At 60.2% G+C, this 57,671-nt stretch carries 47 protein-coding genes and 1 tRNA gene (1 of these 48 running past the window's edge); 33 read left to right on the top strand and 15 right to left on the bottom strand.

All coding sequences use genetic code 11. The features are described 5' to 3' along the window. Both QTL94_RS01190 and QTL94_RS01185 read right to left on the bottom strand, forming a co-directional pair. Window positions 1-754 carry the 5' portion of an NAD(P)/FAD-dependent oxidoreductase gene (locus tag QTL94_RS01190; RefSeq protein ID WP_289800326.1) on the bottom strand. Its footprint begins 545 nt before the window's first position, so the window shows 754 of its 1,299 coding nt (coding positions 1-754); the start codon lies at window positions 752-754; its stop codon lies beyond the left edge, outside the window. A gap of 10 nt (window positions 755-764) precedes the next feature. Beyond that, window positions 765-2,201 (bottom strand): glutamine synthetase family protein, encoded by a 1,437-nt coding sequence (locus tag QTL94_RS01185; protein WP_065689543.1) that lies wholly within the window; start codon window positions 2,199-2,201, stop codon window positions 765-767. A 125-nt stretch (window positions 2,202-2,326) separates the two neighbouring features. On the opposite strand from QTL94_RS01185, the gene QTL94_RS01180 reads away from it, so the two are divergent. The 5 genes from QTL94_RS01180 to QTL94_RS01160 all read left to right on the top strand — a co-directional run bounded on the left by QTL94_RS01180 (window position 2,327) and on the right by QTL94_RS01160 (window position 9,917). Then, window positions 2,327-3,508, top strand: a complete 1,182-nt coding sequence (locus QTL94_RS01180; RefSeq protein WP_502944090.1) for a BaiN/RdsA family NAD(P)/FAD-dependent oxidoreductase — start codon at window positions 2,327-2,329, stop codon at window positions 3,506-3,508. A gap of 148 nt (window positions 3,509-3,656) precedes the next feature. Continuing rightward, the gene (locus QTL94_RS01175; RefSeq protein WP_198928652.1) at window positions 3,657-3,800 is read left to right on the top strand and encodes a hypothetical protein; all 144 of its coding nucleotides are present in this window, start codon (window positions 3,657-3,659) and stop codon (window positions 3,798-3,800) included. 299 nt (window positions 3,801-4,099) lie between these two features. After that, window positions 4,100-6,628 carry a methyl-accepting chemotaxis protein gene (locus QTL94_RS01170; protein WP_065689544.1) on the top strand — a complete coding sequence of 843 codons (2,529 nt, stop codon included), beginning with the start codon at window positions 4,100-4,102 and terminating at the stop codon, window positions 6,626-6,628. Window positions 6,629-6,895: 267 nt separating this feature from the next. Next, window positions 6,896-8,743 carry a methyl-accepting chemotaxis protein gene (locus QTL94_RS01165; protein ID WP_289800325.1) on the top strand — a complete coding sequence of 616 codons (1,848 nt, stop codon included), beginning with the start codon at window positions 6,896-6,898 and terminating at the stop codon, window positions 8,741-8,743. A 304-nt stretch (window positions 8,744-9,047) separates the two neighbouring features. Next, window positions 9,048-9,917: a LysR family transcriptional regulator gene (locus QTL94_RS01160; protein ID WP_289800324.1), complete on the top strand. Its 870-nt coding sequence runs from the start codon at window positions 9,048-9,050 to the stop codon at window positions 9,915-9,917. Between the two features lie 35 nt (window positions 9,918-9,952). Here QTL94_RS01160 and QTL94_RS01155 read toward each other — a convergent pair whose 3' ends face one another. Both QTL94_RS01155 and aceA read right to left on the bottom strand, forming a co-directional pair. Continuing rightward, window positions 9,953-10,189, bottom strand: coding sequence for an SMc00767 family acetate metabolism repressor (locus QTL94_RS01155; protein WP_289800323.1), 237 nt, complete (start codon window positions 10,187-10,189; stop codon window positions 9,953-9,955). A 23-nt stretch (window positions 10,190-10,212) separates the two neighbouring features. Next, window positions 10,213-11,502, bottom strand: a complete 1,290-nt coding sequence (aceA, locus tag QTL94_RS01150; RefSeq protein WP_289800322.1) for an isocitrate lyase — start codon at window positions 11,500-11,502, stop codon at window positions 10,213-10,215. 194 nt (window positions 11,503-11,696) lie between these two features. Between aceA and QTL94_RS01145 the strand changes: the two genes are divergently transcribed. The 5 genes from QTL94_RS01145 (at window position 11,697) to QTL94_RS01125 (ending at window position 17,307) form a co-directional block, all read left to right on the top strand. Further along, window positions 11,697-13,109: a helix-turn-helix domain-containing protein gene (locus tag QTL94_RS01145; RefSeq protein WP_289800321.1), complete on the top strand. Its 1,413-nt coding sequence runs from the start codon at window positions 11,697-11,699 to the stop codon at window positions 13,107-13,109. A 124-nt stretch (window positions 13,110-13,233) separates the two neighbouring features. Beyond that, window positions 13,234-14,334: a polyamine ABC transporter substrate-binding protein gene (locus QTL94_RS01140; protein WP_065689549.1), complete on the top strand. Its 1,101-nt coding sequence runs from the start codon at window positions 13,234-13,236 to the stop codon at window positions 14,332-14,334. A 94-nt stretch (window positions 14,335-14,428) separates the two neighbouring features. Next, window positions 14,429-15,571, top strand: a complete 1,143-nt coding sequence (locus QTL94_RS01135; RefSeq protein WP_065689550.1) for an ABC transporter ATP-binding protein — start codon at window positions 14,429-14,431, stop codon at window positions 15,569-15,571. Between the two features lie 2 nt (window positions 15,572-15,573). Continuing rightward, window positions 15,574-16,485 (top strand): ABC transporter permease subunit, encoded by a 912-nt coding sequence (locus QTL94_RS01130; RefSeq protein WP_065689551.1) that lies wholly within the window; start codon window positions 15,574-15,576, stop codon window positions 16,483-16,485. A 3-nt stretch (window positions 16,486-16,488) separates the two neighbouring features. Beyond that, complete coding sequence (locus QTL94_RS01125) at window positions 16,489-17,307, top strand: ABC transporter permease (protein ID WP_065689552.1); 819 nt, start codon at window positions 16,489-16,491, stop codon at window positions 17,305-17,307. Here the strand turns inward: QTL94_RS01125 and QTL94_RS01120 are convergent, their stop codons facing one another. Then, window positions 17,308-19,173 carry an AsmA family protein gene (locus tag QTL94_RS01120; protein WP_065689553.1) on the bottom strand — a complete coding sequence of 622 codons (1,866 nt, stop codon included), beginning with the start codon at window positions 19,171-19,173 and terminating at the stop codon, window positions 17,308-17,310. It abuts the gene before it with no gap. A 157-nt stretch (window positions 19,174-19,330) separates the two neighbouring features. On the opposite strand from QTL94_RS01120, the gene QTL94_RS01115 reads away from it, so the two are divergent. Continuing rightward, on the top strand, window positions 19,331-21,283 hold the full coding sequence (locus QTL94_RS01115) for an acetoacetate--CoA ligase (protein ID WP_289800320.1): 1,953 nt from the start codon (window positions 19,331-19,333) through the stop codon (window positions 21,281-21,283). Window positions 21,284-21,506: 223 nt separating this feature from the next. On the opposite strand, the gene QTL94_RS01110 is transcribed toward QTL94_RS01115, so the two are convergent. Further along, window positions 21,507-25,253, bottom strand: a complete 3,747-nt coding sequence (locus QTL94_RS01110; protein WP_289800319.1) for a PAS domain S-box protein — start codon at window positions 25,251-25,253, stop codon at window positions 21,507-21,509. A 217-nt stretch (window positions 25,254-25,470) separates the two neighbouring features. Here QTL94_RS01110 and QTL94_RS01105 point away from each other — a divergent pair, with 217 nt between their 5' ends. The 4 genes from QTL94_RS01105 (at window position 25,471) to QTL94_RS01090 (ending at window position 27,301) form a co-directional block, all read left to right on the top strand. After that, a complete protein-coding gene (locus tag QTL94_RS01105; RefSeq protein WP_289800318.1) occupies window positions 25,471-25,917 on the top strand; it encodes a phasin in 447 nt (148 codons plus the stop codon). Between the two features lie 126 nt (window positions 25,918-26,043). Then, window positions 26,044-26,120: transfer RNA gene (locus tag QTL94_RS01100), tRNA-His, on the top strand. A 302-nt stretch (window positions 26,121-26,422) separates the two neighbouring features. After that, the gene (locus QTL94_RS01095; protein ID WP_065689557.1) at window positions 26,423-26,668 is read left to right on the top strand and encodes a helix-turn-helix domain-containing protein; all 246 of its coding nucleotides are present in this window, start codon (window positions 26,423-26,425) and stop codon (window positions 26,666-26,668) included. 195 nt (window positions 26,669-26,863) lie between these two features. Beyond that, entirely contained in the window at window positions 26,864-27,301 is a 438-nt protein-coding gene (locus QTL94_RS01090; protein ID WP_065689558.1) for a DUF4174 domain-containing protein, read from the top strand. Between the two features lie 18 nt (window positions 27,302-27,319). Here the strand turns inward: QTL94_RS01090 and QTL94_RS01085 are convergent, their stop codons facing one another. Then, window positions 27,320-28,201, bottom strand: coding sequence for a LysR family transcriptional regulator (locus QTL94_RS01085; protein WP_289800317.1), 882 nt, complete (start codon window positions 28,199-28,201; stop codon window positions 27,320-27,322). Beyond that, the gene (locus QTL94_RS01080; protein ID WP_289800316.1) at window positions 28,198-28,512 is read right to left on the bottom strand and encodes a putative quinol monooxygenase; all 315 of its coding nucleotides are present in this window, start codon (window positions 28,510-28,512) and stop codon (window positions 28,198-28,200) included. The genes QTL94_RS01085 and QTL94_RS01080 overlap by 4 nt, the downstream gene beginning before the upstream one ends. Before the next feature lie 171 nt (window positions 28,513-28,683). On the opposite strand from QTL94_RS01080, the gene QTL94_RS01075 reads away from it, so the two are divergent. From QTL94_RS01075 to QTL94_RS01040, 8 genes are all read left to right on the top strand, one after another. Continuing rightward, a complete protein-coding gene (locus QTL94_RS01075) occupies window positions 28,684-30,180 on the top strand; it encodes a CoA-acylating methylmalonate-semialdehyde dehydrogenase (RefSeq protein ID WP_065689561.1) in 1,497 nt (498 codons plus the stop codon). 169 nt (window positions 30,181-30,349) lie between these two features. Beyond that, window positions 30,350-30,832, top strand: coding sequence for an iron-responsive transcriptional regulator RirA (rirA, locus tag QTL94_RS01070; RefSeq protein ID WP_065689562.1), 483 nt, complete (start codon window positions 30,350-30,352; stop codon window positions 30,830-30,832). 339 nt (window positions 30,833-31,171) lie between these two features. Continuing rightward, a complete protein-coding gene (locus tag QTL94_RS01065; RefSeq protein ID WP_289800315.1) occupies window positions 31,172-32,767 on the top strand; it encodes an ABC transporter substrate-binding protein in 1,596 nt (531 codons plus the stop codon). A 90-nt stretch (window positions 32,768-32,857) separates the two neighbouring features. After that, a complete protein-coding gene (locus QTL94_RS01060) occupies window positions 32,858-33,862 on the top strand; it encodes an ABC transporter permease subunit (protein WP_065689564.1) in 1,005 nt (334 codons plus the stop codon). 9 nt (window positions 33,863-33,871) lie between these two features. Then, entirely contained in the window at window positions 33,872-34,759 is an 888-nt protein-coding gene (locus tag QTL94_RS01055; RefSeq protein WP_065689565.1) for an ABC transporter permease subunit, read from the top strand. A 1-nt stretch (window position 34,760) separates the two neighbouring features. Beyond that, window positions 34,761-35,615 (top strand): ABC transporter ATP-binding protein, encoded by an 855-nt coding sequence (locus QTL94_RS01050; RefSeq protein ID WP_113364442.1) that lies wholly within the window; start codon window positions 34,761-34,763, stop codon window positions 35,613-35,615. Next, entirely contained in the window at window positions 35,612-36,451 is an 840-nt protein-coding gene (locus QTL94_RS01045; RefSeq protein ID WP_289800314.1) for a dipeptide ABC transporter ATP-binding protein, read from the top strand. Before QTL94_RS01050 ends, QTL94_RS01045 begins: the two co-directional genes overlap by 4 nt. A gap of 187 nt (window positions 36,452-36,638) precedes the next feature. Beyond that, a complete protein-coding gene (locus QTL94_RS01040; protein ID WP_289800313.1) occupies window positions 36,639-37,172 on the top strand; it encodes a gluconokinase in 534 nt (177 codons plus the stop codon). Between the two features lie 56 nt (window positions 37,173-37,228). Here QTL94_RS01040 and QTL94_RS01035 read toward each other — a convergent pair whose 3' ends face one another. The 3 genes from QTL94_RS01035 to QTL94_RS01025 all read right to left on the bottom strand — a co-directional run bounded on the left by QTL94_RS01035 (window position 37,229) and on the right by QTL94_RS01025 (window position 40,106). Next, window positions 37,229-38,476 (bottom strand): NAD(P)/FAD-dependent oxidoreductase, encoded by a 1,248-nt coding sequence (locus tag QTL94_RS01035; RefSeq protein WP_289800312.1) that lies wholly within the window; start codon window positions 38,474-38,476, stop codon window positions 37,229-37,231. A gap of 77 nt (window positions 38,477-38,553) precedes the next feature. Beyond that, on the bottom strand, window positions 38,554-39,057 hold the full coding sequence (locus QTL94_RS01030; protein WP_289800755.1) for an isoprenylcysteine carboxyl methyltransferase family protein: 504 nt from the start codon (window positions 39,055-39,057) through the stop codon (window positions 38,554-38,556). Next, window positions 39,054-40,106 carry a type III polyketide synthase gene (locus tag QTL94_RS01025; RefSeq protein ID WP_289800311.1) on the bottom strand — a complete coding sequence of 351 codons (1,053 nt, stop codon included), beginning with the start codon at window positions 40,104-40,106 and terminating at the stop codon, window positions 39,054-39,056. The genes QTL94_RS01030 and QTL94_RS01025 overlap by 4 nt, the downstream gene beginning before the upstream one ends. A gap of 169 nt (window positions 40,107-40,275) precedes the next feature. Here QTL94_RS01025 and QTL94_RS01020 point away from each other — a divergent pair, with 169 nt between their 5' ends. From QTL94_RS01020 to pepT, 7 genes are all read left to right on the top strand, one after another. Further along, window positions 40,276-40,815 (top strand): tetratricopeptide repeat protein, encoded by a 540-nt coding sequence (locus QTL94_RS01020; RefSeq protein ID WP_289800310.1) that lies wholly within the window; start codon window positions 40,276-40,278, stop codon window positions 40,813-40,815. A gap of 42 nt (window positions 40,816-40,857) precedes the next feature. Next, the gene (locus tag QTL94_RS01015; protein ID WP_289800309.1) at window positions 40,858-41,463 is read left to right on the top strand and encodes an RNA polymerase sigma factor; all 606 of its coding nucleotides are present in this window, start codon (window positions 40,858-40,860) and stop codon (window positions 41,461-41,463) included. Then, a complete protein-coding gene (locus tag QTL94_RS01010; RefSeq protein WP_289800308.1) occupies window positions 41,460-42,251 on the top strand; it encodes an anti-sigma factor family protein in 792 nt (263 codons plus the stop codon). The genes QTL94_RS01015 and QTL94_RS01010 overlap by 4 nt, the downstream gene beginning before the upstream one ends. Window positions 42,252-42,374: 123 nt before the next feature. Continuing rightward, window positions 42,375-44,324 carry a PrkA family serine protein kinase gene (locus QTL94_RS01005; protein WP_065689574.1) on the top strand — a complete coding sequence of 650 codons (1,950 nt, stop codon included), beginning with the start codon at window positions 42,375-42,377 and terminating at the stop codon, window positions 44,322-44,324. Between the two features lie 21 nt (window positions 44,325-44,345). After that, window positions 44,346-45,665 carry a YeaH/YhbH family protein gene (locus QTL94_RS01000; RefSeq protein ID WP_113520172.1) on the top strand — a complete coding sequence of 440 codons (1,320 nt, stop codon included), beginning with the start codon at window positions 44,346-44,348 and terminating at the stop codon, window positions 45,663-45,665. A gap of 13 nt (window positions 45,666-45,678) precedes the next feature. Further along, the gene (locus QTL94_RS00995; RefSeq protein WP_289800307.1) at window positions 45,679-47,226 is read left to right on the top strand and encodes a SpoVR family protein; all 1,548 of its coding nucleotides are present in this window, start codon (window positions 45,679-45,681) and stop codon (window positions 47,224-47,226) included. Window positions 47,227-47,333: 107 nt separating this feature from the next. Continuing rightward, window positions 47,334-48,566 (top strand): peptidase T, encoded by a 1,233-nt coding sequence (pepT, locus tag QTL94_RS00990; RefSeq protein ID WP_289800306.1) that lies wholly within the window; start codon window positions 47,334-47,336, stop codon window positions 48,564-48,566. Window positions 48,567-48,597: 31 nt separating this feature from the next. Here the strand turns inward: pepT and QTL94_RS00985 are convergent, their stop codons facing one another. After that, on the bottom strand, window positions 48,598-50,220 hold the full coding sequence (locus QTL94_RS00985) for an ABC-F family ATP-binding cassette domain-containing protein (RefSeq protein WP_065689577.1): 1,623 nt from the start codon (window positions 50,218-50,220) through the stop codon (window positions 48,598-48,600). Window positions 50,221-50,732: 512 nt separating this feature from the next. On the opposite strand from QTL94_RS00985, the gene QTL94_RS00980 reads away from it, so the two are divergent. Continuing rightward, window positions 50,733-51,497 carry an adenylate/guanylate cyclase domain-containing protein gene (locus QTL94_RS00980; RefSeq protein ID WP_289800305.1) on the top strand — a complete coding sequence of 255 codons (765 nt, stop codon included), beginning with the start codon at window positions 50,733-50,735 and terminating at the stop codon, window positions 51,495-51,497. A gap of 132 nt (window positions 51,498-51,629) precedes the next feature. Then, entirely contained in the window at window positions 51,630-52,292 is a 663-nt protein-coding gene (locus QTL94_RS00975; RefSeq protein WP_065689579.1) for a peroxiredoxin, read from the top strand. Between the two features lie 80 nt (window positions 52,293-52,372). Here QTL94_RS00975 and QTL94_RS00970 read toward each other — a convergent pair whose 3' ends face one another. From QTL94_RS00970 to QTL94_RS00960, 3 genes are all read right to left on the bottom strand, one after another. Further along, window positions 52,373-53,449 carry an acyltransferase family protein gene (locus tag QTL94_RS00970; protein ID WP_289800304.1) on the bottom strand — a complete coding sequence of 359 codons (1,077 nt, stop codon included), beginning with the start codon at window positions 53,447-53,449 and terminating at the stop codon, window positions 52,373-52,375. 251 nt (window positions 53,450-53,700) lie between these two features. Further along, window positions 53,701-54,906 carry a methyltransferase family protein gene (locus tag QTL94_RS00965; protein WP_289800303.1) on the bottom strand — a complete coding sequence of 402 codons (1,206 nt, stop codon included), beginning with the start codon at window positions 54,904-54,906 and terminating at the stop codon, window positions 53,701-53,703. Between the two features lie 351 nt (window positions 54,907-55,257). Then, window positions 55,258-56,175, bottom strand: a complete 918-nt coding sequence (locus QTL94_RS00960; RefSeq protein WP_289800302.1) for an AbiU2 domain-containing protein — start codon at window positions 56,173-56,175, stop codon at window positions 55,258-55,260. A 341-nt stretch (window positions 56,176-56,516) separates the two neighbouring features. On the opposite strand from QTL94_RS00960, the gene QTL94_RS00955 reads away from it, so the two are divergent. Further along, window positions 56,517-57,584 carry a DUF6538 domain-containing protein gene (locus QTL94_RS00955; RefSeq protein ID WP_354666046.1) on the top strand — a complete coding sequence of 356 codons (1,068 nt, stop codon included), beginning with the start codon at window positions 56,517-56,519 and terminating at the stop codon, window positions 57,582-57,584. The last annotated feature ends 87 nt before the right edge of the window (window positions 57,585-57,671 follow it).

Here is a 57,671-nt window from a genome sequence, read left to right as displayed (position 1 = left end):
GATTGTCGATGTAGCCGTTGCAGGCGATTAGTGCCTTGTCGGCAACGATCCGTCCGCGCGGCGTGTCGATCGTCACCTTGCCGTTCGCCTGGTGGATCGCAGTGGCCTTGGTCATCTCGAAGATCCGCGCGCCGGCATTTGCCGCGACGCGCGCGAGACCGACGAGCAGTTTCAGCGGATGGATGTGGCCGGTGCCGGTGTCGCGCACGCCACAGAAGTAGCGTTTCGACCCCAGACGCTCCTGGGTCTCCTGCCTGTCCATGAAGCGAACATGCGGATAGTCGTAGCGCAGCGCCGCGATTTCCGCATTTTCCTGGTAGGACTTTGTGTAGCTCTCCTTGTGGGACACATTCATCTGGCCCGACATGAAATCGATCTCGATCTGATGTTCGGTGGCGAAATCCAGCAGATGCCGCTTTGCGGCCTCCGCCAGATTGAAGAGCGCCTTGGAGCGCTCGTAGCCGATCGTTTCCTCCAGCTCTTCCGGCCATGCACGCTGGCCGGTGCCGAGCTGTCCGCCGTTGCGACCGGACGCGCCGTCGCCAAAGCGCGATCCTTCGATGAGGACGACCGAAACACCCGCCTTGGCGAGGTTATAGGCCGCCTGCAGCCCGGTGTAACCGCCGCCAACGATCGCGACGTCGCACGTCGTCGATCCATCGAGCGCAGGATAGGTAGGGCGTTCGCCAACAGTCGCCTGATACCAGGAGATGCCGGGCGCAATGGGGCTCTGCCATGTCTCTTGCGATGTCATGAAAGCCCCCTCACACGTTCAGCAGAAGGAACTCGCGCTCCCATGGGCTGATCACCTGCATGAAGGTCTCGAATTCTCCACGCTTGACGCCGGCGTAGATGCCGATGAATTCCTTGCCGAACACCTCTTCGAAGGCCGGCTCGTCTTCCATGAGCGCGACGGCTTCAAGAAGGCCGCGTGGCAGTTCGATCGACCCTTCATTTGCCGTGTCTTCCGTCGGCGCGGTTGGCTCGATCTCCTTCATGATGCCAAGCAGGCCGCATGCGAGCGAAGCCGCCAGCGCCAGATAGGGGTTGGCGTCGGAGCTTGGCAGGCGGTTTTCGACACGCCGCGCCTGTGGATCCGAAACCGGCACGCGGAAGGCCGTGGTCCGGTTGTCGTAGCCCCACGCATTGTTGACAGGGCAGGACATCTCCGGCGTCAGGCGACGGTAGGAGTTCACATAGGGCGCCAGCATGCACAGCGCATTCGGGACATACTTCTGCATGCCGCCGATGAAGTGGAAGAACTCGCGCGACGGCGATCCATCCGGCTTCGAGAAGATGTTCTTCCCGGTCGCCTCATCGACCACCGACTGGTGGATGTGCATGGCGGATCCAGGCTGTCCCTGCATCGGCTTTGCCATGAAGGTTGCGTAGATGTCGTGCTTCATCGCCGCTTCACGAATCGTCCGCTTGAACAGGAAGACCTGGTCGGCAAGTTCGATCGGGTTGCCGTGGCGCAGGTTGATTTCAAGCTGCGCCGGGCCTTCCTCGTGGATCAGGGTGTCGATCTCGAGGCCCTGCTTCTCGGAGAAGTGATAGATGTCGTCGATCAGTTCGTCGAACTCGTTGATGCCGGCGATGGAATAACCCTGGCCGCCAAGGATCGAGCGGCCGGAGCGGCCCTTCGGCGGATGCAGCGGATAGTCCGGGTCATCATTCTTGGCGACCAGATAGAATTCGATCTCGGGCGCCACGATCGGCTTCCAGCCGCGGTCGTGATAGAGCTTCATCACCCGCTTGAGGACGTTGCGCGGCGTATAGCCGACCTCTTCCCCATCGGCGCTGACGATATCGCAGATCACCTGCGCCGTCGGATCGGTTTCCCACGGAACGACCGAAAGCGTCGAAAGATCGGGAACGAGCTTGAGGTCGCTATCGCGCGGTTCGTAGCGGAAGCTCTCCGTCTCGTCCGGATATTCGCCGGAAATCGTGTGGCGGTAGATTGCGGAGGGCAGGGCAAGCGAGGTGTTCGAGGTGAACTTCGAACTGGGCATCATCTTGCCGCGCGGCACGCCGGCGAGGTCCGGCGTAATGCATTCGATATCTTCGATGCCGCGTGCCCGCAGAAACTGCGCTGCTTCCTTCCAGTTGGCCACGCCGCGCAGAGACCCGGGGTCCGGGGGTGTTTTCTTCGAGGCAGGCACGTTTCTGGCAGGCTTCAGCGTCGTCTTTTTTGGGGACATGGCACACCGGTTTGTGTTGATCTCGCGTGTATCATAACCAGAGTTTGGCAATTGGCGAGGGGGCCCAGGCGTTGACTTTCGCCCTTTGATGGAAAAAAGAGACGCTTTCGACAAGGGAACCGAGTTTGCAGCGGAAAAGCGATGTAGTTGTCATCGGCGCGGGCGCCGCCGGCATGATGTGTGCCATTCGCGCTGCACAGCGTGGCCGTTCGGTCATCGTGCTGGACCATGCGCGGGCGCCCGGCGAGAAAATCCGCATCTCCGGCGGTGGCCGCTGCAACTTCACCAACATCCATGCCGGACCGAAGAGTTTCCTGTCCGGCAATCCGCATTTCTGCAAATCGGCGCTGGCGCGTTTCACGCCCTCCGACTTCATCGCCATGGTCGATCGGCACAAGATCGCCTGGCACGAAAAGACGCTCGGCCAACTGTTTTGCGACGAGAGCGCCAAGGACATCATTCGCATGCTGCTCGACGAAATGCAGGCGGCGGGCGCGGTGCTGCACCTCGGGACGGAGATCGGCAATGTCGAGAAGACCGATACCGGCTTTCGTGTCGTGACATCGGAAGGCGCATATGAATGCCAGTCGCTGGTCATTGCCACCGGCGGCAAGTCGATCCCGAAAATGGGTGCGACCGGCTTCGCCTATCGCATCGCCGAGCAATTCGGACTGGCTCTGGTTGAGACCCGCCCCGGTCTCGTGCCGTTGACGCTCGATCCGCTGTTGCTCGAAAGCCTGTCTGCGCTATCCGGCATTTCGGCGCCTGCGGAGATTCGCCACGGCAAGACGGCGTTTCGCGAGGCCCTACTGTTTACTCACCGCGGCCTCAGCGGTCCGGCGATCCTGCAGATTTCATCCTATTGGCGCGAGGGCGACGAGATCACCGTCGATATCGAGCCTGACATTGATCTGCTGGCGCACCTGAAGGCGGCGAAACAGGCAAACGGCCGACAATCGGCGCAAACAGCGCTTGGCGATGTTCTTCCGAAGCGGCTGGCGCAATATCTGACTGAGCGGACGGGCGTAACCGGCAATATGGCCGACCTCTCGGACAAGGTGCTGATGCGGCTGGCCGAGGCCGCGCAGAACTGGAAGATCAAGCCGTCCGGCTCCGAGGGGTATCGCACAGCGGAGGTCACGCTCGGCGGCATCGACACGTCAGCGCTCGACTCTCGCAGCATGCAGGCAAAGGCTGTGGCGGGCCTCCATTTCATTGGAGAATGTGTCGATGTGACGGGTTGGCTCGGAGGTTACAATTTCCAATGGGCCTGGGCTTCCGGCTTTGCCGCAGGTGAATCCTTGTAGGGGCAAAACGACCGAAGAGGATTCAATAGTTCTTAAGGGGGGTGCGCCATCCTGCCTCAATGACGAGCTGAAAAGAGCTTCCTAAATAAAGCTTTACCAGCAAAGCATTTTGTTGGATTGTTATGTCAGAGAGAAGTGAGGTTCTGCAATGAACAGGAACACACGACGCGCCCGCGCCATCGCAATCGCCCAGGCAAAGCCCGACACCAGGCTTGTCGCACTCCGCTACTTCGTCCTCGCTGCCAGCGCGTCTGCGGCGATGATCGCACTTCTGGTCGAGCGCTTTCTCTAGGCTGATCTACAGCCGAGTGTTGTAACGACGCCAGCCGCGCTGAGCGCCGATATCGGCATGTAAATCGATTTGAATGCCGGTTTCCGCTACATACGCTTATCCGAAAATTAACATATCCTCTGCAACAGTTGGTAGATGATTTATGGGCGCTTCCGCCTTGTGCGCGAAGTGAACAGGCAATGAATGCCGTCCGGGCGTAAGCCTGAGATTCCCATTGTTCCAAAAAAGCAGCTCGATGCACTCGGCCGGCGCCTTCGGGGGTCGGTGGGAGGAGTGGTGTATGGAAGGCCGGAACCGCCATGTTGATTGATAAGATTCTTTCCCGTTTCAGGATCAAGACCAAAGTCCTGATTTTTGTTCTACCCTTTGTTGTCAGCATTTCAGCGGTCGGCCTGACCGGCCTCTATGCCTCGGGTCTGCTGCAGGGCCGGATGGAAATCTCCAACAGCGTTCTTCAATCGCTGAGCGGCTTCAAGGATCTCTACAGCTCCATGGACGACTTCCTGCGCACGACGAGCCAGGATGCGCGCGACAAGCTGCAGAGCGACATCGCCACCCAGCAGAACACGCTGACTGCGACATTGAAGCAGATCGGCGAGAATGCCGGCCGCGACAATCTCGAGGCCGCCGCCAGCGGCACGACCGGTATCTCCGACACGGTGGGCAAGCTCTGGACCCTGCATGAGCAGGAACTGGCGTTGCGCAAGTCGATGGACGATGCGCAGAAGGTGATGATCACCAGCCGCTTCAACGTGAACTACGATGCACAGCAGCTTGAAGAGAACATCCGCAAGGACGAGGGCAATGCCACGGCAACGCTTCGCGCCGCCGACCGGCTGCTGAAGGGTGGCGATACGCTTGCCACCGTCATGGGCGACTTCAGCAAGGCGCAGGCACCGGCTGACAAGCTGAAGGTCGTGACCGATGCGATCCCGGCCATTGCCAAGGCCCAGCGCCTGATCGAGATCTCGGTTCCGCAGAACCAGAAGAGCATGACCCAGTCGCTGTCGCAGACGATCAGCGACGTGAAGGCACAGGCGACGGCTGCCGATGCCGGCACCGATGAGGCGATCGCCAATCTCGGCCGCCTTGTTTCCCGCTTCCGCCAGATGTCCACCTACACCCAGCTCACCGCAACGCAGATGATGCGCGAAGCCACCACGACCTTCGTGGAACTCGATAGCCGCATCGCGCAGACGAACTCGGTTCTTGAGGATACGCGCCGCCTTGAAAGCGCGATCTACTCCCTGCAGCTCGTGCTAGGCGAATTTGCGGCCAAGCCCAGCAAGGACAATCGCGTTCGCCTGCATCAGGAAATCGCGACGCTCGGCACCAACCTGAATACGCTGCTCGCCAGCGCCAAGGGGATGAACTTCGCTGAAGACATCGTTGCCGCGATGTCGCCGGCGCTGGCCTCCATGGACAAGGATGCACAGAGCCTCGTCGATACCATCGACCAGCGCGTCGCCGACTACGCTTCGGCGCGTCAGCAGCTTGACACCGTCTGGGGTCAGCTGACGGCATTTGCCGAACTGCAGAAGCAGACCGCGGGCGCCGAACGCACGCAGGCAAACGGCATATCCGTCCTGACCACGGCGCTCGGCATCCTGCTTTCGGTTGTCGGCGGTATTGCTCTCGTTCTGACGCTGCAGCGCCCGATCGGCCAGATCACCGCCGCCATGCGCCGCATCGCCGATGGCGCGCTCGACACCAATATCTCCGGCGAGCAGCGCTACGACGAAATCGGCGACATGGCGCGCGCACTTGGCATCTTCAAGGAAAACGCGATCTCGAAGATCCGCATCGAGGAGCAGAGCGAAGAAGAGCGTGCCGCTGCCGAACACGAGCGCCAGCGCAACGATGCCGACAAGCGCGAAATGGATCGCCAGATCGAGTTCGCCGTCAATGCCTTGGCGTCCGGCCTCGAGCGCATGTCGCAAGGCGATATCTCGACGACCATCGACACGCCGTTCATTGGCCGCCTCGAACAGCTTCGCCAGGATTTCAACGGCTCGATGCTGCGCCTGCAGGCTTCGATGAGCCAGATCCGCGACAACGTCGAGATGATCCAGGGCAACGGCAATCAGATGGCGCAGTCCGCCGAAGATCTCGCCAAGCGGACCGAACAGCAGGCCGCTTCGCTGGAGGAAACGGCAGCTGCCGTCGATCAGATCACGGTCACGGTCCGCTCGTCGGCCGAGCGCGCCAAGGATGCCGACCAGATCGTTCGCCAGGCCAAGCGCAGCGCGGATGACTCTGCAACCGTCGTCAGCAACGCCATCGACGCGATGGGCCGCATCGAAGATGCCTCGCGCCAGATCGAGCAGATCATCGGCGTCATCGATGAGATCGCTTTCCAGACCAACCTTCTGGCACTCAATGCCGGCATCGAAGCGGCGCGCGCCGGCGAGGCAGGCAAGGGGTTTGCGGTCGTTGCAATGGAAGTGCGCGAACTCGCGCAGCGCTCCGCTGCCGCCGCGCAGGAAATCAAGGGCCTCATCAACAAGTCGACGACCGAAGTCAGCTCCGGTTCGCAGTTCGTCCAGGAAACTGGAACGGTCCTTGCGAAGATCAGCACTCAGATCGTGACCATCAGCCAGCACGTCGAGATGATCGCACGCGCCAGCCACGATCAGTCGAGCGCGCTGCAGGAAGTCAACGCGACCGTCAACCAGATGGACCAGATGACCCAGCAGAACGCGGCAATGGTGGAAGAGACCACCGCTGCCAGCCGCGCGCTCGCGAACGAGGCAGATTCCCTTCTCAGCCTGGTTCGCCAGTTCAAGATCGATGGCGACACGCACGGCACGATTTATCGCGCGGCTTGATCGGACCAACTCACAAACGACAAGATGGCCCCGGAATCCGGGGCCATTTTCATTTGGCGCCTAGTTCACAGACGGTTCAATCAATAATTGTGCAATGATGAGTAAGCGCGAAATTTTAATCCGTCCAATGGTTGCGGATTATCGGCGGAGCGTTGGTTTATGCGGAAAGTCCTGAGATCTCAAATAATTGACGATCGTCAACTTGGTGAAAATTTTCATTAAATCTTTTGCTCTAGCGTCGGGCGGTTGTATTCTCAGGGGATTGGCATGCTTCGGCTCTTTACGGCTTCCATTGTTCGACAGATTGTCGTGATTACACTTGCGCTGCTGGGCATCAGCACCGCCGCGATCGTGTGTGTGACCTATTACAATCTGAGCGACTACGTGATGACGAGCGCGGTTTCCGACGCCCGCGACGCGAGCCGCACAATGGCCGTCCTCTATGGCGCCGGTGACCCGACGGCACAGGTCGCCATTCGCGACAACGCACTCGAGGGCATCACCGAAGACAAGCTCCCGCAGTTTGCCGATCACGCCCTGGTCGACCGCACCGCGCAGTCGATCGCTGGCGTTGCCACGATCTTCGAGCGTCAGGGCGGCGATTATGTGCGCGTTTCGACCAATGTGAAGAAGGAGAACGGCGACCGCGCCGTCGGGACAAAGCTTGCGGCAGATCATCCGGCGCAGGTCGCGCTGGCAAAGGGCAGCGCCTACTACGGCCCCGCCGACCTCTTCGGGCACAAGTTCATGACCGGCTACTTCCCGATCAAGAGCGCGGCAGGCTCGACGGTTGGCATTCTCTTTATCGGCATCCCGATGGAGCTCTACTACAACAGCCTGCAGCAGCTGCTGGCGCTTGTGGTCGGCGTCGGAATAGCCGTGTTGCTGATCGTCGGCGTTGTCGCCTATTTCGCGATCCGCGCGACCGTACGGCCCCTTGAGGCGCTGACCGCTTCCATCCACACGATTTCATCCGGAAATCTCGATGCACCGATTCCCTGCGTCGAAAAGCAGAACGAATTCGGCGCCATCGGCCGCGCCTTGGCATTGTTCCGCGACGGCGCTCGTGCCCGCCTGCAGCTCGAAACGCAGGCCGCGGAGCAGCGTGCGCTGACCGACGCGGAGCGCGCCCGCAACGATGTCGAAAAGCGCACGCTGGACGGACAGATCGACTTCGCCGTCAACCAGCTTGCCGCCGGTCTCGGTCGCCTTGCTCAAGGCGATGTCTCCGAAACGATCGAGACGCCATTTGTCGGACGTCTGGAGCAGCTTCGCGTCGATTTCAACACCTCGCTTGTCCGCCTGCAGGATACGCTGTCGCGCATCCGCGATAACGCAACGACGATCCACCGCAACTCCGGCGCCATGCTGTCATCGGCAGACGAGCTCTCGAAGCGCACGGAAGCGCAGGCCGCCAATCTGGAGGAGACAGCGGCTGCGGTCGAGGAAATCACCGTCACGGTTCGCTCGTCGGCCGAGCGCGCCCGCGAGGCCAACAACGCGGTCGTTGCCACCAAGAAGACGGCGGACGGCTCCGGCGTTGTCGTCGGCGATACTGTCGCGGCCATGGCACGGATCGAGGACGCGTCGAAGCAGATCGAGCAGATCATCGAAGTGATCGACGATATCGCGTTCCAGACCAATCTGCTTGCCTTGAACGCAGGCATCGAAGCGGCACGCGCCGGCGAGGCGGGCAAGGGATTTGCCGTCGTCGCGCAGGAGGTTCGGGAACTGGCGCAGCGTTCGGCTGATGCCGCCCGCGAAATCAAGGGCCTTATCGAGAAGTCGACCCGCGAGGTCTCTGCCGGCTCCGGGCTCGTTCAGAAGACCGGGGCGGTGCTCGCCTCGATCAGCCAGGAGATCATCGCGATCAGCCAGCATGTGGCGACGATCGCCACGGCCAGCCAGGACCAATCCGCCGCACTGCAGGAGGTCAACGGGTCCGTCAACGCGATGGACCAGATGACTCAGAAAAACGCCGCCATGGTCGAGGAAACCACCGAGGCAAGCCGTCAGCTCGCCGACGAGGCGGACGCGCTCATGTCGCTGATCCGGCAATTCCGCATCGATGCTGCTCCATCCGCCGCGCGCCAGCCCCTGCGGACTGCTGCCTGACGGCATGACCGGTATTTGACAGCGGGGAGGGCGCACGCAAGCCGCGGCCTCTCCATGCAGCAAGGCGCATCGATAGCAAGGCGTTGGCGATGCGTTCGATGCGCGAGGTTCCGACAGTTCGGTAGAACTCATTTTCCGCAAGCGCGGAGCCACGATTCTCCTGCGTTTGCTGCTGTCTCAGAAGCTGCGCAATGGCCATATGTTCGATCATCGTGATGTCCTTTCATGGCAATGACGAGATCAGCTTAGATATGCGCCAAAATATGCTTCATAAACGGGAAAAATCCCACTATGTTTTGCGCTCATGAAAAACGTGCAATGGGACTCCTTTCAGCTCTTCTTGCAGGTCGCCCGCCTCGGAGGGCTGACCGGAGCGAGCGCATCGAGCGGTCTTAGCCCCGCCACGATCGGCCGCCGGATGCTGGATCTCGAGCATGAGATCGGGCGGATGCTGTTCCAGCGCAGCCAGACCGGCTATCGATTGACCCAGGACGGCCAGGCGCTGCTCGATCATCTGCAGGACATGGAAGCGGCGGCCAACAAGGTCGATGCATGGCGGGATGAGCGGACGACTGGTGCGACCGTGAGGATCGCCGCCGGCACTTGGGTTGCCTGGCTGCTGACCGAAAATTTCGCGGCGATCCGCAAGCCGGGCGATGGCTTCGCCGTCTCTCTCACGATCGGCGAGGCGAGGGCAAATCTCAACTACCGGGAAAGCGATATCGGCATTCGCGCCTTCGAGCCCGAAGAAAGCAATCTCGCGGCGCGGCTGATCGGTGAGGTTGCCTACGCGGTTTATGTCAGACGCAATGCCGAAGAAGGTGACGAACGCTGGATCGCGGTTCATGACGACGATGCGATCTCCAACTATCTTCGCTGGCCGCATCATCATGCACAGTCGTCGATCGTCGCCTCCGTCAATCGTCCGCGCTCCCTGCCGGAATTGGTGCGGGCGGGCGCGGGTAAGGCTGTGCTGCCTTGCTTCGTCGGGGATCTCGATCCGGATCTGCAGCGGCTTGGCGACGAATTGCCTGAGCTGCGCCATCGCCAGTGGATCGTCATGAACAACGAGGATCGCCACCGGCCGGAAATAAGAACCGTTGCCGACCGGATGACGAAACTTCTGAAAAGCTACGGCGACCTTTTCGCCGGCAAACGCTCAAGCCGGAGTTGAGCGGGGTGGCGACTGGGCGCCGCCACCGGCATTGTTCAGTTGCGGGCCGCAACGATGACAGGGATCAGCAGGTCGCCCCAGTTCCCGTCGCCGCCATGGTGGCGCGCGGAGCGGACCAGTTCGACCGAAACCCCGGCATCGACTGCCTTCATGACCGACAGGTTCAGGCGGTGCAGGTCATTGGCGAGCATGCGGACCATGCTCTGCTGATCCTGGGTCATGCTGGTCGATTGTTCTTCAGCGCGTTCCTTGACGCGAGCAAGCGTAGGCATGGCATTCTCCTCCGTGGGTTCGGTCATTCTGCTGCGGGTTTGAACTGGGCATGCTCCGTCGATTCCTTCATCGCCGTGGTCGATGAACGACCGCCGGTGATGGCCATCGAAACCGCGTCGAAGTAGCCGGTGCCGACCTCGCGCTGATGCTTGGTAGCGGTGTAGCCGTTGATCTCCGCCGCAAACTCGGCCTGCTGCAGCTCCGAATAGGCGGACATCTGCCGGTCCTTGTAGCCGCGGGCAAGCTCGTACATGCCGAAGTTCAACTGGTGGAAACCGGCTAGCGTGATGAACTGGAACTTGTAGCCCATCGCACCGAGTTCGCGCTGGAACTTCGCGATCGTTGCATCGTCGAGGTTCTTTTTCCAGTTGAACGACGGCGAGCAGTTGTAAGCCAGCAGCTTGCCGGGGTGTACCTTGTGCACGCCTTCGGCAAAACGCCGTGCCTGCTCCAGATCGGGCTTCGATGTCTCGCACCAGATCAGGTCGCAATGGGGCGCATAGGCAACGGCACGCGCAATGCACGGCTCCAGTCCGCTGTGGACATGGTAGAAGCCCTCGACCGTCCGTCCGGCCTCGTAATCGACGAAGGGCTGGTCGCGTTCATCGATATCGGAGGTCAGCAGCTTTGCCGCTTCCGCGTCGGTCCGCGCGATGACGAGCGTCGGAACGCCCATGACGTCGGCAGCGAGGCGGGCTGCATCGAGGTTGCGAATATGCGCAGCGGTCGGGATCAGGACCTTGCCGCCGAGGTGCCCGCATTTCTTTTCCGACGCCAGTTGGTCCTCGAAGTGAACGCCGGCAGCGCCTGCCTCGATATAGGCCTTCATGATCTCGAAGGCGTTGAGCGGGCCGCCGAAGCCGGCCTCGGCATCCGCGACGATCGGCGCGAACCACGTCTCGACCGACAGGCCGTTTTCCTCGGACGTTTCGATCTGGTCGGCGCGCTGGAGCGTGCGGTTGATGCGCTTGGCAAGCTCTGGGCCGGCATTGGCCGGATAGAGCGATTGATCCGGATACATGGCGGCCGCAGTGTTGGAATCGGCCGCGACCTGCCAGCCGGACAGATAGATCGCCTTCAACCCGGCACGGACCATCTGCATGGCCTGGTTCCCGGAAAGCGCGCCCAGTGCGTTGACGAAGTCGTCCTGATGCAGCAGCTGCCATAGGCGGTTCGCGCCCATTTCAGCCAGCGAGTAGCGAAGCTCCACGGATCCGCGCAGCCGTTTGACATCTTCTGCCGAATAGGGGCGCTCGATACCGTCGAAACGACCTGCGGGGATGCTTCGGTGAAGCTTGTCAAAGTCTGTCATTTCTTCCTCCTTGCCGATAATCTTGCCGAACTGGCTGATTGACAGGATTTACAAAACTGTCGGAAAAGGCCAGATTTATATGGAAGTATGGGTCTGGAAACGGGTCGAGATGCAAAGAAATTGACAAGGGTTGGCGTTAAAATTGTCAAAGTCTGTAAAAATCTGTTCGACCGAAACATGTAAAGAATTGTCACATGGTTGAGCGCAAGATATTTGCCGGTCCCCGGGTCCGGCGCATTCGAAACGGCCTCGGCGTCACGCAGACGGCGATGGCGGAGGCGCTGGAGATATCGCCCTCCTACCTCAACCTGATCGAGCGCAACCAGCGCCCCCTGACGGTGCAGCTGCTGCTCAAGCTATCCGCAGTCTACAAGGTCGACCTCGAAGAGTTGCGGCATGAAAGTGGCGGCAGCCTTGCACAGCTGAAGGAGATCTTCGCCGATCCCCTGCTGTTCGGCGAGCTGCCGGGGGATCAGGAGTTGGTGGAGGTGGCGGAGGCCGCACCCAATGCCGCAAGCGGCATGGTGAAGCTCTATCGCGCCTACAGGGAGCAGGCCGCGCGCCTCTCCGACCTAACGTCTCTGACAATCGGAGAGGGGAATGCGCCCCTGGCCGGTGCCCGTCTCCCGGCCGACGAGGTCCGCGATGTCTTCGAACGGCGCTCTGCCTACTTTCCGCGGATAGAAGCGGAGGCGGAGGCTTTCTCGTCGCGGTTCGCCGATATGCGCGATCTGCCTTTCGCCTTCCGTGAATGGCTGCGGGCGGAGCGCGGCATTGGCGTCCGCGTCCTACCGGTTCACGTGATGCCCGATCTGCGCCGTCGCTTTGACCGGCATTCGATGCGTCTCTTTGTTTCAGAACGGTTGTCGGCGCCTGATCAGGCACATGAAATTGCAATCGAGGTTGCCTCCCTGGCTCTGCGAGACGCGATCCTGGCCGAGCTTGAAGCACTGCCGCTGACCACGCCTGAAGCAAAGAGGATCGCTCGCTTCGAGCTCAGCCGCTATGCCGCACTGGCGATTGCCATGCCTTATGCGGCGTTTTGGGCGGCGGCTCAGAATGCTCGCTACGACATTGATATTCTGCGTGCGCGGTTCGGCGCTTCCTTTGCGCAGGCGGCGACGCGGCTGACGATGCTGCAGCGGCCGGATGCCGCGGCAATCCCGTTCTTCCTCATGGAGATTGATGCCGCCGGCAATCGCCTGCGCCGGGCCGGCGCGCTTGGCTTTCCGCACAGTGGTTTCGGCGGGGGCTGTCCTAAGCTGAATATCCACGTCGCCCTTCTGCAGCCCGGGCAGATTCTGGCCGAGATGATCGAGATGCCGGGTGGCGCGAGCTATCTGACCATTTCACGCACGCTGGAAGGCCCCAACGCGCCCTTCGGCGAGCGGGTCAGACGAACCGCGCTGCTGATCGGCTGCGAGGGAGGTCTCGGGCAGGCAACGGCCTATGCCCGGATCGCAGCGGCCCAGCCCGCGGTTGCGGTCGGATCGGCATGCCGTTTGTGCGAACGCCGCGGCTGCCTGTCCCGAGCCGAGCCGCCGGTGACGCGTCCTTTGGGTTTGGACGAGATGGTCGCCGGTATCAGCAGCTTCGATTTTCAATGACTGTGAAATCATCGAGAGTGCTGGATTTAGCGCTTGTGGGCTCCGAAAATCCTTTCTAGTCTGCACCGAAAACCAGAGGGAAGGCATCGCTGAACAGATGCCAGAACAAAAAGCAGGAGATAGCATGAGGTCAACAATCGCAGGACTGGCAGCCGCCGTGGCCATGGCTGCAATTTCCGCGTCGCCATCCTTTGCGGAGGACCGCGTCGTCAACGTCTACAACTGGTCCGATTATATCGACAGCTCGATCCTTGAAGACTTCACCAAGGAAACGGGCATCAAGGTCGTCTACGACACCTTCGATTCCAACGAGACGCTGGAGACGAAATTGCTTGCCGGCGGCACCGGCTACGATGTCGTCGTTCCGAGCGCCGACTTCCTGCAGCGCCAGATCCAGGCTGGCGTCTTCCAGAAGCTCGACAAGTCCAAGCTGCCGAACCTCTCCAACATGTGGGACATGGTCCAGCAGCGCACTGCCATGTACGACCCCGGCAACGAATATGCCGTGGACTATATGTGGGGCACCAACGGCATCGGCTACAACAAGAAGAAGATCGCCGAGATCCTCGGGCCTGATGCCAAGGAGCCGGGCCTGGAAGCGATCTTCGATCCGGCGGTCGCGGCAAAGTTCAAGGACTGCGGCATCTATGTCCTCGATGCACCGAAGGACGTTCTGCCTTCGGCCCTGACCTATATCGGACTTGACCCGAATTCGAGCAAGCCGGCCGATCTGCAGAAGGCCGGCGAAATGCTGGAGAAAATTCGGCCTTTCGTCCGCAAATTCCACTCCTCGGAATATATCAATGCCCTGGCCAACGGCGATATCTGCATCGCATTCGGCTATTCCGGCGATATCTTCCAGGCCGCGAACCGTGCGACCGAAGCAAAGAACGGCGTGGAAATCGGCTATTCCATTCCGTCGCAGGGTGCACAGATGTGGTTTGATATGATGGCGATCCCAGCGGACGCCAAGCACGTCGCCGAGGCGCATGAGTTCCTGAACTACATGATGAAGCCGGAAGTCATCGCGAAGGCCAGCAACTACGTCTTCTATGCAAACGGCAACAAGGCGTCGCAGCAGTTCATCGACAAGGAAGTCCTCGAAGACCCGTCGGTCTATCCGAGCGAGGACGTGATGAAGAAGCTTTATAGCGTCACCCCATGGGATCCGAAAACGCAACGCACTGCGACCCGGGTCTGGACGAAAGTCGTCACTGGCCAGTAATGAAAATCAGGCCCGGTCGGCAACGTCCGGGCCTTTTCTTGCGCCGATCGCAGGGGACCGTCGGCTTCCAAAAAATAATACTTCGGGGACCATTATGAAGTCACTTGGCAATATTCGCCGTTCCTTTGCGCCGTGGACGGATCCCGCCTCAAAGCCTTTCATTGCATTCAAGAACGTCACGAAACGGTTCGGTGATTTCACCGCAGTCGACGATTTGTCGCTGAATATCTATCACAGGGAATTCTTTGCGCTGCTCGGTGCCTCCGGCTGCGGCAAGTCCACCCTGCTGCGCATGCTGGCTGGTTTCGAGCAGCCCACATCCGGCGAGATCATTCTCGACGGAACCGACCTTGCCGGCACGCCGCCCTACAAGCGTCCCGTCAACATGATGTTCCAGTCCTACGCCCTCTTCCCGCACATGACGGTCGAGAAGAATGTCGCCTTCGGCCTGCGCCAGGATGGCATGCCGAAGGACGAGATCGCCGAGCGCGTGTCTCAGATGCTGAAGATGGTTAAGCTGGAAAAGTTTGCGGCCCGCAAGCCGAACCAGCTTTCGGGTGGCCAGCGCCAGCGCGTGGCCCTTGCCCGCTCGCTTGCCAAGCGGCCTAAGGTGCTTCTGCTGGACGAACCGCTCGGCGCGCTCGACAAGAAGCTGCGCGAGGAAACCCAGTTCGAACTGATGGATCTCCAGCAGAACCTGGGCCTGACCTTCGTGGTCGTCACCCACGATCAGGAAGAGGCAATGACCATGGCCGACCGCATCGCGGTCATGAGCCACGGCAAGGTCATCCAGGTCGCGACGCCGGCGGAAATCTATGAAGCGCCCAATTCGCGCTTCGTCGCCGACTTCATTGGTGACGTGAACATCTTCGATGGGAAGGTTGCTTCTCTCAATGACAGCACGGTTGAGATCGGTGTCGACAACGACTTCTCGATCAAGGTCGTGACGCCTGAGAAGCCAGTGATGGGCTCCGCCGTTGGCTTCGCCATCCGTCCGGAAAAGCTGAAGGTCAGCCGCACGCCGCCCGCCAATCCAAAGGTCAACGCCGCTTCAGGCGAGCTCTGGGATATCGGCTATCTCGGTGACATGACCGTCTTTCATATCAAGCTCAAGAACGGCAAGGTGGTGAAGGCCTCGTCGCTGAACGCCCAGCGCTCTGTCGACGACCCCTTCACCTACGATCAGGATGTCTGGGTTTCCTTCGCCGATGATGCCGGCGTCCTGCTGAAGGATTGATCATGGGCAAAATCGGATCCGCGATCTACAACCGCCTCGTCATCATCATCCCTTACGCTTGGCTGCTGCTGTTCTTCCTCGCGCCGTTCTTCATCGTTTTCCGCATTTCGCTGTCGACCACCGCGATCGCCATGCCGCCCTACGAGCCGGTATTCGCGCTGTCGGATGACTGGGCCGGATTCTGGGAGAAGGTCTCGAGCTTCTCCTTCGACAATTTCAGCTATCTGATCGACGATCCGCTCTATGTGAACTCGTATATATCGAGCTTGATCATTGCGGCCGTCTCGACCTTCCTGACGCTGCTGATCGCCTATCCGGTCGCCTACGGCATGGCGCAGGCGCCGCGGTCGATCCGGCCGACGCTGCTGATGCTCGTCATCCTGCCTTTCTGGACAAGCTTCCTGATCCGCGTCTACGCCTGGATTGCGATCCTGAAGCCCGAAGGACTGCTCAACCAGCTGCTCCAGTCACTGCACGTGATCGATAGTCCACTGATCATCCTGAACACCAACATCGCGGTCTATATCGGCATCATCTATTCCTACCTGCCCTTCATGGTGCTGCCGCTTTATTCGTCGCTGGAGAAGATGGACGGCACCCTCATCGAGGCCGCGCAGGACCTGGGCTGCACGCCGATCACCGCCTTCTGGCGCGTGACCTTCCCGCTATCGATCCCTGGTGTCGTGGCAGGCTGCATGCTCGTCTTCATCCCTGCTGTCGGCGAGTTCGTTATCCCCGACCTGCTGGGTGGTTCCGAGACGCTGATGATCGGCAAGACGCTCTGGAGCGAGTTCAATTCCAACCGCGACTGGCCGGTTTCGTCCGCTGTGGCGACGATCCTGCTGCTGATCTTGGTGATACCGATCGTCTTCTTCCAGAATGTCCAAGCCAAAGCCGATGAGCAGGGGAAGTAGACCATGCTGAAATGGACCCGCTTCAATATCGTCTCGATTACGCTCGGCTTTGCATTTCTGTACCTGCCGATCGTCCTGCTCGTGATCTTTTCCTTCAACGAGTCGAAGCTCGTCACCGTATGGGGCGGGTTTTCGACACGGTGGTACGCCTCGCTGCTTCAGAACCAGGCGCTGCTGGATGCCGCATGGGTAACGATCCGCGTCGGCCTGCTTTCCGCCACGGCGGCGACGATCCTCGGCACGATGGCGGCGCTGACCCTGGTGCGCTACTCCCGCTTTCGCGGCCGTATGCTGTTTTCGGGGATGGTCTACGCACCGCTCGTCATGCCCGATGTCATCACCGGCCTGTCGCTGCTGTTGCTCTTCGTGGCAATCGGGCTTGACCGCGGCTTCTGGACGATCACCCTGGCACACACCACGCTGACCATGTGCTTCGTGGCCGTTGTCGTGCAATCGCGCCTGTTGAGTTTCGATCGCTCGATCGAAGAGGCGGCGCAGGATCTCGGGTCTCCTCCTGTCCGGACCTTCTTCGAGATCACCTTGCCGATCATCGCGCCGGCGGTCTTCTCCGGCTGGATCCTGGCGTTCACTCTGTCGCTGGACGATCTGGTGATTGCGAGCTTCACTTCGGGGCCGGGCGCCACGACGCTGCCGATGAAGATCTACAGCCAGGTACGCCTTGGCGTCACGCCCGAGATCAACGCGGTTTGCACCATCCTGATCGGCATTGTCACGGTCGGCGTTATCTGCGCCTCCACGATCACCAAGCGCCGCGAATTGCAGCGCGAGCGCGACGAGCGTGCTGCGGCAAACGCCGCCTAGCTATTGCTGCGCCGGAGCCGGGGATAGAACCGGGTCCGGCCACGAGCCTCCGACGAAAAATCGCAAGGGCGGAGCGCTGCTTTGCTGTGCCGGATCGATGGGACTCATTGTGCCAGAGAGGGCAAGCCCCCCGGATTGATAGGGGATGACACCGGACAGCGTCAGCGCTTCCCGCGCTCCCTCGATGCGTGCCCCGCGAACATTCGCTGCGCCGTTATCGATGTCGGCCGCGATGTCCAGACGGTCGAACGCGAACGCGCGATGCGACACGGCGCTCAACGAGAAGAAATCCGCGCTCGCGGCCTCCTTACGGATAGCCTCGGCATCGAAGCCGGGGATGGAGCCGGATTGCGCATGGAAGGAGACGGTACCGCTGACATTGTCGCGGTTCGCTTTCCACAGCGGCTGCAAGGTCTGCAGCGACATGTCGAGCGAGCCGGTTGTGAGCGGCAACGGCCCCTTGAGTTGCAGTCGCTCGATCAGGCCGGCAAAGTCGGCCCCACGGATCGAAAGCTGCAATTTGCCGCCGCCGTCGAAGTCACCGCGCGTGGCTTCGAGATGGGCCGTGAGCGAGCCACCTTCGAACTGGCTGTCGCCGATCTCGAATTTGGCTTCGTAGCTGGAAACAATGATGCTCGCGCCGACGCTCGACAGTTCGAACGGTTCGATCTGCGCCTGCTTTGCAGAAAACCGCAAATCGACATCGAGATGCTGCAGCGGTCCGCCCTCAGGCGGGCCGCGCTCTTCCCCGGCCTCCAGTCGCAGGGCGAAGGCGTCGAACAACGATTTGAAATTCATCTGATCGAAGGCCAGCGTCCCGCCGAGTTTCGGGCGTTTGCCAGGCGTAAAGGTAATGTCCATGACGCCTATGGCATTGGTGCCGTTGATGCCGAGGCTCGTATTGTTGAAGCGGAAGCCGTTTCCGATCGAGGCGACATCGCTGGCGATTGAAAGCGACTTCAGCGTCGGAACGCCGGGCAGCGAGCGGCCCATCCATGCAAGCAGGTTTGGCAGATCGGGAACATTGAGCGCGACGTTGCCGGTGAGATCGAAGAGATGCGAGATGTTCGCGACCCCGTCAAACCGCGCCGTCAGCAGGTTGGAGGCCAGGGAGGCACTGAACGGTGCACTCCTGCCCCCGAATAGCAGCAGAGGGCTGCGGGAGGAGAAGTCGAGCTTGAGATCCTGTCCGCTGGTACGAGCGATCAGCACCGCGCTGATCGGCCTCGACAATTTTCGCCAGTTGACGTCCGCTGTCACACCCTCGAAATGGTAAGTCTTCCCGCTTGCGACATCGGCAACGTTCAGCGTGCCGTCTTCGACCGTGATGGTGCCGATTTCCGCGTCCAGTCCCCTGTCGAGAACCTGTTTGCCACCCTCTTCACGGACCCTTGATATGGCCCGTGCCATGAGCCCTTCGTTGGTCCAGTCGATCACACCGCTGGTTTCGCGGGTTAGCTGAAGCGTCGGACGCAGCAGATGGAATTCATGGAACCTCGCCTTCCCACGGATGGCGTCGATCAAATTGAACTCGGCAGAGAGGCTCTCGATCGTTCCGAGCAGCTTCTTTTCGCCCTGCTTTTGTCGAACCGAGATCTGGTTCAGCGTTATGCGCGGCGTCGGCCAGAATTCAACGATGGGGCGACCGCCGATCTCGGCACTGTAGCCCGTCCACTTAGACAGCGCTTCCTCGATGCCCGAACGAACCAGGCTGGTGGAAATGAGGTAGGGGCCGGCGATCCGCAGCGCCACGAAAAGCGCCAGCGTTGCGAGCAGCGCAATCGTTGCGAGTTTTGCTGCGCTGGGCAGCCAGCGGGAAACCGGTCTGATTTTTTTCCGCCATTGCGGCTGTCGAGACGTGGTCATCAGTTTCGCCCGTGTTTCGGCCGGTGCCTGTTAATGCACTGAAATGCCGGATATATCAAATGCAGGGTCGTTGCAAACTCATACCTCCGAACGACTTCTCACCACCTCCATAAGGCGCTATGCCTTCATATATAGACCTTTAGCAGGAGGTGTTCGGATGCGTGACAACAAACCGCTGTGGGTGCCGTCGCAAGGCTCGATCGAGGCGAGCCCCATGTACGCGTTCATGCAGGCATGCAATCGCGACCACCGGCTTGCAATGGCAAGTTACCCCGACCTGCATGCGTGGTCCGTCTCCGAGCGCGAGGCGTTCTGGACGTCCGTCTGGGATTTTTGCGAGGTCAAAGGCGAGCGTGGTCCTCGTACGCTGGTCAACCGCGATGTAATGCTCGCGGCGCGCTTCTTTCCCGACGCCACATTGAACTTCGCCGAAAACCTGCTGTCACGGCATGGCGGCGACGATGCCATCATCTTCCGGGGCGAGGATAAGGTGAGCGACCGGTGGAGCTGGGATCGTCTGCGCGATCTCGTCTCCAGGCTCCAACAGGCGCTGCGCGGGCGCGGCATTGGCCCCGGAGACCGCATCGCGGCCATGATGCCGAACATACCGGAGACGGTGGCCTTCATGCTGGCAGCCGCCTCGATCGGGGCGATTTGGTCATCCTGCTCGCCCGATTTTGGCGAACAGGGTGTTCTCGACCGCTTTGGTCAGATCGAGCCCAAGCTTTTCGTTGCCTGCGATGCTTATTGGTATGGCGGCAAGCTACAGGACGTCGGCCCGAAGGTCGCGTCAGTGACGAAGCGCCTCGGATGTCCTGCCGTCGTGGTGCATTATGCCGGCAATGCCTCGGCGGTCGCCGGCGATGTGCCCGGTGCCGCGACACTCGATGATTTCATCGCGCCCGTTTCCGCGGGTCCGCTCGAATTCACCCGGCTTCCTTTCTCGCATCCTCTCTACATCCTCTTCTCGTCGGGAACGACCGGCGTGCCCAAGTGCATCGTCCACTCGGCCGGTGGCACCTTGCTGCAGCATCTGAAGGAACACCGCCTGCATTGCGGCCTGCAAGCCGGCGACCGCCTGTTCTATTTCACGACTTGCGGCTGGATGATGTGGAACTGGCTGGTGAGCGGGCTCGCCGCGGGCGTCACCATATGCCTCTATGATGGCTCGCCCTTCGCCCCGGATGGAAACGTCCTCTTCGACTACGCGCAGGATGAGAGGTTTACGGTCTTCGGCACATCCGCGAAGTATATCGACGCAGTCCGCAAGAGCGGCCTGACGCCGCGGGCGTCCCACGACCTTTCCAGCTTGCGCCTGATGACCTCGACCGGCTCCCCGCTGTCTCCCGAGGGCTTTACCTTCGTTTACGAGGGCATCAAGGAAGACCTGCAGCTCGCTTCCATCTCCGGCGGCACCGATATCGTCTCCTGCTTCGTGCTTGGTAATCCGATGCAACCGGTGTGGCGTGGTGAGATCCAGGGGCCGGGCCTCGGGCTTGCCATGGACGTGTGGGACGACGAGGGCAAGTCCGTCCGGCAGGAGAAGGGGGAGCTTGTCTGCACCAAGGCCTTTCCGGCGATGCCGATCATGTTCTGGAACGATCCCGAAGGCGCCAAGTATCGCGCCGCCTATTTCGAGCGGTTCGATAACGTGTGGTGTCACGGCGACTTTGCAGAGTGGACCGAACACGGCGGTATTGTCATCCACGGTCGGTCGGATGCAACGCTGAACCCCGGTGGCGTGCGCATCGGAACCGCCGAGATCTATAACCAGGTCGAGCAGATGGAGGAGGTCGACGAAGCCCTCTGTATCGGCCAGGACTGGGAAGACGATGTGCGCGTCGTTCTCTTCTTGCGGCTCGCAGCCGGGGTGACGCTGACAGACGATCTGGTGAAGGCGGTCAAGACGCGCATCCGCACCGGTGCGTCTCCGCGCCATGTGCCTGCCAAGATCATCGCGGTCGCCGACATTCCGCGAACCAAGTCTGGCAAGATCGTCGAGCTCGCTGTGCGTGAAGTCGTGCACGGACGGCCGGTGAAGAACAAGGAAGCGCTTGCCAACCCCGAGGCGCTCGATCTCTATGAGGGACTCGCCGAGCTGCGCGTCTAAGCGCTTAAACTCTTAGCGAAACTACAACCTTTTACCTTGGAGAGCTTATGGCGCGCGGTAACCTTCCGTTAGGAAACCTGCTTCAAAGGTAGATCCAACTTGGGGCTGCATATGAACGAGGCAGCTTGGAGCTCTTGCTCCCGCAACATGATGTTAGATCGACTAAGCCCTTGTTGAACAGCACCCAACTCTTAGGCAGCCTCCCTGGCTGCCTTTTTTCGTTTTAGCCGGCCAGCACACGCTGGGATGGGAAGGCGATCTCGACGAGAGTGCCTTCGTTGGGCGCGGAGCTGATCGCGAAAATCGCGCGATTGGCGTCGACCATTGCCTTGGTGAGCGGCAGCCCCAGCCCGGTTCCTTCGCCGCGGTGGCGCGATTGCGTCGACACCTGACGGAACGGTTTCATCGCCTGGTCGAGTTCCGAACGCGTCATTCCGACCCCCGTATCGCGGATACGCAGGACAACGCTGCCGTTGGCCTCGTAGGATGTCGACACGACGATCTGGCCACCGGCGGGTGTGAAGCGGATCGAGTTCGACAACACGTTAAGGGCGATCTGTTTGATCGAACGCAGGTCGGCAACGACGTCGGGAACGGCCTGCGACAGGGCGGTGCGGATGATCACCCGCTGCCCGTTCGCCTGCGGCTGGAGAAGTGCGACGGCTTCTGAGACCGCTTCGTTGAGGCCAACCGCAGCGAAGTCGAGATCCATCTCGCCAGCTTCTATCTTCGAGATGTCCAGCAGGTCGTTGACGATATCCAGGACATGGCGGCCGGATCGACCGATGTCGTTGGCGTATTCGACGTATCGCGGATTTCCGATTGGTCCGAAACGCTCGCCAGCCATCATGTCGGAGAAGCCGATAATGGCATTCAGCGGCGTGCGGATTTCGTGGCTGACGCGGGCAAGGAAATCGGTCTTGTGATCGTTTGCGGTCTCCGCCGCGCTCTTGGCGCTGCGCAACTCGTCCTCTGTGCGCTTCCACTGTGTGATATCGCGGATGACGGCACAGTAGCCGCTGGACGAGGTGAGTCGGCCCATGGTCATGAACAGCGGCACAAAGCCTCCGGCAGCCTCGCGGCCGATCACTTCGCGACCGTCGTTGAGAACGCTGGCAACGCCATGGCCGGAGAGCCCGCCCAGATAATCAAGGACGGCTCGCTGGCTTTCATGCGCAAACAGCATGACGAAGGGTTTGCCGCGCGTTTCCTCTTCATCATAGTTGAAGAGTGCGCTTGCCGAGCGGTTCATCGAGCGGATGTCGCCCTCCGCACCGATCACGACGACGCCGTCGGTCGCGGTTTCCAGGATGGAGCGCAGTTCTTCCACTTCCACCTGAAGCTTGGCGACCTTTTCGATCATCCGATCAGCCGAGCGGCCCTCGGGCGGTGCGACATGGCGGGCGCGTACCGAGGCGTCATTGGTCACGGGCATTAGCGCCAGCATCAGGGCGCTGGACTCTTCCCATCGGATGGATTGAAGCCGCGCCGTGACCGGAACGAGATCGTCATCGGCGGTGACGAGCATCATCTTTCCGGAGCGGCTGCCCTGTTCCTCGAGTTCATGACGCTGCAGCAGCGCGTCGATGCCGCCGGTATCTTCCAGGTCTTCCAGCGAGGAATACCCGGTCAGCCTGAGGAATTCGGGGTTGGCATGCAGAAGATTGTCGCCTGCATGGATGAGCACGGCAACCGGAAGCTGGTCGACCGTCGCTGGAGACAGGCCATCGAGCATCTTTACCCGCGGAGGGATGAAGCTCGTGAGCATATCCATCTGGCTGACGGTTTCTTCGAGACCTTCCGTGACGTCGCTATCGTCGTCGGAATCGACCGCGACCTCCGCTGGAGTTTCCTCTTCCAGATCGTGTTCAGCCGGCATTGCGTCGATCTGGTCCTCGCCGATCTCCTCGGTCTGAGTCTCATCGGGCAATCCGGCATTATGCTTCTCATCTGGCCGAGCCGCATCGGTCTCCGCCTCGTCGCCATCTGTCTCCGGCGCGCGGACGCCGAATGCTTCAAGGCGCTTCGCGATCTCGCGGAAGTTTGCCTGCTCGGCGGACGTCAGCGTGGAGCCGACGCCATGCAGCTGAACGATCTTGTCCGTCAGCCGTCGGTTCGGGGTTTCGGCGATCCGCAACGCCGGCGGTTCCGCGCGGGCAGGGGGCTCGCTCGGAGCGGGTGCGGCGGTCTCGTCTGCCGCTTCACCAAGTACGACGACCGGGTCGTAGCCGTCGAGAGGCGATTCCTCTGCCACCTCGATGTCGGCCTCAGGCGCCACGGCGGGCTCTTCCGGCTCTGCTGGGGCAAGCTCGGGGGAGACAGGGCTCTCCTCGATCGCCTCTTCTGGTTGATCCGCTTCTACAATGTCTTCGACAATGTCATGCGGGCCGAAAGTGAGGCCAAGGGCAAGCGGATCCTCTGCCGCGTCCGACAGGCGGACAACGCCGAAGCCGCGAAAACCGTCGAACTCTCGGCTTCTCGTGTATGTCGGCAATGCCGCCAGATCCACGGGCACTGCAAGGCTCGTGCCTTCGATCGGCCAATGGATGGTCTTCCCCGACCATGTATCGCGGCGTGCCAGAGCCTCCGAGATCTTGCCATCGGGGTCGAGGTTGAACAGCGCTGCAATGTCGCTGAACGCTACGCCTATGATGCTGGCGGCCTGCGGCCCGACGGCCTCCGCGAATTCGCCGGACACCTCGCTGAAGCGCCCCTGGGCATCGATCTTCCAGACGAACCGGGTCGCGCGGCTATTGGGATTGAAGACGAATGAACTGGTGTTCGCTGCGACCGGTTCCGGGGCGGCGGAGGGCGCAGCCTGCGGCTCGACCTCATGCGTCTTTGCAGCCTCGGTTTCGAGAACAGGCGCCAGCTCTTCCTCTACCTGGTCGTCAAGATCTGTCGCAGCGGGATCCGAGCTCTCCTCTACGCTTGCCTCGTCAACCACCGGCTCGGGTGCGGAGGCCGCTACGGTGTCTGCTTCGATGACGGTTTCGGTCTCGTCCTCGTCGATGGTTTCCTCGCCCGCATCTTCCGCAGCCGCGACGGTCTCGTCGATGTCTTCCCGCAAAGGCTCTGCCTCGTCGGCCTCTACCGCGACCGTGGCGTCCTCGCCGGAAAGTTCTTCGCCGGCAGTCGAGCTTGTGTCTTCCGCCTCGTCCGGAGCTTCCTCCAACTCCTCGATCGCGGCGACCGCATTGATGACTTCGCTGAAGTTGGAGGCCGGAACGGCATCGTTATGGTTAACGGCGGCTGTGGACAAATCGGGCTCAGCGGCGGGCGGATCGACCGGATCAAGGTGGCCGATCACCGTCTCGACGGCAAAAAGGAGATTGAGGGCAGGGTGGTCACTGAGTCGCCCGACGGCGGCAGGAAGGTGCCCCTTGCCCGTGGCGACAGGCCGCTTCACCAGTCGATGAGCATGCTCGCCGGCCAGTGCGGTCAAAGATCTGGCCGTCTGGCGCGAAACATCCAGCGATGCAAAGCCGGGGGACGCCGCGATGATCTCGCCATCGCCGCCGATTACCGCCATATGTGTATCGGGATCATCGAGCCCGCGCAGCATGTGCTCGGCCGATTCCTTGGTGGACAGCGGTTTGGCGGAAACCGGAAGCGAAAGCAGGATCGCCCGCTCGCCGTAGGACAGAACGATCAGCTCAGCCGCAGCCTGCACCGGAACGCGTTGAAAGCCCTGCGTGATGCGCACCATGAAATTGCGATTGTCGCCGACGACGGCAAGCTGCCGCGCCGTCGTTTCAAGCTGGCGAAAGGTGATGCTGGTGCGGTCGATACCTTGGTCCAGCAGGTCATAGACGGCGGATTGCCCGAAAAGTTCGGCGCCCGCCCCGTTCGCCCACAGGGGACGAGCGAGGTCCGCGGAAAACAGTACCATTGCTTCGCCACGCGCAAAGCGCTCACGCACGCGGGGGTGCACGGCGATATCGATGAAGGGGTACTGGACGGCTGGCATGGTCGAACCTTTAGTCGTCGGTCATTCTCGGGAATTAACAGTCTATTAATAACGACAGGCTGGAAAGGGGTCCAGAAGACGCAGCGGGTTTCAGCTGAGAAGGTTAACGTCTTGTGCGTCGCACAAAGATGTTGCACTGCACAATGAAATGTCCTATATGATGATCATCTAACAATTGGGGCCCGTAAGCATGCCCAGGCAAAAGGAGCGCAAGTTCGTGGCTAACAAGATCGATGACGTATTCTCCATTTCTTCCTTCGACCCGGCGAAGTTCAGCGAGACCTTCCGCGACTTCACCGAGAAGAGCGCCCAGCAGTCCCGCGACGCCTACGCCAAGATGAAGGCAGCTGGCGAGGAAGCTGGCAAGACCCTCGAAGCCACCGTGCAGACCGCACAGGCCGGCGCTGCCGAAATTGGCCACAAGGCTATCGAGGTTCTGCGTACCAACACCGAAAACTCGCTATCGCATCTCGATGCGCTGCTGTCGGTCAAGTCCGTTGCCGAACTGGTCGAACTCCAGACGGCATTTCTGCGCAAGCAGGCAGAATTGACGATCGAGCAGGCCAAGTCGATCCAGGAAACCTCCAAGCAGGTTGCCGAAAAGCTTGCAAAGCCGTCGAAGGAAGCAGCCGAAAAGGTCATGGCTTCGTTCAAGGTGGCCTGATTTTCCAAGCGATAGGCAAAAAGGCTGGACCATTTGTCCGGCCTTTTTGTATATTGAAGGGAGATAGGGCTTGAATTAATTTTGAAGTCCTCGTATGTGGGGCCCGTCGCGTCGGACGCGACTTGTGCGGTTGTAGCTCAGTTGGTTAGAGCGCAGGTTTGTGGCACCTGAGGTCGGAGGTTCGAGACCCCCCAACCGTACCATTCCCTCTTATTCGAGTTCGTATGCATCAGCCCGGTAGTCGCTACCGGGGGCACGCATCTTTCGCCGAACGAATCGGATGGACATCGAAATGCGTGTGCAGGCCTAGCCTTGCCGGCGCGAACTTATGGATAAGTCGACCTTCCGGCTCGGAAAGACGGCATTTCACAGCCGCGAGTTGCATCAATCGTGCGACGGCGTGAGGTTATGTGACTTGATCGACATATTGCGTTGCAAAACGTGATCGAGAGTGCCATTTTCCGCCCGGGGGTTAATTCAGAGTGATATTTAGAAGGAGACTTAAATGTCCATTTCGCTTAATAGTCTGGATAAATCCAAAGCAACGGTCGTGCCTGTTATCGATGTTGCCGCAGCTGTGAAGACAGCTCGGGAGTCGGTAGGATATAGCGTTGACGACCTTGCAGTCACCTGCGGTCTTGTTGTTGGCGAGATCCAGGATATTGAAAGCGGCGATGACGCCGATCCAGCCAAATTGAAGCGCATTGCCGCTGCGTTGCAGATGCCGTTGGCGTCACTGGTCGCAATGTAATTCAAATCTCGGGACCGGGCGGGCTATTTGCCCGGCTGGTCCTGTGCCCCAGGGCTCCGAGCCTGGGCACGATACCCCAAACGGGCCACGCCGGGCGATCGGCTAAAATCGCCACCTTCCTCCTTCTGTTTCCTGATCCGCCTACGATGGAACCGCCGTCGTCTCGGTACGTTTCCTTTCGACAGGAGACCGAGCATGTCCAAGACACTTTTATACGGCGCAACAAAGGTCGATGAATCGAACAGCGCTTACGCCGCGGCGGCCAGCCTCGAACAGTTCCAATGGAAGAACCGCGTCTTCGTGATCTTCAGCGATGAAGACAATTCGCGTGCGGCGCGCCAGGAAAACCAGCTGCTCGCCGATCGCGATGGTCTGACAGAACGTGACATCGTGCTTCTCAAGGTGGCCGGCCATTCGGTACGGCTCTTGTTCGGCGCGGGCGAGGGGCTCGACGCCGACACAATCCTTCAGGATCTCGGCGGTCCGCAGGCAGGAGAGTTTGCGGCGGTGCTCGTCGGAAAGGACGGGACCGCAAAGCTGAATGCCAGCGAGCCCATCACCAACGCGGAACTATTCGCGATCATCGACAGCATGCCGATCCGCGCAACGGAAACGCTGACGCAGGATCGATAAAGGTCCCGTGCTCGGGTGCTAAAGAAACGTGTGCCGTTCCGCCTGGACGAGCTCTTGCAGAAAGTCGACGACGGTTCGCACCCGAACCAGATCACGCGCGCTCTCGTGATAGGTTGTCCAGTAGGCCCGCTGGATGGAGACCTCGGGTAGGATGCGCGCAAGTTCCGGATATTGTCGCGCGATGTAGTCGTGCAGGATGCCTATGCCGGCGCCGGAGCGAACGGCCTCGGTCTGGCCGATGGCAGTCGAAATCTCGAACGAGGCATCCCAGCTGCGCATCACCGCCGAGGAGAAATTGAGCGAGGCCGTGAAGATCAAATCTTCCACGTAGCCGATACGCGGGTGGCCTTTCAAAGCGTCGACGTCGTTCGGCGCTCCGTGTCTGGCGAGGTAGTCCCGCGAGGCATAGAGGCCAAGCGTATAGTCTGTCAGCTTTGAGGAAACGAGGCGACCTTGTTCCGGCCGCTCGAGGGTGATCGCGATATCGGCCTCGCGCTGCGAAAGCGAAAAGGAGCGCGGTACCGGCACAAGCTGGATCTTCAGCTCTGGATGGCGCTCGATCAGCCTGCCCATGCGCGGCGCGAGGAAGGAAACGCCGAATCCGTCCGGTGCGCCCACGCGCACCGTTCCGGCGATCGCGGTATCGGTGCGGCCGAGATTGGCCTGGGCGGCAAGCATCTCCGTTTCCATCCGCTCGGCCGAAGCGAGGAAGATCTCGCCTTCGGTCGTCAGTTCACAGCCGTTCGTCCGTCTGACGAAAAGCCGCGTCTTCAGTGCCTCCTCCAGCGATGTCAGCCGCCGCGACAGCGTTGCGTGATTGAGCGCCAGCCGTTTCGAGGCCGCAAGGATTTGCCCGGTGCGGGCGACGGCGAGGAAGATGCGGACATCGTCCCAGTTCATAGCTTGCCGGCCATTGCGATCGGATCGACATCGATGAGTGTCAGTGACGTCACCATCCCCGCGGTTCCGTTCTTGTATTTGAGGAAATGCGGCGTCAGCAGATGCGCCTCATAAGCCTGACGATCCGCATAGACCTCGAGGATCCGGATCTTGTGCGGGCTATCTTTGATCGACACGGCGTTCAGGGAAAGAACGCCTTCTTCCCGGGCAACGGACGCTTCGATTTCTTCAGCCAGCAGCGCGCGGTAGGCTTCGAGTTGTTCCGGATCGATTTCGATCTCGGCGATTCTGACAACGGGTTTTCCGTTCACTTGAGGTCACCCCTCTCTTAATTCTAGCTCGCGCACCATTTAGCCAATATGGAACTGCGGCACAGCCAGTAGCTTCGATTTTTGCACAACGGTTCCTTATATCAGTTCATTGATTTGTGTAAATTGAAGTGCGATTGTGCGGCATCCAAGAAACGAAGAGGAGGCACATCCATGCGTGAGATCGGTCATTTTATCGGCGGCAAGCATGTCGCTGGCACCAGCGGTCGCTCGAGCAACGTTTTCAACCCCGCTACCGGCGAAGTGCAGGCGACCGTCGCCTTGGCGAGCAACGCCGAACTCCGTGCTGCGGTCGAGAACGCCAAGGCTGCGCAGCCGAAGTGGGCTGCCACCAACCCGCAGCGTCGCGCGCGCGTCTTCTTCAAGTTCGTCGAATTGCTGAACCAGCACATGGATGAACTCGCAACCCTCCTTTCGAGCGAGCACGGCAAGACGGTCGAAGATTCCAAGGGCGACATCATCCGTGGTCTTGAAGTCTGCGAATTCGTCTGCGGCATTCCGCACCTGCAGAAGGGTGAATTCACCGAAGGCGCTGGCCCGGCAATCGACATGTACTCGATGCGCCAGGCTGTCGGCATCGGCGCCGGCATCACCCCGTTCAACTTCCCGGCCATGATCCCGATGTGGATGTTCGCTCCGGCGATTGCCTGCGGCAACGCCTTCATCCTGAAGCCGTCCGAACGTGACCCGTCTGTTCCGATGCGCCTTGCCGAACTGATGATCGAAGCTGGCCTGCCGGCAGGCATCCTCAACGTCGTCAACGGCGACAAGGCTGCCGTCGATGCGATCCTCACGGATCCCGATATCGGTGCCGTCTCCTTCGTCGGTTCGACCCCGATCGCCCGCTACGTCTATGGCACCGCTGCCATGAACGGCAAGCGCGCCCAGTGCTTCGGCGGCGCCAAGAACCACATGATCATCATGCCGGATGCCGACATGGATCAGGCCGTCAACGCTCTGATGGGCGCGGGCTATGGCTCGGCCGGTGAACGCTGCATGGCGATCTCCGTTGCCGTTCCGGTTGGCGAAGAAACGGCCAACCGTCTCGTTGAGAAGCTGACGCCGAAGATCGAGGCACTCCGCATCGGTCCCTACACGGATGACAAGGCCGATCTCGGCCCGCTGGTCACCAAGGAAGCCCAGGCCCGCGTGAGCGGTCTGATCGACAAGGGTGTCGAGGAAGGCGCCAAGCTCGTCGTCGATGGCCGCGGTTTCAAGCTGCAGGGCTACGAAGGCGGCTACTTCGTCGGCGGCACGCTGTTCGACAACGTTACGCCTGACATGGAGATCTACAAGACTGAGATCTTCGGACCGGTTCTCTCGGTCGTCCGTGCGAAGAACTACGAAGAAGCGCTCGACCTGCCGATGAAGCACGAATACGGCAACGGCGTTGCGATCTACACCCGCGACGGTGATGCGGCCCGTGACTTCGCTTCCCGCATCAACATCGGCATGATCGGCATCAACGTTCCGATCCCGGTTCCGCTGGCCTACCACTCCTTCGGTGGTTGGAAGGCTTCGAGCTTCGGCGACCTCAACCAGCACGGCTCGGACTCGATCAAGTTCTGGACCAAGACCAAGACGATCACGGCTCGCTGGCCGTCGGGCATCAAGGACGGCGCCGAATTCGTCATGCCGACGATGAAGTAAGGCTTTCAGTTCAGGCATTTGGCGAAGGGCTCCCTCACGGGGGCCCTTTGTCGTTCACGCGTGCGGCGAGTCGCCGCATAAACGTGATTGTAAATTTCATATTTGGAATTGTTCAAAACTAGCAAAGCCACTATATAGACGTCCTACAAGAACGATTCTGGAGATCGGCATGCGTTTGACGAAGCAGACCAACTATGCAGTTCGCATGTTGATGTACTGTGCTGCCAATGACGGGCATCTGAGCCGCATCCCGGAGATCGCCAGGGCCTATGGTGTTTCCGAACTGTTTCTCTTCAAGATCCTGCAGCCGTTGAACAAGGCCGGCTTGGTCGAGACTGTTCGCGGCCGTAACGGTGGCGTTCGCCTCGGCAAGCCCGCCAAGGACATCAGTCTTTTTGATGTGGTCCGTGTGACGGAAGACAGCTTCGCGATGGCCGAGTGCTTCGAGGACGATGGCATGGTCGAGTGCCCGCTGATCGACAGCTGTGGCCTGAACTCGGCACTTCGCAAGGCGTTGAATGCCTTCTTCGACGTACTGACGCAGTACTCCATCGACGATCTCGTCAAGGCCCGTCCGCAGATCAATTTCCTGCTTGGCCTGACCGGCGAGCAGGCACCGCGCAAGTCGCCGGTGGCAGTGCCAGCCGCCTGACGCTTGAAACCCTGAACTGAAAACAACCGCAGCCGCCTTGGGTGTCTGCGGTTGTTTTGTTTCTGCCATATCGGGGGCTGAACTCGCGGTAAGCTTGTGCCCGAATGCTCGTCCACGGCGCGAAATTATACCAAAAGCGACAAAAACTGGGTTTATCCAGTGCGAATCTTTCCAAATGCGGCCTATTTTCGGCGGAAAATTACTAAAGTTGACCCGATGGAAAAATTTTCCACTGGGGTCGTTGATTTCAGCAAATAAATATCGTTCCATCTGCCGTCGATCCGGGTGCCTATCCGGGATCTCAAAACTTATAAAAGAACAAACCTGGGAAACGAAATCATGAAAAAGATGTCTGTCCTCTTGGCAGCGACCGTCTTGGCTTCTGCCATGGCGTCGACGGCTTGGTCGAAAACGCTTGTCTATTGCTCCGAGGGATCGCCGGAAGGCTTCGATCCGGGCATCTACACGGCAGGTACGACGTTCGATGCTTCGTCGCGCACGGTTTACAGCCGCCTCGTCGAGTTCAAGCATGGCAAGACCGAAGTCGAGCCGGGCCTCGCTGAGAGCTGGACCGTTTCTGACGATGGCACGCAGTACACCTTCAAGCTGCGCCCGGGCGTCAAGTTCCAGACCACCGACTTCTTCACGCCGACCCGCGACCTGAACGCTGACGACGTCGTCTTCTCGTTCGAGCGCCAGCTGAAGGCTGACAGCCCGTGGGCCAAGTACGTCGCCGGCGTTTCCTACGAATACGCTGCCGGCATGGGCTTCCCCGAGCTGATCAAGTCGGTCGAGAAGGTCGATGACCTGACCGTCAAGTTCACGCTGAACCATCCGGAAGCACCGTTCGTTGCCGACCTCGCAATGGACTTCGCCTCTGTCGTTTCCAAGGAATATGCCGACAAGCTCCAGGCTGACGGCAAGATGGAACAGATGAACCAGATGCCGCTCGGCACCGGTCCGTTCACCTTCGTTGCCTACCAGCCGGATGCCGTCATCCGCTACAAGGCAAACGAAACCTACTTCAAGGGCAAGGAAAAGATCGACGATCTCGTTTTCGCGATCACGCCTGATGCATCTGTCCGCGCGCAGAAGCTCAAGGCCGGCGAATGCCACATCATGCCTTACCCGAACGCAGCAGACGTCAAGGACCTCAAGGCCGACTCGAACCTCAAGGTTCTGGAACAGCCGGGCCTGAACGTCTCCTATCTCGCCTACAACACGCAGCAGGCGCCGTTCGACAAGCCTGAAGTGCGCAAGGCGCTCAACATGGCGATCAACAAGCAGGCGATCGTCGATGCCGTCTTCCAGGGCGCTGGCCAGGTTGCCAAGAACCCGATCCCGCCGACGATGTGGTCCTACAACGACGCCGTCAAGGACGATGCCTACAATCCAGACGAAGCCAAGAAGATGCTCGAAGCCGCTGGCGTCAAGGATCTCTCGATGAAGATCTGGGCGATGCCGGTATCGCGTCCTTATATGCTCAACGCACGTCGCGCCGCCGAGCTGATGCAGGCTGACCTTGCTAAGGTCGGCGTCAAGGTCGACATCGTTACCCACGAATGGGCGGAATACCTGAAGCTCTCCAAGGACGTTAAGCGCGACGGTGCTGCGATCCTCGGCTGGACGGGTGACAACGGTGATCCGGACAACTTCCTCGACACGCTGCTCGGCTGCGAAGCCGTCGGCGGCAACAACCGCGCTCAGTGGTGCAACAAGGAATTCGACGACCTCGTGAAGAAGGCGAAGAAGACTGCTGACGTTGCAGAGCGCACGAAGCTCTACGAAGAAGCACAGGTCGTCTTCAAGAAGGAAGCACCCTGGGCAACCATCGACCACTCGACGGAATTCGTGCCGATGAGCGCCAAGGTTTCCGGCTACGTGCAGGATCCGGTCGGCGTTCACCGCTTCGACGGCGTTGATATCGCCGAATAACCAAAACTATGCAAAGATGCCCGGCAACTCCGGGCTTGGCCGGCGGTCAGGTTTGATACCTGACCGCCGGAACATTATGGACATATGCCAATGTTGCGATTTCTCATCGGACGCCTTGCGGTCCTGATCCCAACCTTCGTCGGCGTCTCCCTCATCGCCTTCGCGTTCATCCGTCTGCTGCCCGGTGATCCGGTCATGCTGATGTCGGGCGAGCGCGTCATGGCTCCGGAGCGCCACGCACAGATCATGCACGACCTCGGTCTCGACCGTCCTGTGTACGTGCAGTATCTCGATTACCTCGGCAACGTGGTGCAGGGTGACCTCGGTTCCTCGATCGTCACCAAGCGTCCCGTGCTGCAGGAATTCGGATCGCTGTTCCCGGCGACGCTTGAGCTCTCGCTCTGCGCCATCATTTTTGCCATCGTGCTCGGCATCCCTGCGGGTGTCTTTGCGGCGGTCAAGCGCGGAACCTGGTTCGACCAGAGTGTGATGGGCGCGGCGCTGGTCGGCTATTCGATGCCGATCTTCTGGTGGGGCCTGCTGCTCATCGTTCTCTTCTCCAATACGCTGCATTGGACGCCCGTTTCCGGCCGTATCTCGCTGATGTATTTCTTCAAGCCGGTCACCGGCTTCATGCTGATCGACAGCCTGCTGTCCGGTCAGGCCGGAGCGTTCAAGTCGGCCTTCGTGTCGCTGATCCTGCCGACGATCGTGCTGGGCACGATCCCGCTGGCCGTCATCGCGCGCCAGACGCGCTCGGCCATGCTCGAAGTGCTCGGCGAGGACTATGTTCGTACCGCCCGCTCCAAGGGTCTCACACCGTTCCGCGTCGTCGGCGTCCATGCGCTGCGCAACGCGATGATCCCCGTCGTCACCTCGATCGGCCTGCAGGTCGGCGTCCTCCTCGGCGGCGCCATCCTGACGGAAACGATCTTCTCCTGGCCGGGTATCGGCAAGTGGATGGTCGATGCGGTGTTCAAGCGTGACTATACCGTCGTTCAGGGTGGATTGCTGCTGATTGCCGGCATCATCATGCTCGTCAATCTGATCGTCGACCTCATGTACGGTCTCATCAACCCACGCATCAGGCACTAGGAGCGGCTCATGAGCACGGCAACCACAAAGTCTGCCACACCCTCCGCTCTGTCGGAGTTCTGGTACTATTTTTCCCGCAACAAAGGCGCGGTCATCGGCCTTTTCGTCTTCATCATCGTCCTGTTGATGGCGATCTTCGCGCCATTGATCGCGCCGCACGACCCGAACGTGCCCTCCGGCATGCAGCGCCTGCCGCCAGCGTGGTCGGAAGGCGGCAACAGTTCGTTCCTGCTCGGTACGGATGCCGTCGGTCGTGACATGCTGTCCCGCCTGATCTTCGGTACGCGCTTCTCGCTGTTCATCGGTCTCGTCGTCGCTTCGCTGTCGGCCGTCGCCGGCGTCCTGCTCGGCCTGATCGCCGGTTATTTCCGCGGCCGCACCGATACGATCATCATGCGCGTCATGGATATCATCCTGGCCTTCCCGTCGCTGCTCCTGGCTCTCGTGCTGGTCGCCGTTCTCGGGCCCGGCCTGTTGAACGCCATGATCGCGATCTCGATCGTCAACCAGCCGCACTTCGTCCGCCTGACCCGCGCCGCCGTCATCAGTGAGCGTGAGAAGGAATACGTCGTGGCATCCCGCGTCGCCGGCGCCGGCACGCTTCGCCTGATGTTCAAGACCATCCTGCCTAACTGCCTGGCACCGCTCATCGTCCAGGCAACGCTCGCCTTCTCGGCGGCGATCCTCGATGCGGCCGCTCTCGGCTTCCTCGGCATGGGCGCGCAGCCGCCGACATCCGAGTGGGGCACGATGCTTGCCGACGCACGCGAATTCTTCCAGAGCTCGCCGTCGCTCGTCACCTTCCCGGGTCTCTGCATCCTCATCACCGTTCTCGCCATCAATCTGATGGGCGACGGTCTGCGCGATGCGCTCGATCCCAAACTGAAGAGGTCCTGAGATGGCACTTCTCGAAATTGAAAATCTCGTTGTCGAGTTCCAGACCTCGACTGGTGCGTTTCGCGCCGTCGATGGCGTCTCGCTCAAGGTTCATGCCGGCGAAGTCCTGGCCATCGTTGGCGAGTCCGGCTCCGGAAAGTCGGTCTCCATGCTCGCCGCGATGGGCCTCCTGCCGTGGACGGCAAAGGTAACCGCCGACAAGATGGTCTTCGACGGCCGCAATCTGCTTGGCATGTCCGCGCGCGAGCGCCGCAACATCATCGGCAAGGACATGTCGATGATCTTCCAGGAGCCGATCGCCAGCCTCAATCCGTGCTTCACCGTCGGCTTCCAGATCGAAGAGGTCCTGAGAATCCATATGGGCATGGACAAGGCCGCGCGGCGCAAGCGCGCCGTCGAGCTGTTCGAGGCTGTCGGGATTCCCAATCCAGCCGAACGCCTTGGTCACTTCCCGCACCAGATGTCGGGCGGCCAGTGCCAGCGCGTGATGATCGCCATCGCGATTGCCTGCAATCCGAAGCTTCTCATTGCCGACGAGCCGACGACCGCGCTCGACGTCACCATTCAGAAACAGATCCTCGATCTCCTGATGCGCCTGCAGACGGAGCACGGCATGGGCCTCATCATGATCACGCACAACATGGGCGTGGTTGCCGAGACCGCCGATCGGGTGATCGTCCAGTACAAGGGTCGCAAGATGGAGGAGGCCGACGTGCTCTCGCTCTTTGAAGCGCCGAAAAGCGATTATACCCGCGCGCTGCTCGCAGCCTTGCCCGACAACGCGACGGGCGACCGCCTGCCGACGATCGGCGAGCTTTTCAATCCAGACAAGACTGTGCAGGGAGCGGCCCAATGACGCCAGTTCTCGAAGGCAAGAATATCGTCCGTAACTACTATCTGCCCGGCGGCCTCTTCAAGAAAGAGAAGACCGTAAACGCCGTCAAGGGCGTGAGCTTCAAGGTCGAGCAGGGCAAGACGCTGGCGATTGTCGGCGAAAGCGGCTGCGGCAAGTCCACGCTCGCCCGCATCATCACCATGATCGATCCGGCCAGCGGCGGCGACCTGTTCATCGACGGCAAGAAGGTTGATATCGCCGCTGGCGATCTCACACCCGAGATGCGCCGCAAGGTGCAGATCGTGTTCCAGAACCCCTACGGTTCGCTGAACCCGCGCAAGAAGATCGGCGATATCCTGATGGAGCCGCTGATCATCAACACCGAGACGCCCCCCGCCGAACGGCGTGAATTGGCGATGGCGATGCTGAAGAAGGTCGGGCTGCAGGACGTCCACTTCAATCGCTACCCGCATATGTTCTCCGGTGGCCAGCGCCAGCGAATTGCCATCGCACGCGCACTGATGCTGAAGCCGCGGCTTCTCGTGCTTGACGAGCCCGTTTCGGCGCTCGACCTGTCGGTGCAGGCGCAGGTGCTCAACCTGCTCGCCGACCTGCAGGACGAACTGAACCTCACCTACGTCTTCATCAGCCACGACCTCTCGGTCGTTCGCTACATGGCAGACGACGTGATGGTCATGTACTACGGCGAAGCCGTGGAATACGGCACGCGTGACCAGGTGTTCGCCAATCCGCAGCACAGCTACACCAAGACCCTGTTCGCCGCCACGCCGCGCGCCGATGTCGAAACCATTCGCGCACGGCTTGCACGCAAGAACCCAGCGGCGGCTGCGTCCTGACAGGAGTGGTCAGCGCCGAAAGCAACGTTGCGGCACCGTCGGTAGTTATGCTCAGCCTTGATGAAGACGGCAGGGATGACCTGCCGTCTTTTCTATGTCGACTTGGTCCGCTTGCGCTCCTGCTCTGGCCTCGCGGTTGAGGGTGCGCTAAATCGGTCGCGTCGAAAATCGCGGGAAGAATCAGTCCATGAGCCAGGATCGTGCATCGCCGTTTGCGCTTATCGTTATGGGCGTCAGTGGCAGTGGCAAGACGTCCGTTGCCGAAGCCCTTGCTGCCAAGCTCGGTCTGGACTTTGTCGAAGGCGATGTGCTGCATCCGGCCGCCAACGTCGAGAAGATGTTGAAGGGCATACCGCTGACTGACGAGGATCGGATGCCCTGGCTCGACATCATCGGCGAAACCATGAAGGCGAAGCTCGATCGCGGCGAGGGTATCCTGGTTTCCTGTTCGGCGCTGAAGCGAAGCTATCGCGACCGGCTGCGCGCTGCCGCCGGAGGCAAACTCATCTTCGTCTACCTGCACGGTTCGAAGGAACTGCTCACCGCGCGTATGGGCGCGCGCAAGGGCCACTTCATGCCGCTCTCGCTTCTGGAAAGCCAACTGGCGACGCTGGAGGTGCCGACAGGCGAGCCGGGTGTCGTCACCGTCGATATCGGCGACACGATTGAAGGCATCGTCGGCGCGGCGCTCCACGATCTCTCGGCGCTGGGCGTTGCCTAGCAACCGGCCAGATACCCGCAAATAGAACGTGCTTTCCGCTGGCGAGCGCGCAGCGATTACGGATCGAACCGTTCCGGCGAATAGGCCGAGATATCGATAAGTGGCGCTTCTCCCGTCATCAGTTCCGCCAGCACGCGGCCGGTGACCGGCCCGAGCGTCAGGCCGTGATGCGCGTGGCCAAAGGCGAACCACAGCCCTTCATGCCGTGGCGCCTTGCCGATGATCGGCATCATGTCGGGCGTGCAGGGTCGGGCGCCCATCCAGGGTTCCGGATCAAGCCGCTCGCCGAGCGGGAAGACCGTGCGCGCCACCGCTTCGGCGCGGTCAAGCTGGACGGGCGTCTTCGGCGCATCCATGGCGGCGAATTCCGCGCCCGTGGTCAGGCGAATGCCGCGGCTCATCGGTGCCAGGAAGTAGCCCTTTTCCGCGTCGAGCGTCCAGTTGTTGAGGGTCGCGTTGTCTTGGGTGGCGTAGTGCATGTGGTAGCCACGCTTGACGCCCAGCGGGAAGGAATAGCCGAGCCGACGGGTCGCGGTCGCGGCCCATGGTCCCAGCGCCAGAACCGCTTCGTCGGCCTCCAGCGATCCATCGGTCGTTGCTACCTTCCAGCCGGCGCCGTAGCGGCCGAGTGAATTGGCATCGCCGGTCGCAAACTGGCCGCCCAGGCTTTCGAAATAGCTCCGATAGGCTGCTGTCAGCCCGTGTGGATCAAGAACGGACCAGGGATCCCGCCAGCGCAGACCGCCTGCGAAATCTCCCCGGATATCGGGCTCGAGCCGCGCGACGTCGGCGGCACTGAGAGGTTCGTGGCTGACGCCGAACTCCCGCTGCAGGCGTTCTGCCTCCGCAAACTCGGCATCCCGCCTGCCGGCTGTCCTGAAAATCTCCATCCAGCCGTTCTTGCGGATCAGGTGCTGGGCATGCGAAGCCTCGATCAGGTCGTTGTGTTCCGAAATCGAGTGTTCGATCAGCGGCGCGTAGGCCTTCGAGATCATCTCGTGGCGCTTGGTATTGGAATTCCACCAATAGCGGGCGAGGAAGGCCAGCTGGCCGGGAAGCGCCTTGAGGTGGTAGTGCGCGTCGATGCGGTTGTTGAACGCATAGCGCACGAGCAGGCCGAGCTGCTGCGGGAAGCCGTAGGGCACCACCCCCTCGCGCTGGATCAGGCCGGCATTGCCGAAGGAGGTCTCGTTGCCGGGCGCTTTCCGGTCGACGAGCGTCACCTGACGCCCGCGCCGCTGCAGGTGGATCGCCGTCGAAACGCCAACGATCCCCGCGCCCACCACCATTACATTCTTCGTCATTCTCGCGCCCAGCCAAGCTTGTTTCTGGCAGCGAAAATGCCCCTAGGATCGGCGTTGCGCAAACGAAAAATTGCGTTTTATTTCAAAATCATTGCGTCCTTGAGCGCGGCGTTTTCCGCCTTGATGCGAACATGCAGGATGATGGCGTTGAGGACGGAAAAAAGCGCTGCGTAGCCGACCAGCCCAAACGCCAGCGGCAGTGCCGCGATCTCGCCGACGACGACGGCATAGTTGGGATGCGCCATGAACCGATAGGGGCCGACGCTGACCAGTGGTCGACCCGGCATCACCACGATACGGGTCGTCCAACGATCTCCCATCGTTGCGACGACCCAGAGGCGTGCCATTTGCAGAAGCAGGAATATGCCGAGCCAGACAATCTGAACGGGCCGCCCGATTGCCAGAAGCCAGAGGCCCGCAATCCAGCAGCCGTGCAGGAGAACGACGTAGGGATAATGCTCAGCACCTACCTCGTGGCCACCTTCCGCGAGCAGCGCCTTAGTATTGCGACGTGCAAGCGAGAGCTCCGCTAGGCGCTGCATGGTCACGAAGCTCAGGAGCGCGATCGAGACCCACATCAGGCGACCTTCCGGAGCGTAACGCAGCTTGCCGCGAAGCCGGGTCCCATTGCCAGCATGGCGCTGCGGTTCGGCAATCCCGCCCTGATGACACGCTCGAGGACGAATAGAACCGTCGGCGATGACATGTTGCCATATTCCGCGAGCACGGCGCGTTCGTGGTCGAGCGTGCCCGGTGTCAGTGTCAGCGCGCGTTCCAGCGCCGTCAGCACCCGCGCTCCGCCGGGATGGCAGATGAAGCGATCGATATCGCCATGGGACAGTCCGTTGCGCTTGAGAATCCCATCCAGCGCGGGGCGGAGTTCGGCTTCCGCAAACTGCGGCAGGGATTGTGCGAGCACGACGCCAAAGCCAGTGTCATCGATCTTCCAGCCCATGATCCCGAGGGTGTTGGGAAAAAGGTGCTCGCCCGTCGATTCCACCTCGGCCAGGCCGGATGGCGCGACGCGTAACACGCAGGCGCCGGCGCCGTCACCGAAAAGCGCTGTCGCGATGATGTTGGCGCGGGTCAGTTCATCCAGCCGAAACGCCAGCGTGCAGAGTTCCAGGGAGACGAATAGCACCGTTGCCCCCGGCCTGCTTCTGGCGATCCGAGAGGCGATGGCAAAGCCGGAAACGCCTGCCGCACAGCCAAGTCCAAACACGGGGATGCGTTCGACGTCCGGCCGGAACCCCATGCTTTCCGCCAGTTGGGCATCAAGGCTCGGCGTGGTGATGCCGGTGGACGATACGGTGACGATGCAGTCCACCTCGCTTCCCCGCATGCCTGCTTTCTTCAATGCGTTTGTGGCGGTCTCGGCAAAGAGGCGGCGCGCGACTTCGGCGTAGGCGTCCATCCGATCCTGCCAGCCATGCGGCTCGACAAACCATTGGAGCGGACGGGCCGCATGGCGTTGCTTGATGCCGGCATTCTCGAAGACGCTTGCAAGGTGCGAGAAATCGGCAAGCCTGTCGGAGAAGAGCCGTGCGGATGTGTCAGCGGCCTCTGTCTGCGTGATGATATGCTCGGGTGCGGCAACCGCAAGGCTGAGTAGTTTTACTGTATCGGTCAACGGAATGCTCCTTCTCGCCCCGGCGAGTAGGCGGCAAACACCTCAAGCCTGCGTTTATTCGCCGGCGGTGGTCACAACCTAGTGATCTCAAAAGATGGGGCGATCGCTGAATAAAACGACCTTGTGCGGTGTTCATCGCCCGCAACGTCATTTTTCAGGGAGATTTTCCATGACGACCATGCCTGTTCGAATTGCGTCGGTTGTGCTTGGTGGATGCATTGCCGCGTTCGCATTTTCCGCACCGGTCTATGCTGCTGGCAGCAGCGATAGCGAAACGATGCCTGTTTGCAAAAAGGGAGAGGTCTACGACAAGAAGACGCAGAAATGCGTCAAGCAGCATAGTGCCAACGTCACCGACGAAAACCGTACCGACTATGCTTACGCGCTTGCCAAGGCTGGCCGTTACGATGAGGCATTGGCCATGCTCGATACGCTCAAGGACCAGAACACCGCCGAGGCACTCAACTATCGCGGTTACGCGACCCGCAAGCTGGGGCGCACCGACGAAGGCATCTCCTACTATCTGAAGTCGGTGCAGCTCGATCCGCAATACGCCAAGGTTCGCGAATATCTCGGCGAAGCCTATGTCGTCATAGGTCGCCTCGACCTCGCCAAGGAGCAGTTGAACACAATCAAGACGATCTGCGGCACGGGTTGCGAGGAGTATCAGGACCTCGACGAAGCGATCGCCGATCCGTCGAAAATCTAGGCCGGCGTAGCGTGCCAGTGTGCGCTGAATGGGGATATTCCAATGCCAGTCGCCTATACCACATTTCCTGCCTATAGTCGGGCAACACATAACGCGCCGGTCGGGCCGGCGCGTTCTGTGGCAGCAACCGTGGCGGAGGCGGTCATCGCAAGCGAAGCGGATATCAGGATCGGGCTGACGGACAACCTGTCCCGGCTCTGGCGCTACGGGCTGGTTTTGTCGCATCGTCGCGATGTCGCCGACGATCTGGTGCAGCAGACCTGCCTGCGCGCCCTCGAGCGGTCGTCGCAGTTCGAAGCGGGTACGCGGCTGGATCGCTGGTTGTTTTCGATCCTGCATTCAATCTGGCTGAATGAAATTCGCTCCCGGCGGGTGCGTCAGGGGCAGGGTTTCGTCGATGCCGACGAGGCGCTGGTTCTCGACGGCGTTCGCGAGACGGAAGCGCATGTCATGGCGAATCAGGTGTTGCGGCTCGTCAATGCGCTTCCGGATGCTCAGCGCGCAGCCGTGTTTCTGGCCTATGTTGAGGGGCTGTCCTACAAGGAGGTTGCTGGCATACTGGATATTCCGATTGGTACCGTGATGAGCCGCCTTGCTGCCGCCCGCGCAAAGCTCTCCGGCAATCTCCTGGGGGAGGGCGCAAGATGAACGACGACAACAAGCTTCCCTCCGACGAACAGCTGACAGCCTATATCGACGGCGAATTGTCACCCGACGAAACCGCACGGATCGGGCTTCTTCTCGAAACTGACGCGCGTGTGGTCGCACGGCTCGAGTTCTTGTCGCGCAGCAGTCTTCCCTTCGAACAGGCGTTCGAGCCGCTGCTTGCCGCCGCACCCAAGGCAAAGCTTGAAGCAATGCTTGCCTCGGTAGCCCCGGCTGAAACACCGGTACCGGTTCGCCCAACCCGTCGCGGCCTTCTCGCTGCTCTTGCTGCCTGTGTGGTTGCCGGCGTCGTGGCCGACCGGGCATTCATTGGGCTCGGCCGGCGCCTCGCGGTCAAGGATGAGAGCAATGAGTGGCGTGCTGCCGTTGCCGAATACATCGCGCTTTACACGCCCGACACGCTGGCCGGACCGGTGCCCACCGCGCAGAGCCAGGCCGCGCAACTCTCTATCCTCGAAGAGAAACTTGACCTTCGCTTGCCGGCAGAGGCGATCTCGATCGAAGGCGCCGATTTCAAACGTGCGCTTGTTCTGCAGTATGATGATGCGCCATTGGCGCAGATCGCGTATCTTGATCCACAGACCGGACCCATGGCGCTGTGCATAGTTCGGTCGGCCGACGGCGCTAGACCTGCCGAGGTCGAGGCACGCAAGGGCATGAACGTTGTCTATTGGGCGAGCCCGTCGCACGCGTTCATGCTGATCGGACATGCGTCTGCCGACCGGATGCGGACGGTTGCGGATGGCATCATGGCAAGGTTGGAGGCCTAGCGCACAGCAGCCAATAATCTTGCGTCTTGGGGTGGAACCAAAACGCCGTATAATGCGTTGACCGGTTAGCGAGCCGATCACGCATTTGTCCCGTTTCATCCCAACCGGCTGCGGGAGTACATTATGCAGAAGAGCGAATGCGACGTGTTCGATCTCTTTTCGGAGATTTATACGAGCGCCGCGCAAGAAGAAATAAGCCTTCAGGAATACCTGCTAGCATGCCGTGATGACAAGAGAATGTATGCAACGGCACAAGAACGGATGGTCGAAGCGATCGGCGATCCAACCTTCATAGACACAAGTGCAGACGAACGTTTAGGGCGAATTTTCTCAAATCGAACCGTGAAGATCTATCCTTCCTTCGCCGATTTCTACGGCATGGAGGACACGATCGAACGTATCGTCGGGTATTTCCGATATGCCGCGCAGGGGCTGGAGGAACGCAAGCAGATACTCTATCTGCTCGGCCCGGTTGGCGGCGGCAAGTCGTCGCTTGCCGAACGGCTGAAGAGGTTGATGGAGCGCATGCCCATCTACACGCTTGCCGTCGATGGCAAGATCAGCCCTGTGTTTGAATCCCCCCTCGGCCTCTTTCATCCCGAGCGGATGGCGGATCTTCTCGAGGACAAATACGGGATTGCCAGACGGCGGCTGACGGGCCTGATATCGCCTTGGGCCACCAAGCGACTGGACGAGATCGGCGGCGATATTTCGAAATTCAGTGTCGTCAAGCTGACGCCGTCGCGATTGCGGCAGATCGCCATTGCCAAGACCGAGCCCGGCGACGAGAACAATCAGGACGTTTCTGCCCTGGTTGGCAAGGTCGACATTCGTCAGCTGGAAAACTTCAGCCAGGCGGACCCGGATGCCTACTCCTACAGCGGTGGTCTGAACCGGACCACGCAGGGCCTCCTGGAGTTCGTGGAAATGTTCAAGGCGCCGATCAAGGTGCTGCATCCACTACTGACCGCCACCCAGGAAGGCAGCTACAACGGCACGGAGAACTTCGGCGCGTTTCCTTATCAAGGCACCGTCGTCGCCCACTCCAACGAATCCGAGTGGCAGCAGTTCAAGAACAACAAGAACAACGAGGCCTTTCTCGACCGCATCTTGGTGGTGAAGGTGCCCTATTGCCTCCGCGTGACCGAGGAGCGGCTGATCTATGAAAAGCTGCTTCGCGAAAGCGAGCTGGCCAAGAGCCCCTGCGCGCCTGAAGTACTGGAAAACTTGAGCCGGTTTACCGTATCCACGCGGCTTTCCCCGCACGAAAACTCGCCCCTTTACACAAAGATGCGGGTCTATGACGGGGAAAATCTGAAGGACACGGATCCGAAGGCGAAGTCGGTCCAGGAATATCGCGATGCCGCCGGCGTCGATGAAGGCATGACGGGGATCAGCACGCGCTTTGCGTTCAAGGTGCTGTCCGAGACCTTCAACTACGATACCAAGGAAGTCGCCGCGGACTCCGTCCACCTCATGTACATCATGGAACAGGCGATCCGGCGGGAGCAGTTCCCGAAAGAGACCGAAGCGCGCTATCTCGATTTCATCAAGTCGGAGCTCGCAGCGCGCTATGCCGAGTTCATCGGTCACGAAATCCAGAAGGCCTACCTTGAATCCTATAGCGAGTACGGACAGAACCTGTTCGACCGGTACATCGCCTATGCGGACGCCTGGCTCGAGGATCAGGACTTCAAGGACTACGATACCGGCCAGATCCTCAACCGCGAGATTCTCGACAGCGAGCTGTCGCAGATCGAGAAGCCGGCCGGCATCGCCAATCCCAAGGATTTCCGCAACGAGGTCGTCAAGTTCACCTTGCGAGCCCGCGCGCGGAACAACGGGCGCAATCCTTCCTGGACCAGCTATGAAAAGCTCAGGGAGGTCATCGAGAAGCGCATGTTCGGTCAGGTCGAAGACCTGCTTCCGGTCATCAGCTTCGGCTCGAAGAAGGACAGCGCGACTGAGAAGCAGCACGCCGAATTTGTCCAGCGAATGACCGAGCGCGGATATACCGTACGGCAGGTGCGGCGGCTCGTCGACTGGTACATGCGGGTCAACAAGGCCGGCTGATGCCAGAGCGGGGGGTTGGCAATGCCGAATTTCATCGACCGTCGGCTCAATCCGAAGGACAAGAGCCTCGGTAACCGTCAGCGCTTTTTGAAACGCGCCCGCGAAGAACTCAAGCGGGCGATCGCCGATCAGGTCAAGTCCGACCGCATCGCGGATGTCGGATCGGCCCATGGCGTGCCAATGCCCAAGCGCGGTGCTGATGAGCCCACGTTCAGGCAGGCGTCCGGCACCGGCGACCGCGAGTACATCCTGCCCGGAAACCGTGAATATATGGCGGGCGACCGCCTTCCGCGCCCGGAAGGGGGCGGAGGCGGTGGCGGCAGTGCCGGTAGCGGCGGCGGCGGTAGCGATGACGATTTCCAGTTCGTGCTGTCGCGTGACGAGGTCCTCGACCTGTTCTTCGAGGATCTTGAGCTGCCCGACATGGTCAAGCTCAATCTGAAGGAAACGGTCATCTACAAGGCCCGCCGCGTCGGGTTCACCACCGCCGGCACACCGACGAACATCAATGTCGGCCGCACGATGCGAAACAGCTTTGGTCGACGCATGGCTCTGGGCCGACCGAGCGATAGCGAAATGCAGGCGCTGGCGGATGAGATAGCCGCGCTTGAGAACGATCCCAACAACTCTCGGCAAAGCGCGCACCAACTCAAGGTGCTGCGGGAGCAACTGGATCTTCTGGAGCGGCGGCGGCGGCGCATCGCCTATGTCGATCCTGTGGACGTGCGGTTCAACCGCTTCGAGCGGCAACCCTTGCCGAATGCCAGCGCTGTCATGTTCTGTCTGATGGACGTTTCGGCATCGATGGGCGAGCGGGAGAAGGATCTCGCCAAGCGCTTCTTCGTGCTGCTGCATCTGTTTCTCAAACGCCGCTACGAGCGGATCGACATCGTCTTCATTCGCCACACGGATGAAGCGCGGGAAGTGGACGAGGAGACGTTCTTCTACAGCAAGCAGAGTGGCGGAACGGTCGTTTCCACCGCGCTGGAAGAGATGCTGCGGATCATCGACGAGCGCTACCCGGCGGAAATGTGGAACATCTACGCCGCACAGGCGTCGGATGGCGACAATACCAGCGGCGATTCCGAGCGCTGCGCAGCGCTCCTACGCGAGCGGGTGATGCGCCTTTGCCAGTATTACGCCTATGTCGAAATCATCGACGAACGGGAGACGGAGATATTCGGGACGACTGACAACGGAACGTCGCTCTGGCGGGCCTACCGCGCCGTCGATGGTGAAATTCCGAACTTCCAGATGGCGCGGATCGCACGGCCCGCAAACATCTACCCTGTGTTCCGCCGGCTCTTCACACGGCAGCCGGCCGTGCGTGCGCGCGGCTGAAGGGATGGTCGAGATGGCGAAACGGCCGGCCTCCAATCTGCTGTTCGATGGATCGGACTGGAATTTTGCGACACTGTCGCGGGCCTACGAGGCCATCGAGAAGATTGCCATCGAGGAAATGGGGCTCGACATCTACCCCAACCAGCTCGAGATCATCTCCTCGGAGCAGATGCTGGATGCCTATTCGTCGGTCGGCATGCCGCTCATGTACCAGCACTGGTCCTTCGGTAAACGCTTCGTCCACGAGGATCATTACTATCGAAAGGGGGCCCGCGGCCTCGCCTATGAGATCGTGATCAACTCGAACCCCTGCATTACCTATCTGATGGAAGAAAACACGATGGCGATGCAGACGCTGGTCACGGCGCATGCCTCCTTCGGCCACAATCATTTTTTCAAGAACAACTACCTGTTCCGCCAATGGACGGATGCTGGCGCGATCTTGAGCTATCTCGACTTCGCCAAGAAATACATCGCCAAATGCGAAGAGCGGCACGGACTTGATGCCGTGGAGGCGATTCTGGATTCCGCCCATGCGCTGATGGACCACGGCGTGTTCCGCTATCGTCGTCCGCCGCGCCTTTCCTCCGAAAAGGTCAGGGAGCGCGCGCGTGAAAGGCTGGAATACGAGGAGCAGACCTATAGCGATCTCTGGCGCACGCTGCCGCTTGCGGTGGAAAATCGCGATCGTGAGGAGGCCGAGCGCGATGCCTCCGAACGCAAGAAGGTTCTCAACCTGCCGGAAGAAAACCTGCTCTACTTCCTGGAGAAACACAGCCTGATCCTCGATCCCTGGCAAAGGGAACTCCTGCGGATCGTTCGTGTCATCGCGCAGTATTTCTATCCGCAGCGCCAGACGAAGGTCATGAACGAGGGCTGTGCCACCTACGTCCATTACACGATCATCAACCGGCTCTTCGACCAAGGCAGGATCAGTGAAGGCGCGATGCTGGAACTGCTGCGCAGCCATTCCAACGTGGTGTTTCAGCCGGCATTCGACGATCCCCGTTTTCCTGGGATCAATCCTTACGCGCTTGGTTTTGCGATGATGCAGGATATCGAGCGCATCTGCACGGAGCCGACGGAGGAGGATCGCGAATGGTTCCCGTCAATGGCCGGCAATGGCGACCCGATGGGGACTCTGCGGGACGCCTGGGCGAACCACCGCGACGAATCCTTCATCCTCCAGTATCTAAGCCCGGAATTGATGCGCAAGTTCCGCCTGTTTCTGCTGTCGGATCGCTCGGCGGACAAGTATTGCGAGGTTTCCTCGATCCACAACGAGCGTGGCTATTCCTCGGTCAGGGCCGCACTGGCGCGCAGCTATGATGTTGCTGCCCGGCAGCCGGATATCCAGGTGGTCGACGTCGATCTGCTCGGGGATCGGCAACTGCGGCTGCAGCACAGCGTGAAAAACGGCATCCTGCTCGAAGAGGGCTCTCGCGATGCCACCCTCGCGCATATCCGCCATCTCTGGGGCTACGATGTCAGCCTCGTCGGCATCGACGCGACGACCGGCGGCGTTCTCTACGAATGCTCGACGGCGAAGTTCACGGTTTAGACGCCTTCAACCACCGGGGATGTTCTTTCTTTCCAAAGCGTCTTCACCACAGCGTACCGGAAGGCTACAGCAGTGTATCGCTCATGAGCTGGATAGGACCTGTGAAAATGGCAGATACCGTTGTTGATCGCTTCCTTCGTTATGTCGTCATCGACACGCAATCGGATGCTGCTTCGTCGGCGCAGCCATCGACCGAAAAACAGAAGAATCTCGGCCGTTTGCTCGTCCAGGAATTGTTGGACATCGGCCTCTCCGACGCCCATCTCGACGAGCACGGCTATGTCTATGCGACCATCCCGTCAAACACCGACAAGCCGGTCCCAGTGATCTGCTTCTGCTCGCACATGGATACCGCACCGGATTTCACCGGCACGAACGTCAAGCCGCAGATCGTCCGGGAATATGCCGGCGGCGACATCCGGCTCTCGGGCGATACCGAGCAGGTTATCCGCGTCAGCGAGCACACGGCCCTCAAGGACCAGATCGGCAGCGACATCATCACCACCGATGGAACGACGCTGCTCGGCGCCGACGACAAGGCCGGACTTGCCGAGATCATGACGGCCGCGCAGTTTCTGGTCGATAATCCCGACATCCGCCACGGGACGATCAAGATTCTCTTCACCCCGGACGAGGAAATCGGCCGCGGTGTCGACAAGGTCGACCTGGCAAAACTCGGTGCTGAGTTCGGCTATACGATGGATGGCGCGACGGCCGGCCATATCGAGGACGAGACATTCTCGGCCGACGGCGTGGAGATCACCATCCAGGGCGTCGCCATGCACCCAGGCTTTGCCAAGGACAAGATGGAAAACGCCATCAAGGCCGCCGGCGCCATCATCGACCGGCTGCCCAGGGACGCAGCCCCGGAGACCACGGATGGTCGCCAGGGCTTTCTTCATCCGACAGGTGTGACGGGCTCGATGGAAAAAGCGGTTCTCAGCCTCATTATACGCGATTTCGATGATGCCGGGCTTGAGCAGAAGGAAGCGTTGCTCGAGGAGATCGTGCGCAATGTCATGGAGGCCTATCCGGGCTCATCCTACCGGTTTGAAGTCAAGCAGCAGTATCGCAACATGAAGGCGGTTCTGAAGAACCATCCTGAGGTCGCCGACAATGCCGTCGAGGCGATCAGGCGTGCCGGGCTGACGCCCGTGCGCGGCAGCATTCGCGGCGGCACCGATGGATCCCGCCTGTCCTTCATGGGCCTGCCATGCCCCAATATCTTTGCCGGAGGCCATGCTTTCCACTCACCGCTCGAATGGGTGAGCCGCCAGGACATGGAAAAGGCCGTGCAGACGATCGTCGAACTCGCGAAGGTATGGGAAGAGCGCGCCTGACAGCGCGCTCAATTGTCGAAAGGTCGGCTGATTAGCCGCGCAGGCCTGGGGCTTCCTGGCCCGTGCGCTCGACATATTCCGTGTAGCCGCCGCCGTACTGATGGATGCCGTCAGGCGTCAGTTCCAATACGCGGTTGGACAGAGCTGCAAGGAAGTGTCGATCGTGCGAAACGAACAGCATGGTGCCCTCGTATTCGGAGAGCGCCTTGATCAGCATTTCCTTCGTGTCGAGATCCAGGTGGTTGGTCGGCTCGTCAAGAACCAGCAGGTTTGGCGGGTCGAACAGCATCTTTGCCATGACGAGCCGTGCCTTCTCACCGCCCGAGAGGACGCGGCACTTCTTCTCGACGTCATCGCCGGAAAAGCCGAAGCAGCCTGCGAGAGCGCGTAGCGGCGCCTGGCCGGCCTGCGGGAAGGAATCTTCCAGCCACTCCAGAACCGTGCGGTCGCCGTCGAGCAGATCCATGGCGTGCTGGGCGAAATAGCCCATCTTGACACTGGCGCCGAGCGCGACGCTACCCTGATCGGGCTCCGTCGATCCGGCGACCAGCTTCAGCAGCGTCGACTTGCCGGCACCGTTGATGCCCATGATGCACCAGCGCTCCTTGCGGCGAACCATGAAATCGAGACCTTCATAGATGGTCCGGCTGCCGTACTTCTTGTGAACGTTCTTGAGATTGATCACGTCTTCGCCGGAGCGGGGGGCGGGCAGGAACTCAAACGCGACGGTCTGGCGGCGCTTCGGCGGCTCGACGCGATCGATCTTCTCCAGCTTCTTCACGCGGCTCTGCACCTGCGACGCGTGGGAGGCACGCGCCTTGAAGCGTTCGATGAACTTGATTTCCTTGGCGAGCATCGCCTGCTGGCGCTCGAACTGAGCCTGCTGCTGCTTCTCGTTCTGTGCACGCTGCTGCTCGTAGAAGCCGTAGTCGCCGGAATAGCTGTTCAGCGAGCCGGCATCGATCTCGATGATCTTGCTGACGATGCGGTTCATGAATTCGCGGTCGTGCGACGTCATCAGCAGCGCGCCATCGTAGGTCTTCAGGAATTCCTCGAGCCAGATCAGGCTTTCCAAGTCTAGGTGGTTGCTCGGTTCGTCGAGGAGCATGACATCGGGGCGCATCAGGAGAATGCGGGCCAGAGCCACACGCATCTTCCAGCCGCCGGAAAGCCCGCCGACGTCGCCGTCCATCATTTCCTGCGTGAAGCTGAGACCGGCCAGCACTTCGCGGGCGCGACCTTCGAGGGCGTAGCCGTCGAGCTCCTCATAGCGGGCCTGAACTTCGCCGTAGCGCTCGATGATCCGGTCCATCTCGTCGAGCTTGTCCGGGTCGACCATCTCGGCCTCGAGCTCGCGCAGCTCGGCTGCAACGACGCTCACCGGGCCGGCGCCCTCCATGACCTCGGCCACGGCACTCCGGCCCTCCATTTCACCGACATCCTGGTTGAAGTAGCCGATCGTCACGCCCTTTTCGGCGGAGACCTGGCCTTCATCCGGCTGCTCCTGTCCAGTGATCATGCGGAAGAGCGTGGTCTTGCCGGCGCCGTTCGGCCCGACGAGACCAATCTTTTCACCCTTGTTGAGCGCCGCCGACGCTTCGATGAACAGGATGCGGTGGCTGTTCTGCTTGCTGATGTTTTCGATGCGGATCATATGCGGATGTGGTCCAAAAAGTTGTTGCCGGCCTGTGGCTGGCGTTTAGCTGGTGACGCAAGGCGCGCCGGCGGCAGCGCCGAAGCGACGTTTGCCCGGGATGACGATCATGCTTCGGAACAGACAGTGCCCGCCATGACGCGACCGCGCGAAACGGAGATCGCTCATAAGGCATTGAAATTCCGGTGTTTGAGAGACCGCTTGGGAAGGGCCATCTCTCGCTGTCTTGTGAGCGCGCGCGAATAATTCCTGCCGGTACGGTGGTTCCTGAGGTGCACGCCGTCGTTCGCAGGCGTTCCTGCCAAGGATTGCGGTCACAGTCAACGGGGTGAACGCCGACATCCGCGCTGCGCGAAGGCGCGGTGGGGCCGCGGCCGTTCGCCAATCCTGACAACCTTCGCGGTCTTTGGCTTGAGGTCGTATCGCCGGAGTTGCCAAACGCCCGCGAATGTCGGAAGCTTGCCTGCCCGTAAGGATCGGGCACACCCGCCAGCCGGAACGAGTTGCAGCGCATGACGACAGTGTCGCCTTCCATGGAGCCTGCCAACATCTGTTTGGGATGCTGGGATCAGATGCGTGTCCCCATTCCAATTCGCGGCCTGTTGGCGCTTCCGTTCCGCGCGTTCGGCGTCACCCGCAGCAAGATGAACCCGAATATCTGCACGATCTGCGAGCGCTCCTTCCGATACGTCAAGAAGAAGCGCCACGTTTCCGCCAACGCGACCATTCTCTTTGCTGACATAAGGGGGTTCACGGTTCTGTCCGAGCGTATCGATCCGGTGGAACTGAGCGCGATTGTCAGTCTGTTCCACGATCGCTGCGCACAGGCGATATGGGCTCACCACGGCATCGTCAACAAGCAGATGGGTGACGGCCTGATGGCGATCTTCAATTTTCCGATCACCATCAAGGATCACGCAAGCGCAGCGGTCCGGGCCGCGCTCGATATCCAGCGCCAGTGCGCTGTCGCACTTGACCGCCTGGGGTCGGACATCGGGAGCTTGCCGGAACATACGCTTGGCGTGGGTATCGGCATCCATAGCGGTGATGTGGAAATCGGCGAGTTCTCGAGCTTTCGCAGCGATTTCACGGCAATCGGCGGTGCCGTCAACCTGGCTGCCCGGCTGGAATCCCAGGCCGCGGCCGGCGAGATTCTGTTATCCGCCACCACGGCTGCGCAAGCGCCCGGTCTCGTCAGCGGGATGGAAACGCGTCTACTCTCTTTGAAGGGGATAGAACTGCCCGTCGAAACGCGCGTTCTGCGCGATCGTTCATGATGTTCTTGGCTTGAGTAGAGCGCCGATCGAGGCCGTCGATTTCGTGACCTACCCCAGAAAAGCAACTTGATAAATTTCGGGTTTTGGCGAACAAATCGCCATCTTCAATTATTTAAACCTAAGGACAAAGCCATGACGCTTGCGATTAATGATATTGCGCCGGATTTTGAAGCCGAAACCACGGATGGCAAGATCCGCTTTCATGATTGGGTCGGCGATTCCTGGGCGGTGATGTTCTCCCACCCGAAGGATTTCACGCCCGTCTGCACGACCGAACTCGGCTACATGGCCCGGATCAAGCCGGAATTCGACAAGCGCGGCGTCAAGATCATCGGCCTGTCCGTCGATCCGCTCGACCGCCATGCCGGCTGGGCCAGCGACATCGAGGAAACGCAGGGCCACGCGCCGAACTTCCCGATGATCGCCGATATCGATTATAACGTCTCCAAGCTCTACGGCATGCTTCCGGCTCCCGTTTCCGGCGACCCGACGAAGCGCACGCCTGCCGATAACCAGACCGTTCGCAACGTCTTCGTCGTCGGTCCGGACAAGAAGATCAAGCTCATCCTGATCTATCCGATGACGACCGGCCGCAACTTCGACGAAGTGCTGCGCGTCATCGATTCCCTCCAGCTCACCGCCAAGCATCGCGTAGCGACCCCGGTGAACTGGAAGAACGGCGAAGATGTCATCATCGCTGGCTCGGTCGGTGACGAAGAAGCTAAGACGATCTATCCGGACGGATGGAAGGCGCCGAAGCCCTATATCCGCATCGTGCCGCAGCCGAAGGGCTGATTTTCCAAACGGCGAGAATGCTATTGAGGCGACCTTCCCCCCGGGGGAGGTCGCCTTTTTCGTCGCGTCGCGGCGTTCGATCAGCTCGCGTATGATTTCTTCGACAGCCAGGTCTTTAGCACGGTGCGAAGAGGGCGATCGAAATGCCGCTCGACAAGAAGTGCGATCCACACCGCCGCAGCGAGCACGACCGGACCGGCCCAGGGAGCATACGCACCGATCTCCACTCCCGTGATGCGGTGGGTAAGGCCTTCGATCCCCATGAAAACAGGCGCATGAACCGCGTAGAGCGGAAAGGACAGACGCCCAAGCCATATGGACGTGTCCTGCAGCCGTCCCGTCGGAGAGGCGTTGACGCTGGCGATCATGATCGCCGGGAACACGATGAAGATCATGAGCATGGCGTAAGGCATCGAGAGTGGACTGGTCTGCGAGACCGGCGCGGCAAGGGCAAGCACGACGGCCCCGAAGATGGCGATCGTGGCCTTGTCGCCGAGAGGCCCGATGAGCGCGCGCAAATCGTTCAGGTGTCGATACACCAGCACGCCGACGCTGAATGACAATCCGATGCGCGCCATGCCGGCCCACAGCAGGTCCTGCTGGAAGCCGATATCCGCACGCCCATGAGCGACGGTCGCCCAGGTGAAGGCCGCACCGCTGACGGCTGCGGTGGCCCAGACAAAGGCGTTGCGGGCGCGGCAAAGGAAGACGCCATAGATGAAACTCATCACCAGTTCGGACAGCAGGGACCAGGCCGGCGGGTTGAGGGGATAAAGGTTCGTCGCCGGATCCGGATTGGGCAGGAAGAGCACTGCCAGCGTCAGCGCCTGGGATAGTGACGGCGGCGAGATCTCTTCCCGGAAAACAAACACGAAAAATCCGAAGAGCGTCCCCACCATGTAGAGAGGGTAGATCCTTGCCAGCCGCAGCGCGAAGAACGACCGCGCCGTGAGGTAGCCGGATTGCAGCCGCTGCTCGTAGCTCGCTGCCAGCACGAAGCCGCTCAACAGGAAGAAGATATCGACGGCGAGATAACTGGATGGACTGGTGACCGGTCGGAAGGCGGGGATCATATGGCGGGCCGCGACAAGGAGCGCAGCTATCCCTCTGATGCCCTCTAGCGCGTAGAAGTAGTCTCGATGGCCGCTTCTCGTCATTCAACCCGCCTCATACTGCCTGCCGGAGCAATACTGCGCGAAGGATGCAGGATAACCTGACTTGGGTGCAGTGCGATAGTGCAGAAACGGGATTGGCGCAGAACAGATTCGTTTTGCGCTGGTGCATGCCTTTTATATTGCTGATATAAAACAATATTTCTTACAGCGGCAGTGCGAAAAGACTTGAAGAAAATTGCGCTGATGCGCCCGGCTTGCTGGGGAAACGGCGATAGGCGCTGCTGCCCACTCAATCATTTCGACCCAAATCGCAGGTGCCGGAAGACGCCGTTGCTGCGTATGTGCTCCACATAGTCCCTGTAGATAGGATCGCGCAGCAGGTGCCGTTCTTCGGTCTTTGCGCGCATGAAATAGATGAAATTGATGATCAGCAGGCCGGCACAAAGCCTGATCGCCGTCCAGGGATTTGAATCCGGCGGCAGGAAGGGAATGCTGACCAGCCACCAGGAGATGTTCTTGGAAATGTAGGCCGGATGCTTCGTCCAGCGATAGGGCCCATTGGTGATAATCCCGCGGTTCGTCAGGTTGGAAAACCGGATGCCGAAGCACACGGCTGCCCAGGCGTAAAAGCTCAGGCAGACAATGATCATCAGAGCCCAGAGGGAGTAGAGGATCGGCTGGTCGGACAGCCATACGCCCCATGGCCGGTCGTGCCCGTAGCTGAGGTAACTTGAGTAGAGGATGCTGTAGAAGGGTTGGTAGCAGACGACCGCCACGAGCCAGCCGACGAGGGTCGGCTCGACGCTTCTGATCTGTGTTCCCAGCAGGCGAAACGTCATGATGTATCCGGTCGCCGAGACCGTCAGGTCGATGAAGAAAAAGGCGAGATAGAGCAGATCGTAACTTCCGCCCACAAACGCCCGATAGGACGACGAGAAGAACGGGGAGAGGTCGAACTCGCGAAGATCGGAGATCTGCCCGCAAAGATAGACGAACATCAGCGGAAAGAAGAAGCCCTTCACCAGCCAGCCCAGGAGATAGTTTATCTCGACGAACGAGAGGGCATGGGGCCGGGAAAAGAGGCGGTTTCCCAACTTCCACAGAGTGTCATTCGGCTCTTCCTGCACCATGTCAGCAAAAGCCAGATAAGGAACCGAAAGAACCACGAGCGGCAGAAAGCTGTTTTGCCAGAGCCAGTTGAACGGGGCATAGAAATCGCCGCGATAGATCGGAAACGCGTGGTAGCAAAATGCCAGCACCGCCAGGATGACCCAAAGGGCAAGCACCTTTCGCAGCAGGCGTTGCGGGCTGAAATCACGCCTGGAAAAGCTCATTCCCGAGCGCTGGGGGCTGCGGTTGACGAAGAGCTCGACCACCGCGCAAGGGATTGCAAGGGAAAGGATGATCTCAATGCAGGCCAGCGCAGGACTGTCGCTGCGGCGTTGAACGAAGACGAGAAAACACCCGATCGCAAGCCCCGCCAGAACAGCAAACGTCATGAGCGGACTGCTGATGGATGGAAGTGCGGGCCTTCTCTTTTCCATGTCGGACGTCACCCAGCCGAGGTTTTCGAAAGCCTCTCAGACACTCTGATTCGGCCTCACGCATTTCCCATTCGCGATCCACACCGCCGTTGCCATTGGCAGCATATTCAACCGCGGGCCACGATTTAAGCTATATCTTTGATCTACATAAGGAAGCGCTGAAAAGCGGCTGACGTACCCACAAAGGATAAAGTCTGGGAGGATTTAAAAGCGTCGCGTCGAGGGCCGCGTTCGGGCGATTTGTCGTTGTTCCTTGCCGTAGCGCTTTTCCAATGCCAGCCAGGAGAAAGTCCGCGAGCGATTAGGCTAGAGTTCCTCTAGCGATGCAGACCAGCTTGCGACGTCCTGCTCGATCTCGCGCCACTGCCGCTCCAAGTCTTTGATCTCAGCGTGAGCTATCATCGGTTTGTCCAGACCCTTAAACTGGTCACCAAGGTACGTTGCGAGACCTGCACTGCTCGCGTTTGCAAACCATATACCAACGAGATCGGCTATCTGCTTCAGTTCCTTAAGAGCCGCGCGCGCATCTTGGATGTCGAACTCGCCAATACCTCTACCCTCTCTACTTTCAGCGTTACCTGCATGAACGACATGCGAGCTAACATATCCAGCAATTGTATCCAGACGTGCCAACCGCGATTCGATCAGCGTGAAGGTTTTTGTATCGATTAGGTCATCTGGGGTGCGCGCTTCCGATGACACGCCGCTCAAGCGATCAAAATACCGGTGACTCCATTCGCTCTTTGGCAATTCAGGATCACCCCATACAGCTTTGCCATTGGCCGCACGTAGGGCTTCCCAATTCTCGCGCTTCAAGCGCTCAACGTCATACTGCGCCTCGCAGACCCATTCGACGTACACCCGACGCGTGAGCAGTGATCTACACGCTTTAATATCTTGAATGACCGAACGAAGCGAGTAGACACCTCGTTTGCCGTTGATAACGCTGCTGGCGTCAAGAAGGCGACGGACACCTAACAGCAAGGTTGACCAATACCCGGTCTGCACGAGATCAAACATCATCTCATTGAGAGGCGGACCGTGCGCGCCCTTCTCGGTCGAGAGGTTGACTATCTGGACCGCAGTGCGAAACGCTGCGTAGTACCAAACCATATCGTGAATAGTTTTGTGGATGCCGGTTGTGTTGTCGCGAAAAGCTTCGCGCCACTGTTTGATGCGCGCCTTTAAGTTTGCGTCACGCTGAGACATAGCAACCTTGTCCATCGTTTGCTCCCTGTCTTCTCAGGGGTTGGGTCGCGTCGTTAGCCGGTACTCTGCCTACAAAAGCGGGATGGGAGAAGGGGTATGGTTGGAGGTGTGGGCGACGCCTATCCAGATGGGCTAAGCAAGCCTATGTTATTGACAAATAGGTGCCATTTTATGCGAACAAGCAAAATTGTATGGTAAAATAATTTGGCTGGGGAACCTGGACCCTCATAGGGTACGAACCTAACAATTTGATGTTGCAAAAGAATAAGTAATTTCATACGGGTAGGGTACATATCATAGGGCATTTTGAGGTACATTCCTTGTCTCGCACCCGCGCTCCAGCATACCTTGAGAAGATGAATAACGGCGGTTGGAGGGTGTCTGTCCCTGTACCGCGAGACATGGTCAAGATCGTGGGCAAGACACGCCTGAAGCGCTCTCTTGAGACCCATAGCCAAGCGGAAGCTGAGCGGCGTAAACACGCGGTTGTGGCCGAGTTTCTTGCTATGATCGAGGCGGCGCGAGCTGGGAGGCTTCCGAAGGCGGTGGTCACAGGCATTGCCGCAGTGCCCTCCATGTCGAGTAAGGAACTGACTAGCCTCGCCCTCGATCTGCGAGCCAGCCTCCAGTCACAAGAGGGGGGCACTGAGGCGGTGGAACTGGAGACCGATGGCATTTATCAGGTTGCCGACAAGATAAGGGGCCAAGAGGTTGGCGTGGATGAGGAGACGGACAGCCCAATCTTTGACCGACAGAGCGAGGAAAAGGCAGGGCAGTTCCTTCGGGTCGCTCTCGGTAAGGAAACCCCAGTCCGCGAACCGCTCGACCTCTTCCACGCTCAGGTGAAGTGGTCGCCTCGTACCAAAAGCGACAGCAGCAGAGCGATCACGTCACTGGAGGACTGGTGCAAGGAAAACCGTGTGCCTTTCGTGATCGAGGCCATCACACGGAGAAGAGCGGGCCAATTCATCGGTGACCTTGCAGCCAGCACGGAAAGACCGCTTACAAATCGGACCATCAACAAATACCTGTCTTGCTTGTCCCAGTTCTGGTTCTGGCTGGAGAAGCGCGGCTATGTCGAGCTTGATAGCTCTCCGTGGTCCCGTCAGTCCCTGCCGAAGGTTCAGCCTACGGAAGATGAGAAGGAGCGCCCGTTCACAGATGAGGAAATGATCAAGCTTTTCGCAGGCGAGCCTAACCAGTCCTACCTCAAAGACGTGATGCTCATTGGCGCTCTTACGGGTGCCCGCATTGACGCCATTGTCAGCCTCAAGCGTAAAGACATCACTGACAGCGGAAGCTTCCGCTTTAAACCTCAAAAGCGGGAGAAGGCATCGCGCCAAGTGCCGATCCACAGCGGCCTGAAATCGATCATAGAACGCCTCGTGGAGGGCAAGCGGCCAGAGGATGTTGATTCCCATTGAGAGCTGACCCGGCGTTTCCACCGAGAAGTGACCCGCTTTTAGGTATCGTTTGTGTTAGTCGTAGTGGTCAAGTTCCTGCGTTTCTCC

It is taken from the genome of Rhizobium sp. S96 (genome assembly GCF_030382195.1).
Lineage (GTDB): Bacteria > Pseudomonadota > Alphaproteobacteria > Rhizobiales > Rhizobiaceae > Rhizobium.
This window is presented reverse-complemented; position numbering and strand designations above follow the sequence as displayed.

Bases quoted from the DNA above. Each gene is read 5' to 3' on its own strand.
- QTL94_RS01185 (WP_065689543.1), bottom strand. From the start codon at position 2,201: ATGTCCCCAAAAAAGACGACGCTGAAGCCTGCCAGAAACGTGCCTGCC.
- QTL94_RS01175 (WP_198928652.1), top strand. From the start codon at position 3,657: ATGAACAGGAACACACGACGCGCCCGCGCCATCGCAATCGCCCAGGCA.
- QTL94_RS01170 (WP_065689544.1), top strand. From the start codon at position 4,100: ATGTTGATTGATAAGATTCTTTCCCGTTTCAGGATCAAGACCAAAGTC.
- QTL94_RS01165 (WP_289800325.1), top strand. From the start codon at position 6,896: ATGCTTCGGCTCTTTACGGCTTCCATTGTTCGACAGATTGTCGTGATT.
- QTL94_RS01160 (WP_289800324.1), top strand. From the start codon at position 9,048: ATGAAAAACGTGCAATGGGACTCCTTTCAGCTCTTCTTGCAGGTCGCC.
- QTL94_RS01155 (WP_289800323.1), bottom strand. From the start codon at position 10,189: ATGCCTACGCTTGCTCGCGTCAAGGAACGCGCTGAAGAACAATCGACC.
- aceA (WP_289800322.1), bottom strand. From the start codon at position 11,502: ATGACAGACTTTGACAAGCTTCACCGAAGCATCCCCGCAGGTCGTTTC.
- QTL94_RS01145 (WP_289800321.1), top strand. From the start codon at position 11,697: ATGGTTGAGCGCAAGATATTTGCCGGTCCCCGGGTCCGGCGCATTCGA.
- QTL94_RS01140 (WP_065689549.1), top strand. From the start codon at position 13,234: ATGAGGTCAACAATCGCAGGACTGGCAGCCGCCGTGGCCATGGCTGCA.
- QTL94_RS01135 (WP_065689550.1), top strand. From the start codon at position 14,429: ATGAAGTCACTTGGCAATATTCGCCGTTCCTTTGCGCCGTGGACGGAT.
- QTL94_RS01130 (WP_065689551.1), top strand. From the start codon at position 15,574: ATGGGCAAAATCGGATCCGCGATCTACAACCGCCTCGTCATCATCATC.
- QTL94_RS01125 (WP_065689552.1), top strand. From the start codon at position 16,489: ATGCTGAAATGGACCCGCTTCAATATCGTCTCGATTACGCTCGGCTTT.
- QTL94_RS01120 (WP_065689553.1), bottom strand. From the start codon at position 19,173: ATGACCACGTCTCGACAGCCGCAATGGCGGAAAAAAATCAGACCGGTT.
- QTL94_RS01115 (WP_289800320.1), top strand. From the start codon at position 19,331: ATGCGTGACAACAAACCGCTGTGGGTGCCGTCGCAAGGCTCGATCGAG.
- QTL94_RS01110 (WP_289800319.1), bottom strand. From the start codon at position 25,253: ATGCCAGCCGTCCAGTACCCCTTCATCGATATCGCCGTGCACCCCCGC.
- QTL94_RS01095 (WP_065689557.1), top strand. From the start codon at position 26,423: ATGTCCATTTCGCTTAATAGTCTGGATAAATCCAAAGCAACGGTCGTG.
- QTL94_RS01090 (WP_065689558.1), top strand. From the start codon at position 26,864: ATGTCCAAGACACTTTTATACGGCGCAACAAAGGTCGATGAATCGAAC.
- QTL94_RS01085 (WP_289800317.1), bottom strand. From the start codon at position 28,201: ATGAACTGGGACGATGTCCGCATCTTCCTCGCCGTCGCCCGCACCGGG.
- QTL94_RS01075 (WP_065689561.1), top strand. From the start codon at position 28,684: ATGCGTGAGATCGGTCATTTTATCGGCGGCAAGCATGTCGCTGGCACC.
- rirA (WP_065689562.1), top strand. From the start codon at position 30,350: ATGCGTTTGACGAAGCAGACCAACTATGCAGTTCGCATGTTGATGTAC.
- QTL94_RS01065 (WP_289800315.1), top strand. From the start codon at position 31,172: ATGAAAAAGATGTCTGTCCTCTTGGCAGCGACCGTCTTGGCTTCTGCC.
- QTL94_RS01060 (WP_065689564.1), top strand. From the start codon at position 32,858: ATGTTGCGATTTCTCATCGGACGCCTTGCGGTCCTGATCCCAACCTTC.
- QTL94_RS01055 (WP_065689565.1), top strand. From the start codon at position 33,872: ATGAGCACGGCAACCACAAAGTCTGCCACACCCTCCGCTCTGTCGGAG.
- QTL94_RS01050 (WP_113364442.1), top strand. From the start codon at position 34,761: ATGGCACTTCTCGAAATTGAAAATCTCGTTGTCGAGTTCCAGACCTCG.
- QTL94_RS01045 (WP_289800314.1), top strand. From the start codon at position 35,612: ATGACGCCAGTTCTCGAAGGCAAGAATATCGTCCGTAACTACTATCTG.
- QTL94_RS01040 (WP_289800313.1), top strand. From the start codon at position 36,639: ATGAGCCAGGATCGTGCATCGCCGTTTGCGCTTATCGTTATGGGCGTC.
- QTL94_RS01035 (WP_289800312.1), bottom strand. From the start codon at position 38,476: ATGACGAAGAATGTAATGGTGGTGGGCGCGGGGATCGTTGGCGTTTCG.
- QTL94_RS01020 (WP_289800310.1), top strand. From the start codon at position 40,276: ATGACGACCATGCCTGTTCGAATTGCGTCGGTTGTGCTTGGTGGATGC.
- QTL94_RS01015 (WP_289800309.1), top strand. From the start codon at position 40,858: ATGCCAGTCGCCTATACCACATTTCCTGCCTATAGTCGGGCAACACAT.
- QTL94_RS01010 (WP_289800308.1), top strand. From the start codon at position 41,460: ATGAACGACGACAACAAGCTTCCCTCCGACGAACAGCTGACAGCCTAT.
- QTL94_RS01005 (WP_065689574.1), top strand. From the start codon at position 42,375: ATGCAGAAGAGCGAATGCGACGTGTTCGATCTCTTTTCGGAGATTTAT.
- QTL94_RS01000 (WP_113520172.1), top strand. From the start codon at position 44,346: ATGCCGAATTTCATCGACCGTCGGCTCAATCCGAAGGACAAGAGCCTC.
- QTL94_RS00995 (WP_289800307.1), top strand. From the start codon at position 45,679: ATGGCGAAACGGCCGGCCTCCAATCTGCTGTTCGATGGATCGGACTGG.
- pepT (WP_289800306.1), top strand. From the start codon at position 47,334: ATGGCAGATACCGTTGTTGATCGCTTCCTTCGTTATGTCGTCATCGAC.
- QTL94_RS00985 (WP_065689577.1), bottom strand. From the start codon at position 50,220: ATGATCCGCATCGAAAACATCAGCAAGCAGAACAGCCACCGCATCCTG.
- QTL94_RS00980 (WP_289800305.1), top strand. From the start codon at position 50,733: ATGACGACAGTGTCGCCTTCCATGGAGCCTGCCAACATCTGTTTGGGA.
- QTL94_RS00975 (WP_065689579.1), top strand. From the start codon at position 51,630: ATGACGCTTGCGATTAATGATATTGCGCCGGATTTTGAAGCCGAAACC.
- QTL94_RS00970 (WP_289800304.1), bottom strand. From the start codon at position 53,449: ATGACGAGAAGCGGCCATCGAGACTACTTCTACGCGCTAGAGGGCATC.
- QTL94_RS00965 (WP_289800303.1), bottom strand. From the start codon at position 54,906: ATGACGTTTGCTGTTCTGGCGGGGCTTGCGATCGGGTGTTTTCTCGTC.
- QTL94_RS00960 (WP_289800302.1), bottom strand. From the start codon at position 56,175: ATGGACAAGGTTGCTATGTCTCAGCGTGACGCAAACTTAAAGGCGCGC.
- QTL94_RS00955 (WP_354666046.1), top strand. From the start codon at position 56,517: ATGAATAACGGCGGTTGGAGGGTGTCTGTCCCTGTACCGCGAGACATG.